The 57,671-nt window shown below is 36.6% G+C and carries 42 protein-coding genes and 1 riboswitch (2 of these 43 running past the window's edge); of the genes, 20 read left to right on the top strand and 22 right to left on the bottom strand.

All coding sequences use genetic code 11. The features are described from left to right. From ABN217_RS07225 to ABN217_RS07195, 7 genes are all read right to left on the bottom strand, one after another. Positions 1–2,948, bottom strand: the 5' portion of a protein-coding gene (locus tag ABN217_RS07225) for a chondroitinase family polysaccharide lyase (RefSeq protein ID WP_349459256.1). The gene continues 118 nt to the left of window position 1, outside the view; only the first 2,948 of its 3,066 coding nucleotides appear in the window; the start codon lies at positions 2,946–2,948; its stop codon lies off the left edge, out of view. A gap of 11 nt (positions 2,949–2,959) precedes the next feature. Next, the gene (locus tag ABN217_RS07220) at positions 2,960–5,125 is read right to left on the bottom strand and encodes an autotransporter family protein (RefSeq protein ID WP_197268939.1); all 2,166 of its coding nucleotides are present in this window, start codon (positions 5,123–5,125) and stop codon (positions 2,960–2,962) included. 36 nt (positions 5,126–5,161) lie between these two features. Continuing rightward, positions 5,162–6,046 carry an OmpG porin family protein gene (locus ABN217_RS07215; RefSeq protein ID WP_072069308.1) on the bottom strand — a complete coding sequence of 295 codons (885 nt, stop codon included), beginning with the start codon at positions 6,044–6,046 and terminating at the stop codon, positions 5,162–5,164. Positions 6,047–6,197: 151 nt separating this feature from the next. Further along, positions 6,198–7,751, bottom strand: a complete 1,554-nt coding sequence (locus tag ABN217_RS07210; RefSeq protein ID WP_197268941.1) for a sulfatase-like hydrolase/transferase — start codon at positions 7,749–7,751, stop codon at positions 6,198–6,200. Positions 7,752–8,080: 329 nt separating this feature from the next. Continuing rightward, positions 8,081–8,569, bottom strand: coding sequence for an N-acetyltransferase (locus ABN217_RS07205; RefSeq protein ID WP_197268942.1), 489 nt, complete (start codon positions 8,567–8,569; stop codon positions 8,081–8,083). A 235-nt stretch (positions 8,570–8,804) separates the two neighbouring features. Beyond that, positions 8,805–9,554 (bottom strand): hemagglutinin, encoded by a 750-nt coding sequence (locus tag ABN217_RS07200; RefSeq protein ID WP_196553975.1) that lies wholly within the window; start codon positions 9,552–9,554, stop codon positions 8,805–8,807. A 235-nt stretch (positions 9,555–9,789) separates the two neighbouring features. Beyond that, positions 9,790–10,617, bottom strand: a complete 828-nt coding sequence (locus ABN217_RS07195; RefSeq protein ID WP_196553976.1) for a MurR/RpiR family transcriptional regulator — start codon at positions 10,615–10,617, stop codon at positions 9,790–9,792. A gap of 494 nt (positions 10,618–11,111) precedes the next feature. Between ABN217_RS07195 and ABN217_RS07190 the strand changes: the two genes are divergently transcribed. From ABN217_RS07190 to tehB, 6 genes are all read left to right on the top strand, one after another. Further along, complete coding sequence (locus ABN217_RS07190) at positions 11,112–11,312, top strand: hypothetical protein (protein WP_196553977.1); 201 nt, start codon at positions 11,112–11,114, stop codon at positions 11,310–11,312. 320 nt (positions 11,313–11,632) lie between these two features. Then, positions 11,633–12,187: a cytochrome b gene (locus ABN217_RS07185; RefSeq protein ID WP_115350697.1), complete on the top strand. Its 555-nt coding sequence runs from the start codon at positions 11,633–11,635 to the stop codon at positions 12,185–12,187. 33 nt (positions 12,188–12,220) lie between these two features. Then, positions 12,221–12,799, top strand: a complete 579-nt coding sequence (locus ABN217_RS07180) for a YceI family protein (RefSeq protein WP_072069302.1) — start codon at positions 12,221–12,223, stop codon at positions 12,797–12,799. A gap of 250 nt (positions 12,800–13,049) precedes the next feature. After that, positions 13,050–14,135 carry a linear amide C-N hydrolase gene (locus ABN217_RS07175; RefSeq protein ID WP_196554033.1) on the top strand — a complete coding sequence of 362 codons (1,086 nt, stop codon included), beginning with the start codon at positions 13,050–13,052 and terminating at the stop codon, positions 14,133–14,135. A gap of 79 nt (positions 14,136–14,214) precedes the next feature. Beyond that, complete coding sequence (locus ABN217_RS07170) at positions 14,215–15,330, top strand: NAD-binding protein (protein ID WP_241253968.1); 1,116 nt, start codon at positions 14,215–14,217, stop codon at positions 15,328–15,330. A gap of 78 nt (positions 15,331–15,408) precedes the next feature. Next, positions 15,409–16,263 carry an SAM-dependent methyltransferase TehB gene (gene tehB / locus ABN217_RS07165; RefSeq protein ID WP_197268945.1) on the top strand — a complete coding sequence of 285 codons (855 nt, stop codon included), beginning with the start codon at positions 15,409–15,411 and terminating at the stop codon, positions 16,261–16,263. A gap of 74 nt (positions 16,264–16,337) precedes the next feature. Here the strand turns inward: tehB and clcA are convergent, their stop codons facing one another. Further along, positions 16,338–17,759, bottom strand: coding sequence for a H(+)/Cl(-) exchange transporter ClcA (clcA, locus tag ABN217_RS07160; RefSeq protein WP_197268946.1), 1,422 nt, complete (start codon positions 17,757–17,759; stop codon positions 16,338–16,340). Between the two features lie 196 nt (positions 17,760–17,955). Between clcA and ABN217_RS07155 the strand changes: the two genes are divergently transcribed. Beyond that, a complete protein-coding gene (locus ABN217_RS07155; protein ID WP_197268947.1) occupies positions 17,956–19,356 on the top strand; it encodes an alanine/glycine:cation symporter family protein in 1,401 nt (466 codons plus the stop codon). Between the two features lie 188 nt (positions 19,357–19,544). Here the strand turns inward: ABN217_RS07155 and ABN217_RS07150 are convergent, their stop codons facing one another. Then, on the bottom strand, positions 19,545–21,026 hold the full coding sequence (locus ABN217_RS07150) for an aldehyde dehydrogenase family protein (RefSeq protein ID WP_349459255.1): 1,482 nt from the start codon (positions 21,024–21,026) through the stop codon (positions 19,545–19,547). A 493-nt stretch (positions 21,027–21,519) separates the two neighbouring features. Here ABN217_RS07150 and hcp point away from each other — a divergent pair, with 493 nt between their 5' ends. From hcp to mgtE, 4 genes are all read left to right on the top strand, one after another. Beyond that, positions 21,520–23,172, top strand: a complete 1,653-nt coding sequence (hcp, locus tag ABN217_RS07145; protein WP_197268948.1) for a hydroxylamine reductase — start codon at positions 21,520–21,522, stop codon at positions 23,170–23,172. A gap of 57 nt (positions 23,173–23,229) precedes the next feature. Further along, on the top strand, positions 23,230–24,234 hold the full coding sequence (hcr, locus tag ABN217_RS07140) for an NADH oxidoreductase (RefSeq protein ID WP_197268949.1): 1,005 nt from the start codon (positions 23,230–23,232) through the stop codon (positions 24,232–24,234). 270 nt (positions 24,235–24,504) lie between these two features. Then, positions 24,505–24,840 carry a DUF6694 family lipoprotein gene (locus tag ABN217_RS07135; protein WP_036935025.1) on the top strand — a complete coding sequence of 112 codons (336 nt, stop codon included), beginning with the start codon at positions 24,505–24,507 and terminating at the stop codon, positions 24,838–24,840. Positions 24,841–25,056: 216 nt separating this feature from the next. Beyond that, a riboswitch (M-box (ykoK) riboswitch) is annotated at positions 25,057–25,228 on the top strand. Positions 25,229–25,304: 76 nt separating this feature from the next. Then, positions 25,305–26,378, top strand: a complete 1,074-nt coding sequence (gene mgtE / locus ABN217_RS07130) for a magnesium transporter (RefSeq protein ID WP_196553986.1) — start codon at positions 25,305–25,307, stop codon at positions 26,376–26,378. A 134-nt stretch (positions 26,379–26,512) separates the two neighbouring features. Here the strand turns inward: mgtE and ABN217_RS07125 are convergent, their stop codons facing one another. Further along, on the bottom strand, positions 26,513–27,028 hold the full coding sequence (locus ABN217_RS07125; RefSeq protein ID WP_141650204.1) for a SprT family zinc-dependent metalloprotease: 516 nt from the start codon (positions 27,026–27,028) through the stop codon (positions 26,513–26,515). A 105-nt stretch (positions 27,029–27,133) separates the two neighbouring features. Between ABN217_RS07125 and ABN217_RS07120 the strand changes: the two genes are divergently transcribed. Genes ABN217_RS07120 through ABN217_RS07110 form a run of 3 tightly spaced genes read left to right on the top strand, consistent with a single transcriptional unit; the run spans position 27,134 to position 28,313 of the window. Further along, positions 27,134–27,457 carry an ArsR/SmtB family transcription factor gene (locus ABN217_RS07120; protein ID WP_072069293.1) on the top strand — a complete coding sequence of 108 codons (324 nt, stop codon included), beginning with the start codon at positions 27,134–27,136 and terminating at the stop codon, positions 27,455–27,457. Positions 27,458–27,460: 3 nt separating this feature from the next. Beyond that, complete coding sequence (locus ABN217_RS07115) at positions 27,461–27,895, top strand: YeeE/YedE family protein (RefSeq protein ID WP_072069292.1); 435 nt, start codon at positions 27,461–27,463, stop codon at positions 27,893–27,895. Positions 27,896–27,899: 4 nt separating this feature from the next. Beyond that, the gene (locus tag ABN217_RS07110; RefSeq protein WP_072069291.1) at positions 27,900–28,313 is read left to right on the top strand and encodes a DUF6691 family protein; all 414 of its coding nucleotides are present in this window, start codon (positions 27,900–27,902) and stop codon (positions 28,311–28,313) included. 81 nt (positions 28,314–28,394) lie between these two features. On the opposite strand, the gene bcsC is transcribed toward ABN217_RS07110, so the two are convergent. Genes bcsC through bcsR form a run of 5 tightly spaced genes read right to left on the bottom strand, consistent with a single transcriptional unit; the run spans position 28,395 to position 37,612 of the window. After that, the gene (gene bcsC / locus ABN217_RS07105) at positions 28,395–31,703 is read right to left on the bottom strand and encodes a cellulose synthase complex outer membrane protein BcsC (protein ID WP_349459254.1); all 3,309 of its coding nucleotides are present in this window, start codon (positions 31,701–31,703) and stop codon (positions 28,395–28,397) included. Positions 31,704–31,707: 4 nt separating this feature from the next. Then, positions 31,708–34,029 carry a cellulose biosynthesis cyclic di-GMP-binding regulatory protein BcsB gene (gene bcsB, locus ABN217_RS07100; protein WP_349459253.1) on the bottom strand — a complete coding sequence of 774 codons (2,322 nt, stop codon included), beginning with the start codon at positions 34,027–34,029 and terminating at the stop codon, positions 31,708–31,710. A gap of 60 nt (positions 34,030–34,089) precedes the next feature. Then, positions 34,090–36,675 carry a UDP-forming cellulose synthase catalytic subunit gene (gene bcsA, locus ABN217_RS07095; protein ID WP_349459252.1) on the bottom strand — a complete coding sequence of 862 codons (2,586 nt, stop codon included), beginning with the start codon at positions 36,673–36,675 and terminating at the stop codon, positions 34,090–34,092. Beyond that, positions 36,675–37,412, bottom strand: coding sequence for a cellulose synthase operon protein YhjQ/BcsQ (locus ABN217_RS07090; RefSeq protein WP_115350682.1), 738 nt, complete (start codon positions 37,410–37,412; stop codon positions 36,675–36,677). Before ABN217_RS07090 ends, bcsA begins: the two co-directional genes overlap by 1 nt. Positions 37,413–37,420: 8 nt before the next feature. After that, on the bottom strand, positions 37,421–37,612 hold the full coding sequence (bcsR, locus tag ABN217_RS07085) for a cellulose biosynthesis protein BcsR (RefSeq protein WP_196553990.1): 192 nt from the start codon (positions 37,610–37,612) through the stop codon (positions 37,421–37,423). A gap of 855 nt (positions 37,613–38,467) precedes the next feature. Between bcsR and bcsG the strand changes: the two genes are divergently transcribed. Next, on the top strand, positions 38,468–40,222 hold the full coding sequence (gene bcsG, locus ABN217_RS07080; RefSeq protein ID WP_196553991.1) for a cellulose biosynthesis protein BcsG: 1,755 nt from the start codon (positions 38,468–38,470) through the stop codon (positions 40,220–40,222). 175 nt (positions 40,223–40,397) lie between these two features. Here bcsG and metK read toward each other — a convergent pair whose 3' ends face one another. Beyond that, positions 40,398–41,552 carry a methionine adenosyltransferase gene (gene metK, locus ABN217_RS07075; protein ID WP_072069285.1) on the bottom strand — a complete coding sequence of 385 codons (1,155 nt, stop codon included), beginning with the start codon at positions 41,550–41,552 and terminating at the stop codon, positions 40,398–40,400. A 690-nt stretch (positions 41,553–42,242) separates the two neighbouring features. Here metK and speA point away from each other — a divergent pair. From speA to ABN217_RS07060, 3 genes are all read left to right on the top strand, one after another. Then, positions 42,243–44,150 (top strand): biosynthetic arginine decarboxylase, encoded by a 1,908-nt coding sequence (speA, locus tag ABN217_RS07070; RefSeq protein ID WP_340893525.1) that lies wholly within the window; start codon positions 42,243–42,245, stop codon positions 44,148–44,150. 103 nt (positions 44,151–44,253) lie between these two features. Beyond that, entirely contained in the window at positions 44,254–45,174 is a 921-nt protein-coding gene (gene speB / locus ABN217_RS07065) for an agmatinase (RefSeq protein WP_072069283.1), read from the top strand. Positions 45,175–45,510: 336 nt separating this feature from the next. Then, on the top strand, positions 45,511–46,290 hold the full coding sequence (locus ABN217_RS07060; protein ID WP_349459251.1) for an acetoin reductase: 780 nt from the start codon (positions 45,511–45,513) through the stop codon (positions 46,288–46,290). Positions 46,291–46,350: 60 nt separating this feature from the next. Here the strand turns inward: ABN217_RS07060 and mutH are convergent, their stop codons facing one another. The 6 genes from mutH to leuA form a co-directional block, all read right to left on the bottom strand. After that, positions 46,351–47,028, bottom strand: a complete 678-nt coding sequence (gene mutH / locus ABN217_RS07055) for a DNA mismatch repair endonuclease MutH (protein WP_349439311.1) — start codon at positions 47,026–47,028, stop codon at positions 46,351–46,353. A gap of 623 nt (positions 47,029–47,651) precedes the next feature. After that, positions 47,652–49,331, bottom strand: a complete 1,680-nt coding sequence (sgrR, locus tag ABN217_RS07050; protein WP_349459250.1) for an HTH-type transcriptional regulator SgrR — start codon at positions 49,329–49,331, stop codon at positions 47,652–47,654. Between the two features lie 295 nt (positions 49,332–49,626). Next, complete coding sequence (gene leuD, locus ABN217_RS07045; RefSeq protein WP_197268956.1) at positions 49,627–50,232, bottom strand: 3-isopropylmalate dehydratase small subunit; 606 nt, start codon at positions 50,230–50,232, stop codon at positions 49,627–49,629. An 8-nt stretch (positions 50,233–50,240) separates the two neighbouring features. Continuing rightward, the gene (gene leuC, locus ABN217_RS07040) at positions 50,241–51,650 is read right to left on the bottom strand and encodes a 3-isopropylmalate dehydratase large subunit (protein ID WP_349459249.1); all 1,410 of its coding nucleotides are present in this window, start codon (positions 51,648–51,650) and stop codon (positions 50,241–50,243) included. Between the two features lies 1 nt (position 51,651). Beyond that, positions 51,652–52,743 carry a 3-isopropylmalate dehydrogenase gene (gene leuB, locus ABN217_RS07035; RefSeq protein ID WP_196553997.1) on the bottom strand — a complete coding sequence of 364 codons (1,092 nt, stop codon included), beginning with the start codon at positions 52,741–52,743 and terminating at the stop codon, positions 51,652–51,654. A gap of 2 nt (positions 52,744–52,745) precedes the next feature. Continuing rightward, positions 52,746–54,305, bottom strand: coding sequence for a 2-isopropylmalate synthase (leuA, locus tag ABN217_RS07030; RefSeq protein ID WP_349459248.1), 1,560 nt, complete (start codon positions 54,303–54,305; stop codon positions 52,746–52,748). A gap of 869 nt (positions 54,306–55,174) precedes the next feature. Here leuA and leuO point away from each other — a divergent pair. Further along, positions 55,175–56,119 carry a transcriptional regulator LeuO gene (gene leuO, locus ABN217_RS07025; protein WP_196553999.1) on the top strand — a complete coding sequence of 315 codons (945 nt, stop codon included), beginning with the start codon at positions 55,175–55,177 and terminating at the stop codon, positions 56,117–56,119. Positions 56,120–56,641: 522 nt separating this feature from the next. Then, positions 56,642–57,671, top strand: partial view of an AMP-dependent synthetase/ligase gene (locus ABN217_RS07020; RefSeq protein ID WP_197268959.1) — the 5' portion only. Its footprint extends 776 nt past the window's final position; the window shows 1,030 of its 1,806 coding nt (coding positions 1–1,030); it begins with the start codon at positions 56,642–56,644; its stop codon lies off the right edge, out of view.

Below are 57,671 nucleotides of genomic sequence, written 5' to 3'. Positions count from 1 at the left end.
CATTTACCATTAATCGTGACATTGATGGTGACAGGGGTTGCTGCTTTTTGGCGAGTCATATTTAAATCAGGTGTAACGGCACTGACAATAAGAGTGTCTTTTTGTCGATGAGTCATCACAATCGCAGGTTTATCAACTTTTTTTATCCATTTATCTTCAATTGAAGCAGGCTGATAAAAGGCATATCCCGTTACATTACTGAGTTTATCGAGAATAATATGAACGTCTTTATCCTTACGAAGAACCTGGTATAACCCATCGTTTTCACGGAATTTTTGTGCTATCTCTCTCATTCTTTCAGGCGTTGCATCTAAAAAGACCATATATTCATAGCTGGAATCTTTAGGTTGAACGCTATGATCAATCCATGCTGAACTGAAGTTTCCTTCTGTCGGTTGGCGATTTTTATTTTCTGCCGAAGTTTGGTGTTGTCGGCTGATATTTACTTTTTCAGCTTGAGTAATTAAATAACCATTACCATTACTATCAATTAACCAATCACCTTGTTTAAGAGTTGTTTGGTAAGGAATGGCTTCAATTTTTTGTCCATTAATCCAAAGGGTATTTAATGTTGGAGTAATGGCATGTTGGAATAAGGTGGTTTCGACATCTTTATTTTTATCACTACTATTTATATTGCTACCAATAAAAATTAAGCGATTATCAGCGGCTAATACACTTTTTTTTGCAGTGAAGTTAGGATCAAAACGCTCAAGATTGGCTGGATAAATAAGATCGAATGCCATCATGCCATATTTGCCTTCAAGGGCAGATGTTCCACTAAATCCTCGTTCTCCACGTTGCATTAGGGTATGAGGTTTAGGGCTATCTAATTCTTTAAGAGGAAGATGGATCGTCGTCGCTCCTGGCATTCGATTCCAATCCCAACCTTCTTGCTGATAGCCTTGTAAAAGTTGCGAACCATTACTTACTATTTGAGCAACACCATGACTTTGATAACGACCATAGCGGTTATCTTTGTTATAAATTTCAGATGACCAAACATTGGTGTTATAAGCTTTCAGTGTCACCATTTTATCTTGCCAACGATGAATACCAAAAGCCCCACCATTAAAGGCGTAGAAACCTTGAGGCAGAGCTGCTGGTGCAATAGTTTCTCCAAAAATAGCATCGGATTCGTTTTGTGTTTTATCACTTATTGCAAGATAAATAGATGCGAGTGTTTTATCTGGAGAAGGTTTCGCAGACATGGCAAGCCAGTAGTAACCTTGAGCAACTGATTTTAACGAAGGTGAATTAAATGGGTGCCTTCCAGCAAGAGGTAATCCGACTTCTGGAGCACTATAAATCCATGCTGAAACCATCGCTTTTTTCAGGTTATCCCAACCACTTTCACCGACTGAAAATGGGGTTCCACGAAGTAGATAAATAAGCTGAGAGGCATTTTTAAAGGCAGGGAAAGAGTAGCCCGGATAGTTGCCTTCATGTCGCCACGCAGTACCGTCAGGGCGTAAACCATCTTTACCACCCGGTGGTACTTGAGTTAATGCGCCAGTGATGTAATGGCTGAAGGTATTAATTAAGTTGATACGTTTTTGATCATCAGGTTCTAGCAGTAATAAGGCTAAGTGTTGACGAGATAGGGTATTGAAATAGTCTAAGTCAGAGCTATCTGCCCCCACTTTCATATCAAAACTACTTTTAAACTCTCGTGAATACCACAACAATGAATCATAAACTTGAGTTTGTAAGTTTGCCTCTTTTAGTGCATCAGACATGAGTAATGTGGAAATATACCACCATCGAGAACTATATCCCCAGTGATGGGTTGTGACTAATGCACTTCCTTTAACAAAGCCTTGATCTAATAAGTGCTTTGTCATTAATAAGTACATCTGCTTTAGCTGAGCCTTTTGTGTAGGATCTTTTTCCAGTACATAAGCACGGCTAATATTAAACATTAATGTAGTGTAATCACCTAAAATAACATAATTATGAAATAGTTGTTTATCTTGAGGGTTGAGATTTTCTGGTTGATAAATAATCGTTTGTTTATCTGTGATCAGGTGTCGCCCTTGTATTGTGCCATTATCTAAAGCATGAATATTAAGAGCATCAAAATCACTTTTTAACTTACCAATATTTTCTTCTAGTGCGAGATTTGTTTCTTTTTCACCGCCAACAAATTCATTTATCAAACGTTGGCGAATAAGATCAATTGCAGCTAAGTTTTCAGGTGTCACCGGTAACTGAGGTTGTACGTTATGAAACTGAATTTCGGGTTCTGATAAGCGAGTTTTGATTTGATAATCAGACCATTGGTAGCGAGCATCATCGATAGAAAACATAATGCGATCGATATAGATTTCACCTTGATCCACATTAGAGGGGGCTTTAAAGCGAATGCTGTCGACATTAGCGCCTAAAGCGCGCCCAATGCTGTCTTGAGTACCATCAGAGGAGGTATTCATCGCATTTAAGGTCATTTCACGATTTTCAAGATCGTTATTTAGCGAAACACCTACGGCTCGCCAACCAGTAAAATTAAGTTTTACTTTAAAGCCGGCTTGGGCTTCACTGGTTGTATTGAGCTTTTCGCCTAGATCAACGGTAAGATAACCATTAATCGGCTTTTCGTTATAAAGCCAAAATGATAAAACGGGCGTAGATGAACGCCCCCAAGCTTTAGAGGCTTCTTTATCTGTCGGTACAATCAGTTTTTTATGTAAAGTAAAGCTACTGCCTCCTTTCCATTTCCACAAAAGAGATTGGCTTCCCATAATGCTACGTTTATCTGATAGCGAAAGTATTGAATTTTTATCTGACGAAAAATCAGCTAATGGGTTATTTTGCGCAAAATGATAGATTTCTGACTGCATCAGATTATTAGGATCAAATGCAGGGTTGCTGGTGGCAGCAATCACATGATAGGGGGCTGATAATAGCCCCAATGTCATTGCAAGTGCAGTAAAGCGAAATATCGACATTATTTTTCTCCTTAGAAACGCTGGCTAACAGTGAAACCAATGCGTCCTTCATTAAATTTGTCATAACGCTGATAGCCGATTGTTGTGCCTAAATTTAATGATTGAGTGATATCGAGATTGGCACCTAATTCCGCACTAATAATGTCACCACCAACAGTATTTCCTTTAATATCAAAGGTCTCTCCTCCAGTATTAAAATAAGTCAAACTGTGGCGTTGATTAATATTATTGTCACCTGCGATATCTTTGAAATAACGAAGGTTAAGAGATGGGGTTAATTTTCCATAAGCAGTCTGATAGCTATTCCATAAAGCAACTGAGCCACCTAATTGATTAACAGCATAGCGTTGGCCATAAGTACGCATAGATAAGGCAGAGCCTGTTTCTTCCCAAGAGTCAATATTGAGCCATTGATATTGGTAAGTCAGCATCGGTTTAATATGGATGAAATCAAAATCAAAATGAGTTCCAGCATTAATTTGATAACCTAATTGCACACCTGAATAATCACCTTTTGCTTTGGTATTTCCTTCCCATCCAGTATTGCCACCAATATCTCGCTCACTATCGACAGTGTAATAACCAATATTTAGATTACCGCTTAGGAATAATGTGTCACTATACCAACCGGTGTAAGGCATAAATTCAAAATGGCTAATTTCTTTGCTTGCGTTACGTTGTTTTGCGTCAGCCTTGGCATAGTTATAAGCAAATGAAACACCGATAAGAGCATCTTGATTAATTTCATAATCAGTACCGATTTGAATACCAGTACGATAAGTGTTGTAACCGTTAATTCCACCTTGATTGCTTTGTGTGCCATAACCATACAGTATATTGGCCCAACTGTTCCAGCCTGCTTCTCTCTCTTCAATTGGCAATTGGTTATCATAGCGTAAATAGCGGTGTGCAATATTATTGCGCATATCTTCAACCATGATTAATCCCGCTTGAATATCACTGCCATCAGCAATAGGGGCTAAATCATTTGATAATGAGGCAATATTATTATCGTCATTTCCAGCAGCAACTAATAAACTCAAAGCCTCATCTGAAACTTGACTACGTGTATTGTTAAATTCATTTAAAACAGTTGGAATAATAAAATTAGCTGCCGCTAATCCATTTTCATTGACGCCACCACGTTCAGCAGCACTAATAAAATTATTACCACCTTCGTAGCTAATACCATAACGTGCAACTAATTGATTACCGCTAACACCACCACTAATATTAGGCGGTGTAGTCTCTAACCATGAATCTGTTTTTTCTAATAATGGAGATACATCTGGTGCTATGGCATTGGCGTCAGTAACCGTAATTCCAGCTTCATCTTTAATCGCTGAATTGGAAGAGATCAAAACAATATCTTTATTTATAATGTTATCGACACTGGTGCCTTTAAAATCTAATTTAGCTTGGCTACCTTTTTTAAAAGTAACATCACCGTCAACATGAAGAATAGTTTCATCAGTATTGGTATTATCATCAAGACGGAAAATTAACTGGCTATTTTCCTTATTCATGAAATTACCTTCCCAATGAATCGTTTTATCTTTTCCTTGGATAGTTAAATTGCCATGGTTTTCAATTAATGGAACACCCGTGATTTGATATCCATCAAATAAAGCATTTTGAGCACCACCTTGATATGCAAAATTTATTTTAGTATCTGCGTGACCATTTCCTAATATATCGCCGTGGATCTCACCATTTACATCACTTCTAAAACCTGTTTTTAGTGTTCTAAAATCAATGGCTGCAGTTTTTCCACGAATAATGGCACCGTCTCTTACATAAACGCCAGTACCTCGTTTAGGGAAATCGCCTTCAACCAATATGGCTGTACCATTTTCACTGGTTACGTTAGCGCCATTTAAGTTGATATTACTGCTAAAAGAAGCACCTTGATTTATCTTGAGGCCATTTGCACCATCACCAGTGACAGTAATATTTTTTGTAATTGCTTGAGCTTTATATTCTGTTGATGAGCCATTAAATACAACGCCATCACCTTGAGAAACAGTGACATCTTTATTTATTTGAGCCGTATTACCGTCATTAACATTAACTGTTTCACAGATATTTAAAGTGGGATCACATTCTGTCGCCCATGCCGAACCATAAATAGCTGATAAAATAGCCGCGCTCAAAAATAACAATTTTTTATTTTTCACAATATAACTCCATGAACAATTATATGATTTTAATTATTAGAATGTTGCTCGGAATGAAACTTTGAAATAATCTTGAGTCGATTTGCTACCATCATTTTTATTTTCAACTCGTTCATTATAATATTCCGTCATGACTCGCCATTGAGGTGATATTTGATAAGCCATTTGTAGGGTATAACGTGTCATATCTTTTTCGATATATACGCCTTTATTTGTTCTATCTTCTATTTTTCCAAAAATAGATTTACGCATTGATGGAGAAACTATTAATCCTATTGGTGTTGTCCAGTTCACATACATACGTAATTGTTGATTATGGTTTGTTTCTTTTGTGTCGTATTCTTCATGTCGTATTGCTTGCTTACCACCATCAAAATAAGCAACAGTAGTATTAATATTTGGGGTAACAAAATAACGTAGACCAGGTTCAATTTCCCAGCCTAAATAATCCGTATTTGTGACGCCATTGCTACGTTTATCTTCTTTCTTTTGTAAGCCAAATAAAACACTACCTGTTAAAACCCAATCTTTATTAATTGGAAATTGGTAATTGGTTTTTGATTCATAAAAATCAATAGTTAAGCGACTGCCGTTATCATAATTAGTGAGATCTTGACGGATTTTCAAACCAGGTTGGATCCAACCATTGTTTAATTTAAAACGATAACTACCTTGTAAATCATAACGTTGGTAGCGGTTTTTATTGTCATGTTCACGTTGGCGAAAGCCGACATCGAAATACCAGTTAGATTTTTCTGGATTAATATTAAAATCAACACGATAACCGGCATAGTTATTGGGTGTGTCGTAATCTGCTGTTTCCCAAGAAAACATAGCGTTGACATTAGCTGCCTGAGAATGAAAAGAAGTTAAACCTAAGCCAAGAAGAGGTAAGAAAAGAGCAATACGAAGTTTGTTCATGGTATATATCCAATTCTTTATTCGCTTTTATTAATGTCAATTTTTAGGTGTAGGACGTCTTTCCTTTTATTCTATTAAAAGGATTTTTATATAAGCGAATTGGGTTTATATATAGCGCCATAAAATAATGGCGCAGATATTTTTATTATTTTTATTTACATGTCGATATTGTTTTATTTAATTTATTGGTTGTTGCCGTAATAAATTCAGAGGCGCGCCAAGAATCTCCTGTTTTTTCCAACCAAGGGGTAAGTTCTTCTTTAATTAATTTCTCAATTAAAGGCATATTGTCTTTGGCAATATTTTTTATTTGATAAGGATCATTCACATTGTCATATAAGGTATATTTCAATGGTTGACCATCTTGTCTATCGATAACCAGTGTATGTGTTTTGGTTCTGACACCTCGTTTACCAAATGAAGGTTCTCCATAAGGAATAAAAAGATAAAGCTGTGAGTTTGCTGTGTCGCCTTTTCCTGTGACCACTCGGTCTGAAAGATCACTACCTTCGACAGAATCAGGTATCCATTCGGATAAGCCTAGTAGTCCTAAGATTGTCGGGTAAATATCAGGAGCTGACATTAGTGCATCATCAGAACCTGGTTTAATTTTACCCGGTAAACGAAACATCATAGGAATACGCATGGATTCTTCATAAGGATTATTTTTTGTTGCCTGTCCATTTGATCCTAAGCAACTACCATGATCAGAGAAGAAAACAACGAGAGTATTATCTGCAAGGCCTTGTTTTTCTAATTCATCGACGATGCGACCAAATTGTTCATCAACACCGTTGACCATTGCCATGTATTCTTTGAAATATTGAGGCCCATAGCCTTCTTGGTATTCACTTTCCCATTGTACGTTCGGGCGAGTGTTGAGCTCTTTAGATGTTTTACCTTGATAAGCATCGAGGTATTTCTTCGGTACTTGGTCATAAGGCGAATGAGGTGGATTCATTGAAACCACTAATGCAAATGGTTTTGAATTATCCCTAAATTGATTGTTTTCATTTTTGAGAAACTTGATTGCCATATCAGCTTCATGTTCAGGTCCCCATTGATCAATGTAAATTGGTTTATCACGAGGAGTATCGTTTGCCCAATACATAGGTTTTAAATGTAAATCGTAGGTGCCATAAGAATACCAAAAGTCAAAACCATGGCGTCTATCAGGAGCTGCCCATTCATTCCAATAACGACCTTCCATTGGATTATTGTAACTTTCAATAAATGGTTCGTAAGGTGCATCAAGATGCCATTTGCCAATATAGCCAGTGCTGTAATCGAGAGATTTTAAAACATCAGACCAACATTTTGCATAAGGAGATAGATCAATACCTACTTTGCCACCATAATCATGTGCATTTCCTGTAATGCCATTGCGAACAGGGTATTGCCCAGTCATAAACATGCCACGGAAAGGAGAACAAAGAGGGTAATTTGAAGCCATTTGTGTCATTACTTTGGCTTGTTTCGCAAATTTATTCAGATTTGGTGTAATTGAAGGATCTTCTCCCATAAACTGTAACGCGTGTGCTCGCATTTCATCAGGAAAAACAATTAATAGGTTAGGGGCGTTTTCCGGACGAGATTGCGTGTTAGAGACCGTGCTTCCTGAATTAGCAATAACAGGGGTAGAAACAGTCATTGCTGCACCGCTGGCTGCGAGCCCTTTGATAAAAGTTCTGCGGGAAACAGTCATTGCTTCCTCCTATTTTACGTTTACTTTCGAATTGGTGTCTTTTATCTTATTTATACTTTTGCATAAGATCAAAAAGTAAGTTAACGAAAGATCAAGAATTGAAAGGGAGATCACAGAATAGTGTCAAATTGTAAGCAATTTGACAGCTAAAATAGGAGTTGAAATATTGTTAAGAATAGATTAACTTTTTACGAATAATTTTAATTAATTGATTTATAATGATATTTATTGTTTTGTGATGATGATTGCAAAAATAGCTTAAAGTTTCTTTTTTTAGCTATAAAGTTGCATAATAGCTAGTGTAAGTTCTTTTCTTTCGTTTGTTTTCATTATCCTTTAATGACCCACCAAGATGTTCCTTTAAACTCAATATTTTTAACTATCTCCATGCCTAACTTTTGATGTGCTTTTAGTGAGCGAATATTTTCGCTATTAACAAATGCGATAGGGTGCCCGCCATGTAAAGAACAGATCTGCTGGTAGAGATCTTTTAATAATGATTTTCCTCGGTGCGATTTATCAATACAAACAGGGCCGTAAAACCAATTGTTTTGTGTTATTTCTGGGAAGCGTCGATTAATTTCTTGAGCAATAGGCGGAATTGAGAAAGATGTGACAGGGAAGCTGAAAACCACAGCAACAATATTTTCTTGATTAATTGCAATAATAGTATTTATACTATATTGGTACATTGCCTCAACTTTGTTTTGTGGGTATTCGCCATATAATCCGCCTTGTTGAGATTCTGAATTTTCCTGTAATAATGTTGCTACTGAGTTGATATCTTTATATGTCATTTTTCGAAATATATAATGCATTTTTTATTCCTTTTTATACTAAGTTATAATCTTATTATATAAAAAATAATTTATAATACAAAAATACATTAATAATTATAAAGATAAATTTATTAATTTAAGTGTGACTATTGAATTTTGACTATCTACAAAACCTCTTTTTGAAAGAAATGTAATAAAAGCAGTAATAGAATATATTTATTACTGCTTAATTAATAACATGATTTTTATTTTTTATTTATAGAAATAGAAGTAATTAGAAACCATAGGCTAATCCTCCCCCGATAATGATTTCTTGTTCACTATTTATTGAAGAATTTAATCTAAATGCAATGTCATTATTAGGTTTATATTGTATTCCCCCAGCAAAAGCTGTACCAGTTCGGTAGTTACTAATACCAATTCCTCCACTTAAGGTGTGATGGCTAAGATAAGGAATATTCGTCATTGCAACAGATGAAGCAATACCTGCAAATACTTTCTTTTCTAATGAGATGATTTTTTTATCTAAATTTGCAATTGAGTCTGTGATTTCAGCTTGTCTTTTCCTGTAATAGTGATCAAAATCATTAACATGAGTTTTGAGCTCATTAATATCTGTACTAATACTTCTTTTTAGCTGATTCATGGCATTATTTGTTGTTATTCTATTTTTTTCTACCATTTTTTTAGTTTGGATAAGATTAACGGCATCTGTATTATTTTTACCATCACTAATATTAACTAATCTCGATGTCTGCCCGTTTTCAGTGTTACCAAATGAAACCGTATTTTCTTCGGTTGCTAATGCATTATGACCAATAGCAACAGAGTGTGTATTTTTAGCTTGGCTATTGACTCCTATTGCAATTGAACCATTACCTGAAGAATTACTATTATCACCTAATGAAATACTAGGAATATTAACGATAATAGGTATTTCTTCCTTTTCTTTTATTGAATCTACATTTGAATGCGAAAATGAAGGGAATAATAGAAAGAATAAAAATAACTTTTTAAATAACATTTAATTTAACCCTTTGAAAGGAATTTTTGGCGTAAATCAATGCTAAATGATTGTTTTTTTCATCACAAATAAAACATTCTGGAAATACTCTTAAAAATAGTTTTAAATAAAATTATATTTTTTAAAATATATGATTGATTACTGCAAAAATATTCTATTAAATAATATTATATTTAATAAGTTATTAAATAAAAAACTGCATTTTCATTAAAATGCAGTTTTGGATAAGTGTTAATTAATGTTTTTTTCTAAAGGCAAAAGCAACAGAAATCGCTTGTAGCAAACACATTGTTGATGTTTGAGAGCGAAAGGTTTTTATTTGAGCTTCTTTTACCGTTAAACAAACGTCACTCAAACTTGCCAGTGGACTAATGGGACTGTCTGTAACAATAATTTGTTTAGCTTCTTTATATGTTGCCATCTCGCACATTTTTTGCATTTCATCTGAGTATGGATGGAAATGAATGCCAAAAAGTACATCCCGATATGTAATATTTCTCAATTGCTCTTTGTACATTCCTCCTAAGCTGTTTACAAAGACAGTTTCGCAAGGAATGTGCGAGAGGGCATGAAAAAAATAACTCGCAGCACTGAATGAATGATGAAATCCACAAATATAAATTGTTTCAGCATGTTCGAGTAACTGTACTGTTTTATTTAACATTTCTCTGTGAGTCTGATTTGCCAATTGTTGCAATGAATGGCTATTTGCTTGTGCAAATTCTTGCAAAACATAGGCAGGCTCATTCAGATTAGGGGGGGCCTCTTTATATTTCTGTTTATAAGTTAAATTTTCATTTTCATTTACCATTTCATTCATCAAGTGATGCTGAAATAATTGTTTCATTTCATTAAAACCATTGAAATGAAACGCATTGGCAAAACGAATTAATGTCGATGGAGGAACATTTGCTTTATCTGCAAGGATTGCAATTGTATCAAATGCCACACTGTTTTTATTATCAAGTAGATAATGTGCAACCTGCTGTAGCCTTTTACTTAATCCATTATAGCGGGAGCGAACTTGTTCCTGTAGTTCATTCAGATTTGTTGCAGTAGACATAGTGCCCTCAATAAAAATACTGCTGTAATTGTAGTGTTTTTTGAGTTGAAATTGAATGTTTTTAGCTAATAGCAATTAAAATGAAATATAGAGTTAATTAAAAGTAAATGAACAACCTAAAGGTAATTATTTGATGTTTAAAACTCTATTTTATTTATTCTTTATTGGTTTTATTATCACTTATCGAAATTAATTTTCTTTATTTGAAATTAAATGAAATTAACATTTCATTTTGTTAAGGTGGGGATAATAACAATATCGTTTCTATTTTTTCTATTTTGTTTTATTTAACCTATTTCATTTTATATTGTTGTTAATTTAACTTAGAATATTATTTTTTATTATTGGTGTTGTTGTAATTTAGAAGTTGAAGTATTTTAATATCTTTGTGCGCAATGATTGATATTCATAATACAACACTTGTTTTATTTGTTAATGATAGTAATTTATGACTATCTTAGTTTAAATATACTTATGTTGGTTGAAACTTTTATATGCAAAACGATCATCCGTGGATTAATTTATTAATGCACTATTTTCATGATCACTACTCAGAAATGATGCCTATTATTTTTTTTGTATGTATTGTGGGTATTATCTTTGGTGTTGTACGTGAAATGCGTTGGTTATCCGTTTTTTTTACTGTACCTTTAATTATCATTGTATTTTGTTTAATTAGTTCTAATTTAGGATAAGTAAAATATACAATTGTTATTAAGGTTGTACAATAGTTGTATTGACCTTATTTTTAGACATTATTTTTTTCTTATATTTTCTCCTGTTATTGAATGTTATAAATCAGCAATGTGTTTATTCTATTTTGCCCATAAGCGATGTTTCAACAATACTATTGATTAGATAATCAACTAGGTGACTAATAAGAGATTGTTACATATTGATTATTATTGATAAAGATAAGCAAATTATTTGTTGAATTATATACTAACATTTTATTCCCAATACACTAAACTAGGTAACATTGTTTTAATGAATTAAAAACTATTGGGTTTTTATTATGGAATGGCGAAATAACACTTCTCGCTACGGGTACTTGTCACTCCTTTTGCATTGGGTGTCAGCACTTACTGTCTACGGTATGTTTGCTTTAGGATTATGGATGGTGACGCTAGGTTATTATGATAATTGGTATCATTCAGCACCTGAAATACATAAAAGTATCGGTATTCTTTTATTTATCATCCTAATAGTACGTGTGATATGGCGTTGGATATCACCACCACCTAAAGCATTAGGAAGCTACAGTAAATTTACTCGCATTAGTGCTCATATCGCGCACATGCTCTTATATTTAATTTTATTTTCTATTCTCATTAGTGGTTATTTAATCTCCACTGCTGATGGTCAAGCGATATCTGTATTTGAATGGTTTTCTGTACCCGCTATTTTTACAGGGGGAGCCGAGCAAGCAGATTTAGCCGGTGATATTCATCTTTATTTAGCATGGTCAGTTATTTTGTTATCACTATTACATGTGGCTGGTGCCTTAAAACATCATTTTATTGATAAAGATGTAACGTTAAAACGCATGCTAGGAATGCGAACTAAATAGTTAAATTTATAAAACAAAATTATGGAGATAACCATGTTTAAGAAAGCTTTATTGGGTTTAACAGCTGGTGCGTTGTTATTTAATGCGAGCACTGCTTTAGCCGCAGATTATACTATTGATAAACAAGGTCAGCACGCATTTGTACAGTTTCGTATCCAACATTTAGGCTATAGCTGGTTATATGGCACATTTAAAGATTTCGATGGTACTTTTAGTTATGACAAAGAAGATCCATCAAAAGATAAAGTTGATGTTGTGATCAAAACAGGAAGTTTAGATACAAATCATGCTGAGCGCGATAAACATTTACGTAGTGCTGATTTCTTTAATGTGAGCAAATATCCTGAAGCACGATTTGTATCAACCAACGTTACTCGTGAAGGTGAGAACTATGTAGTGGTTGGTGATTTAACATTAAATGGCGTGACTAAGCCTGTATCATTAAATGCAAAATTAATTGGCGAAGGAACGGATCCTTGGAAAGGTTACCGTGCTGGTTTTGAAGCAACAGGTAAAGTAAACCTAAAAGAATTTAATATTAAATCAGATTTAGGGCCAAAATCACAAGAAGCCGAACTAATTATCTCAGTTGAAGGTGTAAAAAAAGCGTAATTGAACGTTTTTTTGTGATGCAATAAAGCCCCATATGACTTTATATGATTTTTAAACCGATACCTTAGTGTATCGGTTTTTTTATGCGCGATTGAAAATTATTGCCTTATACTTAGGTAATAGTTCTTATTTTTTCATAGGGTTAATTAAGATTTATTTTGACGCTTTACCTATTTTAGGTAAGAACAAAGAGGATCATAACAAAGGCATGTTCATATCCTTATCCCTTTATTTAACGAAAAAAGAGTCAATAATGAAAAAATTACGTCATACTTTTTTGGGTACTCTATTTATTTCTACTTTTTTAACAGCAGGTGTGTCAGAGGTTGATGCGTGTACCCGACTTGTCTACTTAGGTGATAATAATCAAGTCATTACAGCTCGTTCAATGGATTGGAAATATGACATTGGAACCAATTTATGGACATTTCCACAAGGTATGCAACGTTCAGGAGAGGCAGGTGATAATTCAATTAAATGGACATCTAAATATGGAAGTGTTGTTGCATCCGGTTATGATATTTCAACAACAGATGGTATGAATGAAAAAGGATTGGTCGCTAATTTATTATGGTTGGCGGAATCAGATTATCCAGCTTATACCAAAGAAAAACCGGCTATTTCGATTTCAGCATGGGCTCAGTATGTGCTAGATAATTTTGCTACTGTAGAAGAAGCCGTGACAGCATTAGAAAGTGAACCTTTTATTGTTTTAACAGATAAGGTACCAGGACAGGACAGAATGGCGACGTTACACCTTTCTCTTTCGGATGCTACTGGTGATAGTGCTATTATTGAATATATCAACGGCAAACAAGTCATTCATCACAGCAAAGAGTATCAAGTGATGACGAATTCACCTATTTTTTCCGAGCAGTTAGCATTAAATAGTTATTGGCAACAAATTGGTGGAACCGTGATGTTACCAGGAACGAATCGTGCATCTGATCGTTTTGCCAGAGCTTCTTTTTATGTGAATGCTATCCCTAAGGCTCAATCGAGTAAAAAATCGCTTGCTAGTGTTTTTGGTGTGATCAGAAATGTTTCTGTTCCTTATGGATTAAGCACCGCTGAGTCGCCAGAAATCTCATCTACACGCTGGAGAACTGTGGCTGATCATAAGAATCAATTATATTTTTTCGAATCAGCATTATCACCGAATACTTTTTGGGTTAACTTAAAGGAAATTGATTTTTCAAAGGAAAGCGGGAAAGTCATGGTGTTACCATTAGGTGAAGAGCAATCAATCATTTATTCAGCTAATGCAACAAGCCATTTTAAGCCAGCAGAGCCTTTTAAATTTCAAGGATTAGATAATATTCCTTTAAATAACTAGTTGAGTATTCACGATACCTAATATGAAATTATCCGTAATATTAAATGTGATAGAGACATCTAAAGTGACAAGAAAGACGATGTCTTTATTACTTATCTTGAATGGTATATTTATCATTTACTCAATTTTGTTGTCCCGTGGTATTTATCTGGATTGGGAAATACACGGCTTTTCTGCATGGCTTAAATCATTGGGTGTATTAAAGCTTCTCGATATACCTAAAGTGATGTTAGCTTGTGCGCTGATCTTGCTTTCAATATTTATGTATTTAGGTGCAAGGATCGCATGGTGTGTCTCTCTTATTTTATTAGCTACCATTGTTTTTCTTGATGTTGCGGTTTATCAGCAAATTGGTTTTCAGGCTTATTTTTCATTTGCTTTGGTAATTGGATTATTAATCAGTTGGCGAGCCTTTCCACATCATAGTTTAACGAGTGCTGGCTTTGTGGCTTTTATCTGTATCCTTTCTTTGCTGTTATTCTCAATGTTAGGAAGCCTTTATATCGGGGATGAGTTCAGGCCTCATATTACAACATTAATGGATGCATTTTATTTTTCTATTGTCTGTATGACGACATTGGGATTTGGCGATATTGTGCCAATTAGTACAAATGCACGTATATTTACACTGACTGTTGTGATCTTGGGAATAACCGTTTTTACCACATCTATTGTTTATGTCATGGGATTTCTTGCTCGTGGGACTCGTGAGATTGTTAAGAAAAGGATCGCTAAAATGCATAATCATTTTATTATTATTGGCTCTTCGGCACTGGCTTCACAATTAGAAAAGGGATTAAGAGAGCAGGGAAAACCGGTTATTGCGATTTGTACTGATAAAAGTAAAGCTGTTTATGATACGCAAGCTAACATTATTGAAGGTGATCCGACTAACCTTAAGACACTGCAATCCGCTAATATTGCTAAAGCCAGTTGGGTAGCAACTTTATCTGAAAGTGATGCTGAAAATACCTTTATCCTACTCACTATCCAAGAATGTTCTAATGTTGATGCCAAGTTAATTACCATTATTAATCAAGATGAAAATAGAGATAAGATCAGCCGATTACGTCCTGATATGTTGTTTTCTTTAGCGTCGTTAGGTAAAGAAATTATGATGAAGGTATTATGTGGAGAATCTATTTCTTCATCAGATGTGACAGATTTGCTTTTAAACAAATATTTAAAATCATAATTTTGTTCAAACTATCTTTACGAACGATAATGATTACCATAAGATGTATTTAATATGCATCTTAAGTGAGGTTGAATTATGGAACTTGTTAGTTATAAAACAATGCCAGAGTGGACACGAACATCAATTCCTTTGGCGTTATTAGAACGCCACAATACAAAAGAAGGCACTTATGCTCAAATGCGAGTCCTGCAAGGTAATATGACATTTGTTGTATTTAATGATGACGGTTCGCAAATTTCGGTGGATTGTGATACGGAAAATCAACCTCCACTCATTCAGCCTCAACAATGGCATAAAATTGATAAAGCGAGCGATGATGTACGTTGCCAGCTTTCATTTTTATGTGCGCCAGAAGATAAACTTTTTAAAGAAAATGACTTATCACTACCGCATTCTGAAGTGCGTTACATGGCAACATTGACTCAGCCTTGCAAGGTTTTGGATTTAGGTGCAGGGCGTGGACGTAATAGCTTCTATTTAGCGTCTCAAGGGTATGATGTCACTGCATTAGATATTAATGCCTCTCATATTGATGCGATTGAAACCGTTAAAGCTAAAACAGGTTTTGCAGTAAAAAGCGGTTTATACGATATAAATGAAGCTTCACTGACTGAAAAATATGACATTATTATTTCAACCGTTGTGTTGATGTTCTGCCAACGTGAACGCATTGAAAGCATTATTAAAAATATGCAAGAATGTACTAATAGTAATGGTATTAATGTGATTGTTTGTCCGGTTGAAACAGCGAATAGTGATCCTGCTGAAATTCCTTTTAAGACTTTTTTACGCCAAGGCGAATTAGCGGATTACTATAAAGACTGGGAAATTATTAAATATAATGAAAACCCTGGTCATTTACATAAAACTGATGCTAATGGTAATCGTATTGCTTTGAATTTTGCGACATTAATTGCGCGTAAAAAATAATTCAGGTCATAACATTTATTTCAAAATACCCCAATTTTTTAGTTGGGGTATTTTTTTATCTGTTAAAGTCTGTTTTATTGTTGTGGTGATTTATCACTTTTAATGTCATCAGCTTGGTCTGTTTGTTCTTTTGTTTCAGACTTTTGTAAGATGCGTTCTAATAAAACAGTATAAATAGGGCGACCACCTAATAGCTGTGCCAACATTGTCGCTCCTAAACAGGTGATTATCATTGGAAGGATAAGCTGATAATTATCTGTCATTTCTAAGACTAAAACTATTCCAGTTAGTGGTGCTCTTACTGTTGCCGCAAATAAAGCTCCCATACCAGCAATGGCAAAAGTACCAATTTGAATTTGATAATCAGGGAAAAGTAATGTTGCTATTAATCCGAATGCACTACCAAACAGAGTGCCTAATGCGAGAGTGGGGGCAAATATGCCACCTGGAGCGCCAGATGCAAAACTAATAATGGATGTGATCGTTCGTAAAATAAAGAAAAGTAACAGTGCAATAAGAGAATATTGTCCGGTACTGAGTGCTGGAATAATACTAAATCCACCGCCAGTAATTTCAGGAATGATAAGTGCCAATAGGCCACAAAGTCCACCAATAATACCGCCAGTTAAAACAAAACGTGAAGTTTTATCTTGATAAAAATGTTGGAACTGAGTTTGAACATAAAAAAGCAATTTACTGAATATAACGCCAATAACGCCGAATAACATACCTAAGACTAAATATAACCAAAGTGTGTTGAGTGGGGCTGATGAAAATTTACCAATATGAATGACACCGCCTTCACCATTAAATAGGCGAAAGACAATGCATGACATAATTACTCCAATAAAAACCGCTTTAATAGAAATAAGGTTGTATTTAAATTGAGGACGCATCTCTTCAATAATAAATAAAATACCCGCAAGAGGTGCATTGAAAGCGGCTGTTAATCCGGCAGCTGCGCCGGTTGCTAATAATGTGTGACGTGATTCTTTATCTTTTAAGCGAGAAATATCATTAACCAATTGACCAATATTGGCACCCAATTGAACCGTTGGGCCTTCACGACCTAATACCATGCCTGAACCTAATGTTCCAATACTGGCAATAAATTTTACTGGTAATACTCGCCACCAACGAACAGGGCGAATATCTATCATTGCCCCTTCAATCTCAGGGATACCAGATCCTCCTGATTCAGGTGAGAATTTTTTCACTAAATAGTAACCGAGCATGGCTAAAACAGAGGAAAATAACAATGTAATAATTACCAGAACATAAGGATTGGTGAAGGTTTTGACGAGTTCTTCTTGTCTGAAGTTTATAACCCAACTCACACTTTTTTCAAATAAAACACCCACTAATCCAGCAAGCGAACCGACTATGGCAGACAGTAGCAGGACTTTCAGTGGCGCAAGGTTGGTTTCTTGAGCTTTTCTGAATAAATTAAAACGTCGTTCATTTTGGCTATTTTGGATAGATTTACGGTTATGCATAACTTTGATTTATGTATTGTAACAATGAACATAATGATAGCGTAATTTTGTATTGAAGTGATATTTCTCACATAACGTAATCAATTTTAGAGTTAGTCGTTTTTTTTTCTAGCATATTTTCACTTTTTCATCTTTAGTGTAATTGATAACAAAAAATACATATTTATATAACATTTTGGACGAGAAAGGGTAATTTATGGATTTCATCACAAATATATTAAGCGCTATAAATAGCGTGGTATGGGGAGTGCCGATGCTTGTCGGTATTCTAGGAATTGGTCTTTTTATGCAGTTTCGGCTCGGTTTCTTACCTATCCGAAAATTAGGTACAGGATTTAAACTTCTATTTGAAAAAAATGATAAAAGAGGCGAAGGACAAATATCGCCCTTTAATGCATTGATGACGGCACTTTCAGCAACTATCGGAACAGGTAATATCGCCGGTGTTGCAACGGCAGTTGTATTAGGTGGCCCCGGTGCTTTGTTTTGGATGTGGATGACGGCATTAGTGGGGATGGCAACAAAGTATTCTGAAGCTGTATTAGCGGTGCGTTTTCGTGAAGTTGATAAATACGGGAACTATGTTGGTGGCCCAATGTATTACATCAAGAATGGTTTGGGTAAAAAGTGGGTTTGGTTAGGTACCGTTTTTGCTATTTTTGGTAGCTTTGCTGGTTTCGGTATTGGTAATACGGTGCAAGCTAACTCAGTCGCAGATGTATTACAAAGTAATTTTGGTATTTCAACTACCATTACCGCCATTGTGTTAGTTGTCTTAGTTGGCGCGGTACTCATTGGTGGGATCAAACGTATTGCCGATGTCGCGGGTAAATTAGTTCCTATCATGACTGTTGGCTATTTTGGTGCTGGTATTGTTGTTTTAGCGCTAAATGTGACAGCCATTCCTGATGCTATTGTCCTTATTGTTAAATCAGCATTTACTCCAGTTGCTGCTCAAGGTGGGTTTGCTGGTGCAGCCGTTTGGGCAGCGATCCGTTTTGGTGTAGCGCGTGGTGTTTTCTCTAACGAAGCAGGATTGGGTAGTGCACCTATTGCACACGCAACAGCTAAAACACAAAATCCTGTTCGCCAAGGTTTGATTGCGATGTTGGGGACATTTATTGATACCATAATCGTCTGTTCTGTTACGGGATTAACCATCGTTATTACAGGACAATGGCTAACAGGACAAAGTGGAGCGACATTAACTGCCGCATCATTCTCTATCGCTATTCCGGGTGGTAACTATATTGTGGCCATAGCGTTAGCCATTTTTGCATTTACTACTATTTTAGGATGGAGTTTTTATGGTGAGAAATGTGTGCAATATCTTTTTGGACCTAAAGCTATTATGCCATTTCGTATTGCATGGCTGATTGCATTACCGGTAGGGGCAACACAATCATTAGAGTTTGTGTGGTTATTGGCCGATACACTCAATGCAATGATGGCTATTCCTAACTTAATTGCATTAGCTTTATTGAGCCCAGTTGTTTATCGCTTAACAAAAGATCATATAAAAGATGTTAACGCTGATAATATTGGGTTAGATAAAGAAACTCATTCAGTGAGCAAAAAAGAAGCCGAAGCAGAGTAACTCGTTCTTACTTATTGGCTAAAAAACACAACAAAAAACCGTATGCACTTAGAATTTGGCATACGGTTTTTTTTATGGTGATAACTTAAAGTGTGAGAAATTATAGATAATAAAAAGCCTTCTGGGGAGAAGGCGAAGAGATGAGTATAGATATTATATTTATAAGAATTTAGAAAAGAGAGAAAATCTTATTCTTTCATACTGATGAAGATGTTTTTCACTTGGCTATAAGCATCTAACATCATTTTATGTGTTTCACGTCCTAAACCTGATTTCTTGTAACCCCCAAATGGTGCGTGAGCTGGGAGTTCATGATAAGTGTTAACCCACATACGACCAGTTCTTACTGCTTTTGCAACACGTAAGGCTCGGTTAATATCTTGAGTCCAAACACCACCACCAAGTCCATATTCTGAATCATTTGCCATTTCGATCACTTCATCTTCATTATCGAATGGAATAACACATAATACAGGCCCAAAAATTTCTTCTCGTGCAACGCGCATTTGGTTAGTTGCGTTAATGATGATAGTAGGACGAACAAAGAATCCATCATCGTAGCCTTCACCCGTAATACGTTCACCACCAGTTAAAACAGTTGCACCTTCTTTTTTTGCGAGTTCAACGTAGCCTAAGATAGTATCCATTTGATCTTGACTAACTTGTGTACCCATTTGTGTATTAGGATCAAGGGGATCACCGACACGAATACTCTCAAATTCAGTTTTTAATGCTTTCAAAAAGTCGTCATGAATATCTTTGTGCAAGAACAGACGTGAACCTGATTCACAAGCTTGTCCTTGGTTCATCAATATTGCCAATGCTGAATATTTGACCGCTTTTTTCATATTTGCATCAGGGAAAACAATATTGGCTGATTTTCCGCCTAATTCCAGTGTTGCTGGAACCATTTTTTTCGCTGCGGCTTCTGCTACGGTATAACCCACATTGGTAGAACCTGTAAACGCCAGTTTATCAATATCTTGGTGCTCTAAAATAGCTTGTCCTACAACAGATCCACGTCCCGTAACAATATTAATTACACCAGCTGGTAATATTTCATTTAAAATACGACCTAGCTCTAATAATGAAAGGGAAGTCAGTGTTGCTGGGTTAATTACGACAGTATCACCCGCGGCAATTGCTGGCGCCAATTTCCATGCTGCCATTAATAATGGGAAGTTCCATGGAATAATTTGTCCAACTACGCCAATGGGTTCACGAATAACAAGGCTAATGGTATTTTCGTCTAGGACGGCACTTTCATCGGTATGAGAGCGTATCACGCCTGCAAAATATCGAAAATGGTCAATAGAGGCAGGTAAATCTATGTTTTTCGACTCATTGAGTGGCTTACCATTATCTAATGATTCGATCCAAGCAAAGCGTTCTTGCTCTTGCTCTAAGCGATCTGCAATTTTTAATAAGAGGGTTTGGCGCTCTGCTGGAGATGTTTTACTCCATGTTTTGAATGCCTTACGTGCGGCAGTGACGGCGCGATCGACATCTTCGGCACTTCCTGATTGGTATTCACTTAATAATTCACCGGTTGCAGGGCTATAGGTTTTAGTTGTTTTTTGCGATGTGCTAGTTACCCATTCTCCTCCAATTAGCATTTTATAGCTTTCTAGAGGACGAAATTCTGATGGAACATTATTTAGTTTAATCATTTTTAATCTCCAATGTAGGGGTGAGCATCATTTAAACTTATAATTTCATTTCGTAATACTCGTGCTAATAACATATATCAAATGAAATAATTTGATTAGCTATTGATGCAATAGGTGATATTAACTATAAAAAATAGTAATGAATATTACTGATTTAACAAAATTGAATTAATTTAATCGTTTCATCTCTCACTCTTTATATGATTAAACAAAAAATACCCCATCAGTTATTCTTCAATATTCTTTCTCATTTTCTTATCAAAGGTGTAATGCGATTAATCAATCTGTTCAAAAAATCAGGCTTTAGATTTATGTGAAATCAAAAGATAAAAAAAAAATATTAAAAGATTTGCTAGAAATTGCGTTAGATCAAACAACATTTAAATTATTCAATATTGCACTTTCTCTCTGATAAAAATGGCGTATTCTTATGTTGCATATAGAATGCAACTTATAAAAATAAAGCGTTATCTTTTATTAGAAGGAATACGATATGTATTGTGTGCAATGTGAACAAACAATGAAAACGCCTGTAGGTAATGGTTGTGCCTATGCGCAAGGTATGTGTGGTAAAACAGCAGAAACTTCAGATCTTCAAGATTTATTGGTTGCTGTATTAGAAGGACTATCTGCCTGGGCATTAGCGGCACGTAGTGTTGATATTATTGATCATGATGTAGACAGCTTTGCGCCTCGCGCTTTTTTCTCTACGTTAACTAACGTCAACTTTGATTCTGATCGCATTGTCGGCTATGCGAAAGAAGCTATCTATTTCCGTGAAAGTCTGAAGTCTCGTACCTTAGCAAAAAATGCAGCGATTCAGGTCACTAATCCAAGAGCTGAAATTCAATTAGCTGGAAATGATTTAGACAGTTTACAAAAACAAGCCCAGCTATTTGCCTTAAATGGTGATAAAGCACAGATTGGTGATGATCTTCATGGCTTACGTATGCTGTGTTTATATGGCTTAAAAGGTGCTGCTGCTTATATGGAACATGCGCATGTCTTAGGCCAATACGATAATGAAATTTATGCAGAGTATCACCGCTATATGGCGTGGTTAGGAACTGATCCTGCTGATATGAATGAATTGTTAGAAAATGCGATGGGTATTGGTCAAATGAACTTCCGCATTATGGCAATTTTGGATAAAGGTGAAACACAAGCTTATGGTAACCCAACGCCAGTTGCGGTTAATGTGCGTCCTGTTGCAGGTAAAGCAATATTAATTTCAGGTCATGACCTGAAAGATTTACAAATGCTACTTGAGCAAACTGAAGGTAAAGGTATCAACATTTATACTCATGGTGAAATGTTACCTGCTCATGGTTACCCAGAACTTAAAAAATATAAACACTTAGTGGGTAACTATGGTAGTGGTTGGCAGAATCAGCAAATTGAATTTGCGAAATTCCCAGGTCCTGTACTAATGACATCAAACTGTATTATTGATCCTAATGTGGGTAATTACGGTGATCGTATTTGGACTCGCAGTATTGTTGGCTGGCCGGGTGTAAAACACATCACAGGTGATGATTTCTCTGAAATGATTGAACAAGCTCAATCATTAGAGGGTTTCCCATATAGTGAAATTGAGCATTTAATTACGGTTGGTTTTGGTCGTGAAACACTATTAAATGCGGCTGATACAGTGATTGATTTAGTTTCACAGAAAAAATTACGACACGTTTTCTTGGTTGGTGGTTGTGATGGTAGCCGTGGTGAACGTAGTTATTACACTGATCTAGCAAGAGAAATCCCGCAAGATTGTTTAATTATGACATTGGCGTGTGGTAAATACCGCTTTAATAAATTAGATTTTGGTACTTTAGAAGGGTTACCACGCTTACTTGATGTGGGTCAGTGTAACGATGCTTACTCTGCGATTATGCTAGCAGTTAATCTAGCTGAAAAATTAGGTTGTGGTGTCAATGATTTACCACTGTCCTTAATTTTGTCTTGGTTTGAGCAAAAAGCGATTGTTATTTTATTAACTCTGCTTTCATTAGGCGTAAAAAACATTTATACCGGCCCTACAGCACCTGCGTTCTTAACAGACAATCTGCTGGCAATCTTAAATGAGAAGTTCGGTATGCGCTCTATCACTACACCAGAACAAGATCTTAAAGAGATCCTTTCAGCTTAATCGTTTAATTCATCATCATTGCCGAGGCCTACGGGCTTCGGTAAGGAATAAATATCCATGACGATGCCAAGTTCCCTTTGCCCTAATCGTATGCAAGTTCACTCAATTGTTCAGGAAACCCCTGAAGTGTGGACATTAAATTTAATTAATCACGACTTTTATTCATACAAACCAGGCCAATTTGCATTGGTTAGTATCAATAATAGCGATGAAACAATGCGTGCTTACACCATTTCATCTTCTCCAGGATTAAGCCCTTTTGTCACTTTAACTGTTCGCCGTTTAGAAAATGGTATTGGTTCAGGTTGGTTAACATCACAAGTCAAACCAGGTGATTATCTTTGGTTATCTGATGCCCAAGGTGAATTTACTTGTGCAGGAAAAGAAGATGCTCGTTATTTAATGTTAGCCGCAGGGTGTGGTGTTACCCCTGTGATGTCGATGACACGCTGGTTGCTAAATACTCAACCTAAAGCGAATATTACAGTTATTTTTAATATTCGTGAGCAAAGCCAGTTTATCTTTGAGAAAGAGTGGATCGAATTAGCCAATGCGTATCCCTATAATCTCAATTTTATTATGATGCCTAAATTACCTGATAATAAAGGGATATTTAGTGGTCGCATTTCTCAAGAAAAATTAGCTGCATTAGTACCTGATATTGCGAGTCGCACTGTTATGTGTTGTGGCCCAAATAGTTACATGGAAGACACAGGACGTTTTGCAAGAAATCTTGGTGTACCAGCTGAGAATATCTTTATGGAACGTTTTGGTGATGAACCTGTTTGCGTTGATGAAAATGAACAATTAACCATGACTATTCGTCATCCATTATCGCAAATTAAAGTTCCTGTTGGTGTTACTTTGTTAACGGCAATGGAAGAGAATAAAGTGCCTGTTTTTGCTGCTTGTCGTGCAGGAGTTTGTGGCAGTTGTAAAACGCGAATTATTAGTGGTGATTATGATGTTTCCAGCACTAGTACATTAACGCCTGAAGAGATTGCGCAAGGTTATGTGTTAGCGTGTAGTTGCCGTTTAAAAGGTGATGTTGAGCTAGCATAATCTCTTTTGATTAAACTCTTTCCTTCTATTTTTCTATTTTTTGCCCTGTTAATTTATTAACGGGGTTTTTTATGTCTATTCTTCCCATTAAATGTGGTATTAATCTGGAAAATACCCCCCTTTATTTTAAATTAAACTCCATTTTTATTTATTCAGAATAATAAAAGTATTGAAATGGAGGAGTTAATAAAAATATATTTTAATCAGTGTGAAGTTTCCTTATAAACATTCTGCTATTATTTAAACTATTGATTGGGTAAGGGGGGGTATATGAAAAAATTGTTAGTTATTTGTTTGTTTAGTGTCATGTTATCTGGCTGTGAAAAACCTCAACAAACCCTTGATGGCTCTAATGTAGAGTCATTACGTATGTCAATTGTTGAAATGCGTAATTCTCTCCCCCTTGATGAGCAAGCACGTTTTGACGAAGCAATAGAATTAGCGATCCTTAATGATATTAATTTTAATGATTTAGTGATTGCAGGGCGTCATAAGAATGGCGATATGATCACCCGTAAAATGTGCCAATCATTAGATGGTAAAACGGTAAAAGAGATATTTTCACAAGCAGAAGAAATAAGAGTGCAAAAATTAGCATTTAAATAATCAATTAATAAACAAATTACCTCTGATTTATGCGATTTTTACTTTCGTAGAAGAGGTTTATTTCTTTTTATATATTAGTTCAAAATGAAATTATGTTATTTAATTGCCTGATGAATATTCTTGGCATCATTTTCAATAGAACTTAAACAAAATCGTTATCGTGCTTTCCATTATAATGTGAGTGGTTATAATGCGCGCCGCATTCGCAAGAAAATGGCAGTATCTCGTTAGGCGAGGCTCCTATACAAACACAGGTTACTGATCTGACGACGTCGAGAGACGCCCAAGATTAGGACAGGATATATCGACCGAAGGTATATCCCCATGTAACTTCCAGTATTCATCGGATACGTTGTATAGTGCTAAAACCGAGACGTGTAGATAGCTTTTGCATTCTCGCTTCTGGTTTCGCCCCTATGGAGAACTGATTTGCTAAACACAAACAGTAATAGGGAACCACAAAAATGACTTTCAATACTCAAAACAAAATGGATGCTGTATTAGTTGCAGATGCATCCTTAAACACACCGCAAAACAACTCAACTCAAGACCAATATAATCGTTTAAAAGATGATGCAACCGTTAGTGCTTATATGAGCCAGTCTTATATTGCAGTTTCTGTCGCTGATTCTGTTGAAAATGTGAAAGCTCAATTGGTTAATGATTTAAAAGATGAATTAATTCCAACCTATTTATATGTGGTGGATAAAGATAATTATCTTAATGGGATTTTACCTGTTAAATCATTATTAACCGCGGCAAATGATCTGTTTGTGTCTGATGTTATGCGTCAAACTTTTTTCTCTGTATCACCTGAGCAGAATCGACATGATGTATATCAATTGATTAGCCATAGCGGTTTAGACAGTGTACCTGTGATGCATTTTGGAAAATTAGTGGGTGTGTTACGTCCTCAAGATATTGCGGAATTGATTGAAGATGAAAATACCCTTGACGCACAGATGCAAGGGGCAACGTCACCATTAGAGCAGCCTTATTTAGAAACCAGTCCAGTGACATTATGGCGTAAACGTGTTGTATGGTTATTGATGCTGTTTGTGGCAGAAGCGTATACCAGTACGGTATTACATGCTTTTGAAGATAGACTAGAAGCCGCCATTTCATTGGCATTCTTTATTCCATTACTGATTGGTACTGGGGGAAATAGCGGAACGCAAATTACCTCAACGCTTGTTCGTGCTATGGCGTTAGGAGAAGTTAGCTTACGCAATGTGTGGTCTGTTTTAAGAAAAGAGATAACAACATCCATCATGGTTGCGTTAACCATGGGGATCGCGGGTTTTGTACGAGCTTGGTTCTTAGGCGTTGGAATGGAAGTGATGATTGTTGTTGGATTAACACTTGTTTCCATTACCGTTTGGAGTGCAATTGTTTCGTCTGTTATTCCAATGGTATTAAAGCGTTTAGGTATTGATCCAGCTGTTGTGTCAGCACCGTTTATCGCAACGTTAATTGATGGTACAGGTCTTATTATTTACTTTGAAATCGCATCTCATGTGATGAGCGAGTTTGCCTAAGACAATCCCACATATTTATTCTCAAGATAAAGCCGATGTGATTTTACTAACATATCGGCTTTATTTTTTGCTAAATTTTATTCGAATTAAATGCATTTTAGGCAAGGCTGAGATCTGCTACCTAGTGAATTAGGCTAGAATTTCGATTGTTCTATAAATTGCAAAATTGATTGACAATGACGGCAACGATATTGATTTTCACCACGTAACACCTTGTTATGACGGCGGATTGTAAGTTGATGTTCTTCTTCACATTGGCAAGCATAACGAAAGGTTTTGGCTTTAACAGTACTAACATCAAAATGATGGGTACGTTTAGCTGAAACGCCTAATACTGTTTCCATCATCCATTTCCACTCTTTTCCATGAGGCGCTGCGCGACCGAAATGTCGATTAACTAATAAGTGCGCTAGTTCATGGGGAATAACTTCCTCAATAAAATTCTGTTTATTTTCAATCAATAATGTAGGATTAATACGGATCTCCCAATTTGCATAATAGGCACTGCCTGCAATAGTCCCTCTCTGATTATAATGTAGAGTAGGTTCTGGGTAATTTGTATTAAGATAAAGATTAGCCTGCTGCAATTTTTCACGCAGTGTTCGCATAACGCTTTGCACTAAGGCGATGGGGACTCTTACCGTTTTCATGTTACAGAGCATATAGCGCCTTATACAAACACGCAATAAAAAGAAAACTTGCACAATATATAAATTAACATATTATTAAAAAGTATATTGATTATGGAGTTTACCATGACACAACGAGTTCAACCTGATTTATTAGATGCAATGAAATCGGCGGCTAATGAAGCGTCTAGCATGCTTAAGACGCTAGGAAATGGCGATCGCCTTTTATTATTGTGCCAATTAAGTCAGGGTGAAAAAAGTGTGAGTGAATTAGAAGAAAGTTTAGGTATACGTCAACCTACACTTTCTCAACAACTGACTGTTTTACGCAATGAAGGATTAGTGAATACTCGTCGTGATGGGAAACGTATCTTTTATTCTATTGCTGATGAAAAAGTATTAGTGCTTCTTAATACGCTTTATCAGCTTTATTGCCCTATAGCAGGTTAAGTTATGAATATAGATTGGGTTCACTTTACGCCTTTAAGTGCAGCAATAGGTGGACTAATGATAGGTGCGGCTGCCGCTATTTTATTGTTATTTAATGGCCGCATCGCAGGAATAAGTGGAATTTTAGGTGGTATTTTATCAATAAAACAGCAAGGGAATGGCTGGCGTTGGGCATTCTTAATTGGCATGTTAATAGCACCTACACTGTTTTATTTTTTTGATAAACCTTTAGCGCCAGTGATTGAAACATCACCTTGGATGTTGATCATAGCAGGTGTGCTGGTGGGAGCAGGTACACGTTTAGGTAATGGTTGTACTAGCGGTCATGGTATTTGTGGATTAGCTCGATTATCGCGTCGTTCTATCGTTGCTGTGATAGTGTTTATGGTGACCGCTTTTATCACTGTTTATATTCAACGGCATGTAATGGGAGGATAATAAAATGACAAAGTTTGTTGCTTTTCTTTGTGGCCTTCTATTTAGTGCAGGGTTGATCGTGGGTGGAATGAGTAACCCACAAAAAATCTTAGGGTTTTTGGATATTACAGGAAACTGGGATCCTTCTTTATTGGTAATCATGGGGGCAGGTCTTGTTGTCAGCATTATTGGCTACCAATTAACACGCCGTAGACAACAAAGTATATTAGCGTGCCCTTTAAATATTCCAACCAATAAGATTATTGATAAACCTCTCGTGTTGGGGAGTGTGTTATTTGGTATTGGCTGGGGATTAGCTGGGATTTGCCCGGGCCCAGGTTTGGTATTAGCAGGGGCGGGATTTTATCAAGGTATTTTATTTGTTCTTGCCATGATTACAGGTTGGTTATTAGTCGGCTTTTTGCGTAAAGCACCGTAATGGCAATGTAATCTGCTTATATTTGTAGAAATATTAAACGGGAAGCTCTAGGCTTCCCGTTTGTGTCTGACGAGTTGAACATTATTTAAAGTCAGCGTAAGGGATCAGAGGATTTGGCGGTAAATCTAAATCTCCGTTCCAGCCATCAAATGAATAACGTAAATACATTAATGCATGGCTAGGGGTATAGTTTTTAGCTTGTTGAATATCGATAGCTGCGCCAATAAACCAATGCGGTGTAATGCGATGTTCAACTAATGCTCTTGCGGTATAGCCAATGCCAGTACCCGAGTCACCTTCATCAACCGCATTACGCTCTTGATAATAAAGTTTCATCATTTCTTCTCGATCTTCAGGACTAAGTTCATTCATATAGCGATTAAACTTATCGACGGAGACGAGATTTTGTAAGGGGTAGCGTTTTCTGTCATCAGTTTGGGAGTAAGACCAAGAAACTGAGCCTGATAATTCCCAAGACCAGTTTTCAGTGCGTTCACGATAATTAATCGGTATTCCTAAAGAAACATATTTTTGAGGACTATAATAACCACCTTGACCTAAGGTATAACCACTTAAATCTTTATCGTAATGCCAAAGCATCGAACTTAATCCTACGGAAACCCGACGATTATTTTCATTGATAATTTTATAATAGTAGCCGCCCATTCCTCGGATACTACTATTATCTTCAACGTTTTTACCCGTGAGTTTATCAATAGAAACTTCCCCCCAGTAACCGTCTTTTCCGCCAAGATCATAACTTCCACTCAAACGGATACCTGTTCTCCTTACACCTCCCCACGTTTGGTTTGTCCAAATATCTCGTTGTCCACCAAAAGCAAGTAAAGAGCTATTAACCGGGCGACGATGAATATCAAGTGTCCAACCCACATTAAAAAGATCATGACTATAGGCAATTTTACCAACCCAGTCTGTCACTTCAAAACCTAATGGTGTTGTACCCAGATCCCACTGCCATTGTCCATTTTCCCAACCAATTGCAGGGCTAACACCAAAGGCTTTTTGTTCCAGAGGAGAACAGCCTGTACGGTAACAAGTTCCAAATTTAGAGTCATAAGGTGATGTACCAAGTTTACCACTATTGAGATTGACTAAATCTGCCCGCCAAAAAAAACGGCCATCATAAACAGGATGATCAAGTTGTAACATCGTAGTGTGAGCACGTAATTTTGAATAACCTTCACTTCCACTAGAGCCCCAATAATCATGTTCTAGTGTAAAACGCCATTCTTGCTGACGATAGAGTGATTCAGCATCGGCACGTAAGCTTCGAGATAACCAATTATCTTTTTCGTCATTACGCATTAATGTGGTGTATTCACTATTATCGTTGGGCAATCTATCTGTTATTCCGTCTTTGATCATGGCTTGTTGATAATAATAGTGGGCTTGCTGACGGTGTTGTCCATCACGCTGAAAACGTGCAATATCGCGTAACACTAAAGCGTCAGCACTCTCCGGCTCTTTCTCAATTTGTTGAGTTAAATACGCAAAGTAATGTTGTGCTTTTTCTGTATTACCCACCTCTTTTTCTGCATTAGCAACACGTCTAAGAGAATTACTATTAAATTGGTTGGGTGAAAGGGTTTCAATTTTAGCAAGATAATATTTTGCCTGTGCTTTCTTTCCTTGCTCTAAGGCAATATCTGTTGCGCCCAACAATGCAATTTCATTGTTGGGCTCTAAATTGAGTGCGGTATGATAATAACTTAAGGCTTGTTCAAGGTTATTTCGTTCTTCAGCCCAATTTGCTAATAGTAAATAAGTTTGAATTTTTTGCTCTGGTGGAATATGAGCAAAAAGATAATCAACGGCTTGTTGTTCTTGTCCTTTTGCTCGTAAAGATTCAGCATGTGCAAATATTTCACCAGAACGTAATCGGCTATCTAACGCTTTCATACTTTCACTACGTTGAGATAAAGGGATTGTTTTTAGCGTATCAAGAGCCTGTGTTTCTCGGCCTGTTTTGTTCAGGTATAGCGCATAAGCATAAAGGCGAGATGCATCATTAGGGAGACGACGATTTAATTGATTAAAATATTCTTCAGCTACAGTGGCTTGCTGTGTCATTAATAAATCATCAGCAAGACGATAAATATTCCAAACATCACTAGGATAATCTTTAGCTATTGCTTTACGTTTTTCAATGGCACTTAGATATTGCTCTTTATGCTCATCGTCAGCAGCTAAATCTTGTCTGATACCTGAAATGATATAGCTATAATCTTCTGCCAAATTTTTATATTGTCTTGGCGTTAACTGGGAAATAAATTGTTGTGCCTTTTCATGAGACTGTTGGCGATAAAGTTTCGCTAAACTATGTAAAGTGGCGGGATGATTGGGTTGATATTTTAATGCCTGTAAATAATGTTTTTCCGCTACCTCTAATTGGTGTTGCGCAATAGCGATATCACCTAAGCCAAGATAAGGTTCACTTTTATAAGGGCTTAATTTATTAAGTTGATTGAAATAGCGCTCCGCTGTTTCATAATCTTGTATTAATAGGGCATCATCAGCTTTGGAAACCAAATACCAATATTGATTAGATTGCAACATTGTTTGCCATTGACCACTATTATCATGATTTGGTGCTAATTTTAACGCCTGAGAAAGATAATAAATTGCGGCACCACGTTGATTAGCACGAGAATAGCGGATACCTAAGGCACCTACAATATCAGCATTATCAGGCTGTTGGCGTACTTTTTGCTTCAATGTAACAAGAGGCAATGACGAAACATCAGATTTAGGCTTTATGCTTGCCATACTACTTGTTGTTGCCATTATTGTTTGTTGCTGATAAATACTCGCTATTTTTTCATTTTGAGAGTATTGACGATAAACATGATTAAGTCGGTCTATTTTATCCTCGTGTGAGGATTGCATTAGCACTTGGATATACTCTAGCGCTAAGGTTTCATCAGGTGGCATTCCCCGATAGATTTCATCGTATAAAGTTAAGGCATCATCATAACGTCCAGCGGTGCGATAAAGCTGAGCTCTTTGTAGTTTTTGCCGATTTTCATCTGTTGTTAATGATAACGTTTTTATTGCACGCTGATATTGCTCTGATTGTGGAAATTGAGTGCCTAATTGAGTAAATAACAGTTGTGCTTTTGCACTATCTTTCTGTTTTACAGCAAACTGAATTTGCATTAATAAGATATTAGGATCATTGGGTTTTATTAAAGATAAACGATGTAGCGATTGAGCCACTAAAGCTTTATTTCCTGTAGATGTCCCTAATCTCACTTGCTCTTGCAAAAAGGCTTCAGTTGTTTCTTCACTGGCTTGTGTGACAGGCAAGAAGCCTGTCAGCACAAAAAGAGCAATAATAGATCGTCGATGCGAGTGACCAAAATGCCACATAGCCTTAGTCCTTAGCCACTAAACGACGTTGGCTTCTTATTTTCATTGCTCGCCAAATAAGAAGAGAGACAAGAATAATACCAATGATTGCTGCTAAACCAAGCCAGACTGGATGAGAAGCAAAGACATACCAAACTTCCTCCCACCAAGGTAAGTAACCTACATAATAAGTATCACCAACACGTAAGCTATTAACACCAGATTCTCTGACTAATACCACGGAGCCATGCATTGCATCACGTTTACCACTATCGCTGATAGCTTCATTTAATAGCTTGTAACCTTGTGTACTATCAGCTAATAGAGCGACTACGCTACGTTGTGAAAAGAATGGTGATTGGAATCCGATAATGGCTCCCATTGAGCCCTTAGAAGTTAAGGAGATCCGACTATCTGGACGTTTATCTGTAGGTTGATAGCTAGTATGGCTAAATATGCTGATTTCACGAGAAGGCAATGTAATTTCACTACGTGCCTTATCAATCAATACATTCATCTGTTTGTCATTATTTAATGCGGGTGGAATAGTCCCTATGAGAAGTAGGTCCGCATCTTTTTTTTGTAGCTCTTCTAATGAATCAGTTAGTGAAACATTAAGCGCTGGGTAGCCTGTTTGAGCACCAATATTCCCTGTAGAGATCAAAAGAGTTGATAACTGAGTCGGAGACGGTTGCTGATTGACAAAAATGAGTGTTTCAGAAAGGTCGGCATAACGGCTAAATGGAAAACCTGCATGGCTGTAAACACGTAAATCAGGTAAAGCGATATAATGTCGATAATCACCTGTAAAATTGAAACTGGATAAATCATCAATAGCAACAGCGTTTGGAACAGGTTGATAAGTAATACATTGCTCAGTTGAACCTCCCGGTATTGGATTAGTGTAATCAAATGCAAATGTAATTTGGTTACGTTCACCTAATTTTACTGCAGGGATATTTAATAAATTTTTATGCTCAATCCAGCCTTGAATAAGTGGTAAGTAAGCAATAACAAGATTGTCTTTTTTATCTTTTTCGAGAGGATAGGACTTAATGAAATGGTCATTTACTGAAATAGACATACGTGAATTATCTTGAAATGCAGGCGTGGTATAGCGATAACGCAATTGCATTTGTAATCCCGTATTATTAAACATAAAGAGATCAGGAGGTAAGGTCATATTTAACGTAATAGGATTAGGTTTTAATCCTCGTGATTGCAATTGACCTTCATAATCTTGTAACGTATTAAAATAAATAGGTTTATTTAATTGAACCCATTTTGGTGCATCGTAAGGTTCGCGAGGAATAAGCTTTTCTACTTCATTGATAGTGACAACATTTCCTCTGAAAATAACTTGCCCACGAGCAATACCATTTACTGCAGTGATCAAATCATTATCATCACGTCCCATAATCAGAAGTAATTTGATATAAGGATTTGTTGGATGAGTCAGCATTTCGATAGTGGGAGCATTAACATCAGCATGCTGTTTTAAAAATTCAGGTTTTTGTTTATTGGTCGCAAAAACAATACTGTGTTGATTTGGTAATGCATCATAAAACACAGGATAATTTTGCTGACGCCAATCGACTTGAGTACCAAACCAAGAGGTGAGTATTGCAGCCGCTTTTTGTTGAGTGAGGTTAGGTGATTGGCTGAAAACCATCGGCAGAGTTATTGAACCGAAATCACGGCTATCAAAGAATGGCTCAGGAAAATGAGCTAATTCATTACTTAAACGGAGCGACTGGAAGGTCAGATTTAATTGGCTACTTTTACTGACGTCAAGCCAAAGCGTGGTATTAGCTTGATTTTCACAAATCTCACGATAGTGACCAATAAAAGAGAGTTTTATATGGTTAAAATCTTGAATGAAAAGCGGATCAATCGGTAGGGTGGTTTGATTTTTCTTACCTAAATCTTCTGGTTTTAGAGTAATAACACCCATCATTTCATCGTTTAAATAGACATTAAGATGAGATTCGACAGGAAGCAACGATGGTGAAGGCGTAAATTCTAAATCTAGGGTTGCTTTTGAAACATATTCATCACTCCGTACACCAAATTCTAAATAGCCATCTGGGCTGACCCCAGTTAAATGAATAGCGCCATAGCTAGGGGCTGTATTTGCAAATTTCAGTGTTTTTTGACGCACAGAAGGCGCTATATCACCAGATGACAAGGGTGTATTTGTTGGCTCTGCTTGAGAAATAACTTCAGATGCTGCTCCAGTTATTGTGACCGGTGGCACTGAAGTATTCGTTTGCACTTCTTGCGTTTCATCTCCATGGACTGAAGAAGTCAGCATAAATAAGGCAAGTATGAGAAAACGTTTTTTCATTATTGTTACCCAATGATCTTATTGTTTATTAATAAATTCCCAAAAAACGGAGTTTTTCCTTTAAGACTGATGAAATATTTTTGAAACATTAACGTGTTGAGGGAGTAAAGATGAAAGCCACAGCAAAAAGAGGCCGAGTAGGCGGAAAGTGGCATAAATAAAGTAAGGTGCCCGTTTTAACAAGGTGTTATAGCCTTGCATACTGATGAAAATAATATTTTTGAGACTATTTAAAGGTTTATCTATAGGAAGATCGTGTTGCCAATCAGCCCAGATATCAGCTCTATCAAAGGTACAAGCTGTAAAATCAATGGCTTTTTGCGTAGTCATTTCAAGTAGTTGCAACCCAATAATTTGTCCATCAATACGTGAAATACTGGCTTTAAAAGCATGCTCTCGCTGATTTTGGCTCAAGAGTAGGGTGATATTTTCATTTTGAGGTAAAGAGAGAGTGACATTATTAGGCAATAAAATTGCGCAGCTATTATCAGAGAAATCATAAAGATAGCATCTATAGAGAGCACCGTTGTTTAACAACAACATAGCCGGAACTTTGACTCTAACGCGAGGAAAACGACGTTGTTGTTTAGTTTCAACAGAAACTGCAATTGCAACACCCAGTAAGACAAGGTTATAGCAAACCCATATTAGACACATAACAGTCGCCCAAACTTCGTCAGGGTCGCCAGTTGCTATACGCCAAAAAGCAAACAAAATACCTAATAAATTCAGATTGAAAAAGATTAAGTAAGGGCGGTTAATATTCCAATCAACAAACCCTTCTTCCATCACTCCGCCTTTTTCAGTAACGTTAAATTTGCCTTTATATGGGGAAAAGAGGGTGCTTAATACAGGTCGAGTGGTGTACCACGCTAAAATCGTTTCATAGACTTCACCCCAAAATGAATGGCGGTAAGCACCTTGTAATTTCGCACTTGCCAGAGATATGTGGATCAAATACGGCACAACATACAAGGCGATAGCGATGGCGGGTGCATAAATGATGTAGGCGTGAAAAATAAGAAATGTCAGGGGGGCTAGTAAGAAAATCATACGAGGAATGCCTGAGAAAAAATGCAACATGGCATTTAAATAACAGAGGCGCTGTGGAATGCTTAGTCCTTTACCAAATAGAGGATTATCAAGGCGGAATATTTGTACCATGCCTTTTGCCCACCGAATACGTTGTCCGATATGTGCCGATAATGATTCAGTTGCTAGCCCAGCAGCTTGTGGTATACGGATATAGGCAGATCGCCAACCATGGCGATGTAAACGTAATGAGGTATGTGCATCTTCGGTGACAGTTTCAACGGCAATACCGCCAATTTCATCTAGTGCTGTGCGGCGTATAACTGCACAAGAACCACAGAAAAACGTAGCATTCCAAGTATCATTTCCATCTTGAACTAACCCATAAAATAGTGTGCCTTCATTTGGTGTTTCACGGAAATTCCCTAAGTTACGTTCAAATGGGTCAGGCGAGAAAAAATGGTGAGGTGTTTGTACTAACGCCATTTTTTCGTCTTTTAAAAACCAACCCATCGTAAATTGTAAAAATGAACGTGTTGGAACATGGTCACAGTCAAAGATAGCGACAAACTCACCCGTTGCTTGTGTTAATGCATGATTGATATTACCGGCTTTGGCAAAGTCATGTTTTTCACGCGCGATATAACGAATACCTACTTCTTGTGCAAATGCTTTAAATTCGGGACGATTACCATCATCAAGTAGATAAATAGAGAGTTTATCTTTAGGCCAATCTAAATTTAAGCTGGCATAAATAGTGGGTTTAACTACTTGCAGATCTTCGTTATAAGTGGGGATAAAAATATCGACACTTTGCCATTTTGTAATATCTTCAGGCATGGAAACGGGGTTTCTATGCAGTGGCCAAATACATTGCATAAAGCTGAGAAATAGCACACACCATGCGTAAGTTTCAGCAAGTAACAGCAGTAAACCGCAAAAAAGACTAAAATTATCAACCCAATACAGCGTAGATTGATAACGCCACCAGATATATCGACATGCAATGGTAAGTGCCAACATAATCATGGCAATGGAGGCAAAACGGCCAGGGATCTCACGGATCGCTAAAGCTACTAACCAAAGAACAACTACAAAAACAAATTGGAAAGTGAGATCAAATGGTTGAGTAATGCTTAGTAAAATAAAGAAAATAGCTAAAACAGCAATGGCAGAGTAAAGCAGATATTGCCAAATGGAGGTGTTCTTTTTCTTGTGTTGAATGATTTCAATTGCAATAGGTGAAACCTGAACAAAGAAATTTTTGTACAGATTTCGGATATGGGAAATAAATTGGGTTGGTTTTTTCACCAATAAATACCCAATGTAATGACATGTTAACCAAATGCTTTGTAATAAATAGCGCAAAGGATCGAAAATTTTAGGGCAACGAGGATTAATATGAGGAAATAACTCACGCTGTTTTTTGGCTATTTTTCGCCAAAAAGATGATTCCATTCGTAAAAAAATCCACATAATGCCGATAAATAGCTCATTAACAATGGCTGCGCTACGAGAGGCTCCGTTATGGCGATAGAACTTGTAATAACGAATAAGAATGTGTCGTGGCACATTATTTTCTGTTTTTTTCTTGGCATCGAAAGATGATGGCATTATGGCTGTCCTTCTTTCCTCGCTAATAACGGAATACACCATTGGGTTAGTTGTGTGATTTCTTCAACTAACATGCAATTGGCTCGATAATCATATAAAGGTAAACGTGAGGCACACGCTTCTAATGACGCTTCATCTCGATGAAGAACCGCAGGGCATAAGGGAAAAGAAGTAGTTTGCCAAAATTGATAAAAATCTTGGTGAACTTGGCTAGTTGCTCGAAATTGATTAATGAGTATGTACTCATTTTTACCAAATTCATGTTGATTTAGGCGGATATGGCAGTTGCTTTCAGCCATTGCAACAGTGAAAAAAATAGCCGCTTTTTCTATCCAAGGGGTAAATAACGTATCTTGTGTATGTTGCAAGTCCATTAAAATAATGGCGTCTGGATGCAGTTGAATAAAGGATGATAAAAAGTGATTGAAATGCTGTTTTGCTGAAAATGATAACTGTAAGAGTAAATTATCCTTCGTGTTAACCAAACCAAAAGGTAAAACTTGATAGTGTGGCCGATAGTTAAAAATACACTCCTCTATGGGGGTTTGTGCCAATAATGCCTGACTTAATGTAGTCATTTTTTGCTGTGCAGGGAAATAAAAAGACAAAATACTTTCAGTGCAATTATCAATAATAAGCACTTTTTTATTTTGTTGATTAAATTGCCGAGCAAGAGCAATTGCAGTGGATGTTGTACCCACTCCGCCTCGTATCCCTTTTAATACAATAAGTGGCATAGTTAGCCTCATTTAGTCATGTAATGAAATGCATTGAGTAATGGCCATCGATAAATAAGCACACTATTTTCTTCTTCTTTATTAATATCCTGATAGTGATAGTTATTTAATGAAAATAAATTTTTTAATTTATCGATGTCAGTATTTAGATTATTTTTTTCTATTTTTATATTTAAGTTAATAAAAGTTTCATTTTTCATTTTAATAACCTCCAAATAAAAACAAAATAAATTCTTTCCAGGGTTAAATTCCCGGAAAAAAGAATGTTTAATTAATATTTCTTGCTAATTATTTAAAGTTTCCATTTTAGAATATGCTTTAAAAGTAATTATTTCAATTACGTAAAAATACATAAAATAGATATCTATTATCTTTTTTTGTAATAGCGGTTATTGGTTTTTCTTTTTAATTCGTATTTTTTTGAATAATTAATTTTTCAAATAATGATAAAATGAGTTTAACTGCAAAATAAGGTAAATAAAAAGAATTGTAAATTAGTTGATTATAACAACACATTAAATTATTTAATTATGACGATCATTATTGTATATTGATCTTAATCATTTTTAACCACAAAACCTTTGTATAATAATCATTTTTTGATTGTTTTTGTTTTTATATTAAAGAGTTTATTTCTTTGTTGTAGCGGTTGTTTTTAAATTGTTATTAATTGTTGTTTATATGTTGTTTGTTTTGTTTTTATTTCGAAATATAAAAATAAGATAACTCTGTCTTTTATTAATCAATGAAAATAATGCATCATTTTTAAAAATAGTGACTATTATATAAATAGAAGCTTGAGTGTTTTCTTTTAAATTCCGACCTAAATAAGTTGGTTTTTATTATTATATTTCTTTTATATAAGAGACCAGCATTTGTCTGGTTAATTTATTTTTTCTTTTTTATTTAGGGGTTTTTACTAAGTGGTTAAATAAATATTCTCTTATAACATTATTTAGTAGTTAATTTAATATCAGAAGTAATAAAAAGACAGATATGAATCATCATATAACTGTCGAGTTGGATTTATTTATACTAATAAGTAGGAAATCAAAATGAACAAATCTAATTCAACCCAATTCGATTTTTTACATTACTGGCATGGGTTGGGAGCATGGAATTTCTATTTTTTACTAAAGTTTGTTTTACTTTGGTATGGTTATTTAAATTTTGATGCTTTTAGTAATCTAATTTTCCTCGCATTTTTATTGTTTCCATTACCTAAAAACATTTGGCATAAAATGCGTAATTGGATTGCTATCCCTATCGGAGTCATTTTATTTTATCATGATACATGGTTGCCCAGTTTTTCAACAGTATTGGCGCAAGGTGGTCAACTTAAGCAGTTTTCGTTTGATTATCTTGTCGAATTATCCGTTAATTTTATCAACATTAAAATGATAGGTGTTGCCTTTATTTTACTGGTGGCTTACCTGTTTATTGAGCAGTGGGTAAGGGTTTCTGTTTTTATCATTGCGGGGGTGCTTTGGTTAAATATTGGGGGATTCACTCATTTTTCACAAGGTATGGTGCCTGCTGTTTCAGCAAATAGTTTTACCCAAGAAAATAGTGTCAATAATGAGATAAGTAGTGAACAGGCCAGCGAAATTGAAGTGTTACCCGCAACCGTTGGATCTCCAATTTCCACGCCTGTGGCGCCTGAAGTTATTACGAAACAGGTAGAAAAAACAGCAATGGGAACGCTTTATCCTCCCCAAAAACATCAGTTTAATAATAAAGTATTAAATGATTGGTTAACTCAATTTTATAGCTATGAGAAAAAACGCATAACACCATTCCCAGTGCAGTTGTCTGCAGATGCTCAACCTTTTGATATCTTAATTATTAATATTTGTTCACTTTCAACAGCGGATGCCGCTGCTGTAGGCCTACAAGAGCATCCTATTTGGGGAAATTTTGATGTGCTATTTAGTCACTTTAATACCGTCTCTTCTTATAGTGGCCCTGCATCATTAAGATTATTACGAGCTAGTTGTGGTCAGACTCACCATTCCGATTTATATGATCCGACCGATACACAATGCTTGTTAATGGACAATTTATCTTCGTTAGGATTTGCAAAGAAATTAGTACTCGATCATAACGGGAAGTTTGGTCATTATCTTCAAGAAATTCAGCAGCTTGGTAATCTTAATGTCGCTTTGCAAGATCAAAAAAATCTTTCTCATCAAATAACAGCCTTTGACGGCACTAAAATTTATAATGATAAAGAGACGTTGATGCGTTGGTTGCAAGGGCGTGAACAATCAAATGAGAGTCGTAGTGTGACATTTGTGAATTTAGTGTCATTACATGATGGTAATCGTTTTGTAGGGGAAAATAACACCGCTGATTATGGTAAGCGAGCCAGCACTTTATTAGACAGTTTAGATAACTTTATGAATGAGTTAGATAAAAAAGGAAGAAAAGTGATGGTAGTCATTGTGCCGGAACATGGTGCCGCTTTACAAGGTGATAAAACACAGATGTCAGGTTTAAGAGACATTCCTAGCCAAAGTATTACTACAGTACCTGTCGGTATTCGTTTTACAGGGATCAAAGATAGAGCACAATTTTATCCACCTGTAATTGTTGAAGAGCCAAGTAGCTATTTGGCCTTGTCTGAATTTATCTCTCGTAATGTTAATGGTGATGTTTTTAATCAATCTTCTATTGATTGGAATGCATTAGCCAGTGAATTACCTCAAACAGCCAATGTTGCAGAAAACCAAGCTACCATTGTGGTTGATTATCAAGGTCAGTCTTATATCAAGTTAAATGGAGGTGAGTGGATTAATTACCCTAACTAGCTTGTTATAGAAAATCATTTCATTATAAGTCTATGTTCTCGTTTTCTCCTTTTGAGATCCCCGTGTTGATTGCGGGGTTTTTTTTATGGATTTAGAAATAAAGAGTAATAAAAAACCACATCTCAAAGATGTGGTTTTATCAAGCAGTTAATAGCGTGATGTTATTGGCAGAGGATTATTTTAAACCTGCGGCTTCACGTAAGATTTCTGCTTTATCTGTTGCTTCCCACGGGAATTCAGGGCGACCAAAATGGCCATAAGCCGCAGTTTTTTGGTAGATTGGGTGCAGTAAATCTAGCATTTGAATTAATCCGTAAGGACGTAAGTCAAAGAATTCACGCACTAACAGAATAAGTTGTGTTGTTGGGACTTTTTCAGTACCAAATGTTTCTACCATAATTGATGTTGGCTCTGCCACACCGATTGCGTAAGAAACTTGAATTTCACAACGATCTGCTAAACCAGCAGCAACGATATTTTTAGCAACGTAACGTGCAGCATAAGCTGCTGAGCGGTCTACTTTAGATGGATCTTTACCAGAGAAAGCACCGCCACCGTGACGCGCCATACCGCCGTAAGTATCGACAATGATTTTACGACCCGTTAAACCACAGTCACCCATTGGGCCACCGATAACAAAACGACCCGTAGGGTTGATGAAATATTTAGTTTGCTCATTTAACCATTCTGCTGGCAGAACAGGTTTGATGATCTCTTCCATCACCGCTTCATGCAGGTCTTTTTGTGAAATATCTTCAGAATGCTGAGTTGATAATACAACCGCATCAATACCAACAACTTTATTGTTGTCATATTGGAAGGTAACTTGGCTTTTCGCATCAGGACGTAACCAAGGTAAAGTGCCACTTTTACGTACTTGTGCTTGACGCTGAACTAAGCGGTGAGCATAAGTAATGGGTGCAGGCATTAATACGTCAGTTTCGTTAGTCGCATAACCAAACATTAAACCTTGGTCACCGGCACCTTGTTCTAAAGGATCTGCTCGGTCAACACCTTGGTTGATATCTGGTGATTGTTTACCAATCGCACTGATAACTGCGCAGGAATTAGCATCAAAGCCCATATCGGAACTGGTATAACCGATTTCACGAACGGTATTACGTGTAATTTCTTCGATATCGACCCAAGCTTTGGTGGTAATTTCTCCGCCTACCATAACCATGCCTGTCTTAACGTAAGTTTCGCAGGCAACGCGCGCTTTTGGATCTTGTTCTAAAATTGCATCCAGAACAGCATCAGAAATCTGATCTGCAATTTTATCTGGATGACCTTCTGAGACTGATTCAGAAGTAAATAGGTGTGTAGTCATTATATCTCGTTACCTTAATACAAACGGTTTAAGGATGGATGTTTTAACATCTAGACGTCTATTTTATGACTCTTCTCTCTTTAATTCCAGCTTTTTTTAATCAAATATAGGGATAAAATAGAATCAAACAGTTAATCTTATTTTTTATTGCGTGCTATTTACTGATGATAAAAGATCGAAAATAAGAAAAAAAAGGTTTTTGTGCATTTTGCTTTTGCATTTTATGTTAACTACAGGTATAAACTCGCGGTTACTGTGAAATCTGAACACAGTGTAAACCGCAGAATTTCTAATTCTGTTTCTCTGTTAGGGAAATGGCTTATAGGTTTAAGCCATGTGTGGAGTGAATGGGTAATGATCCATTGTCTACAGGTTAGTCTTTTCAAAAACCAAAACAGCACTCGCCAATACTATACTCGTAGTATATCTAGAGTGATTTCCTCTCTGAGCTCTTTCTCTTTAGAGCGAAGTTGTCTGTTACTTGCCAATAGGTGATTGTGTTAACTGATTAAAGGTTAACTCAAGAACTTTCTACTATTATGTCCTGCGAATAGCTGGATAATCATATAAAAATATATATAGAGTCATTACTTCCAACTGTTATTTATCAGTCGTTTCAGATTTTTGTCAGATAATTGACTACTATAGTGACAGGCAAGGTATAAACTCATACTCCCTAAGGAGAATGTCATGAATGATAACATCGCTCGTAAGATGCAGCAGACCTATAACATTGCATATTGGGGGGGCGGTTACTATTTAGCGAACAATCGGGGAAATATTAGTGTTTGCCCTAATCCTGATGTTCCTGATGCCACTTTTGATTTAACCGAGTTGGTTAAACGTGTTCAAGAAGAGCAAGAGCACTTGCGCTTACCCGCGCTTTTTTGCTTTCCTCAAATATTACAGCATCGTTTACGTTCGATTAATGCGGCGTTTCATCGTGCGCGTGAATCTTATGGTTATAAAGGTGACTATTTTTTAGTTTACCCAATCAAAGTAAACCAACAACGTCGTGTTATTGAGTCATTAGTTAATGCAGGAGAGCCTTTAGGTTTAGAAGCAGGTTCTAAAGCTGAATTAATGGCCGTGCTTGCTCATGCCAATATGACAAGCTCTGTGATTGTGTGTAATGGTTATAAAGATCGTGAGTATATTCGCTTAGCACTTACAGGCGAAAAGCTTGGGCATAAAGTTTTCTTAGTGATTGAGAAAATGTCTGAGATAAAAATGGTACTCGAAGAAGCTGAACGTTTAGAAGTTATTCCACGTTTAGGCGTTCGCGCTCGTCTTGCTTCTCAAGGATCGGGTAAATGGCAGGCAAGTGGTGGTGAAAAATCAAAATTTGGTTTAGCTGCGACGCAAGTTCTGCAATTAATTGATATGTTACGCCAAGCTGATCGCTTAGAGAGTCTGCAATTACTGCATTTCCATTTAGGTTCACAGATGGCGAATATCCGTGATATCGCAACCGGTGTTCGTGAGTCAGCGCGTTTCTATGTTGAGTTGCACAAATTAGGCGTCAATATTCAATATTTTGATGTTGGTGGCGGTTTAGGTGTGGACTATGAAGGTACTCGTTCACAATCTGATTGCTCGGTTAACTATGGCCTTAATGAATATGCAAATAATGTTATTTGGGCAATTGGCGATGCGTGTGATGAAAATGATTTACCGCATCCAACTGTGATCACCGAATCAGGTCGTGCGTTAACTGCACATCATACTGTATTGATTTCTAATGTCATTGGTGTTGAGCGTAATGAATTTACCGCGATTACGCCACCTGAGGAAGATGCAGCAAGACCAATCGCTAGCCTTTGGGAAACATGGGAAGAGATGCAAACCAAAGGGCATAGTCGTTCATTACGTGAATGGTTGCATGATAGCCAATTAGACTTGCATGATGTGCATACTCAATATGTTCATGGCATGTTAAGCCTGACAGAGCGTGCATGGGCAGAAGAGTTATATTTAAATATCTGTCGTCGTATCCAATACGATTTAGATCCAAGTAATCGTGCTCATCGCCCAATTATCGATGAGTTACAAGAACGTATGTCAGATAAGTTCTATGTTAATTTCTCATTATTTCAATCTTTGCCGGATGCATGGGGTATTGATCAATTATTTCCTGTATTACCGATTGAAGGATTAGATAAACCACTAGATCGTCGTGCGGTACTACTCGATATTACGTGTGACTCAGATGGTATTATTGACCATTATGTTGATGGTGATGGTGTTGAAACAACGATGCCTATGCCAGCTTATGATCCTGAATACCCACCTATGATTGGCTTCTTTATGGTTGGGGCTTATCAGGAAATTTTAGGCAACATGCATAATTTATTTGGTGATACTGCTGCTGTTGACGTTTATCTTGATGACAAAGGGGATCTTACTTACGTCCAAAGCGAAGAGGGCGATACCGTTGCCGATATGCTTCAGTACGTTAAGTTAAATCCAACGGTGTTGTTAGATCGTTTCCGTACTCAAGTAAAAAATGCACAGTTAGATGAAGCGTTGCAAGAACAATTCCTGACTGAATTTGAAAGTGGTTTATACGGTTATACGTATCTGGAAGAAGAAGAGTAATTCTTAACTTTCCAATGCAGGAGTGATGTTATTAAACATCACTCTTTATCTATCATATTGATTTGTATGTTACTTATTTAAAATAAGTGACAGAGGTAATAGCATGAAAAATAGTACGTTAGGTAATGAGACTGATAATTCATTGATCTCTAATGCATTTGGTTTTTTACGTTTTCCACTGAATTTTCAGCCTTATAGCAGTGATGCGGATTGGGTTATTACGGGTGTGCCTTTTGATATGGCAACATCAGGTCGTGCGGGAACCCGTCACGGACCGGGTGCTATTCGTCAAATTTCAACGAATTTAGCGTGGGAAGGTAACCGCTGGCCGTGGGATTTCGATATGCGTGAGCGCTTAAATGTTGTCGATTGTGGTGACTTAGTTTTTAACTTCGGTGATGCACAGGATATGAGCGATAAACTACAAGCTCATACAGAGAAGTTATTAGCCGCAGGCAAAAAGTGTTTAACCTTTGGTGGTGACCACTTTGTCACATTACCTTTATTACGAGCTCATGCTAAACATTTTGGCAAAATGGCATTAGTCCATTTTGATGCGCATACAGATACTTATGGTAATGGAAGTAAATTTGATCACGGTACCATGTTTTTCCATGCACCAAATGAAGGATTAATCGATCCTAATCACTCTGTTCAAATTGGTATTCGTACCGAGCATGACAGTGATAACGGCTTTACCGTGTTAGATGCAGCACAAGTTAATGATCGTGGTGTAGCTGATCTTGTTGATCAGATCAAAGGTATTGTTGGCGACTTACCTGTTTACCTGACTTTTGATATTGATTGTCTTGATCCTGCCTTTGCACCAGGAACAGGAACACCGGTTGTCGGTGGATTAACAACAGATAAAGCACTGAAGATCTTACGTGCATTGCAACCGTTAAATATTGTTGGTATGGATTTAGTTGAAGTTTCTCCTGCTTACGATCAATCTGATATTACAGCGCTTGCTGGGGCTACAATTGCACTTGATATGTTATATCTGCAAGCAACAAAAAAATAATTTCTATTAACCCCCAGAAAATAAAGACAAGGCGATATCTTTTTAGGTGTCGCTTTTTTATTTTTCTTCTATCTATGAATAAGTTAAGCATTTTTTGCTAATAAATAAATTCACATCCTCAAATGTCTTTTCTGCTTTTTTTAGCGCTTATTTTATCATTTGTTAAACGCTTATTCTAAATGATAATCATTTATAGAGTGTTTAGTTGCTATTATTGAGTTTATTAGCGAATAATTGTTATTTTGTCATCCGCCTGTTTAATTGCTACTGTTAATCTATTAACAAAGTTCTTTTTTAGAAGAGCTTTTTCATCTGTAAATATTCAGGAGAAAGACAATGGCTTTGAATGGTAAAGTAATTTTAGTTACAGGTGCTGCTCAGGGAATTGGCCGTGGCATTGCATTGCGTTTAGCGAAAGATGGTGCTGATATTGCTCTGGTTGACTTGAAAGCAGATAAGTTAGCAGATGTTGCAAAAGAAATTGAAGCATTAGGGCGTAAAACAACCATTTTTGCTGCAGATATTAGTCATCGTGATGAAGTTTTTGCTGCTGTTGAGCACGCTGAAAAGACATTAGGTGGCTTTGATGTCATGATCAATAACGCGGGTATTGCACAAGTAAAACCTCTGGCTGATGTTACACCTGAAGATATGGATAAAATCTTCAAAATTAACGTAAATGGGACTATGTGGGGTATCCAAGCAGCCGCAGAAAAATTTAAGGCTCTGGATCATAAAGGTAAAATTATTAACGCTTCATCCATTGCTGGGCATGATGGTTTTGCAATGTTAGGCGTTTATTCAGCAACTAAATTTGCTGTACGTGCACTGACACAAGCAGCTGCAAAAGAGTATGCTAGTGCTGGTATTACGGTAAATGCTTATTGCCCAGGTATTGTAGGTACTGATATGTGGGTTGAGATTGATGAGCGCTTTGCTGAGATAACAGGGGCACCAAAAGGTGAGACTTATAAGAAATATGTTGAAGGTATTGCTCTGGGGCGTGCTCAAACACCTAATGATGTCGCAGCCCTTGTTGCCTTTCTATCAAGTGATGACTCTGACTATATTACAGGCCAAGCAATTTTAACTGATGGCGGTATTGTTTATCGTTAATCACTAATCGAGATTATTTACCAATACCCTGTGTGATTTAGCGTAGTAGCACAGGGTATTTTATAGCTGAAAATAACGAGCCAGTAGTGGGGCTGTAAAATTCTTTTTCAAATAAAAGCCTCTGGGCAATGTCATAATACTCTGCCCATTTTCTCCAATTGCTTCCGTTAATGCTTTGCTGTTTGCTGCTTTAGGACGAATTTGTAAGACTTGCCCATGACGCGCAGTAATACTTTCTACTTTGCCCAGTACAATCATGTCCATTAACTCTTCCCAATCATGGCGTAATAATTCTTCTTCTGTATGATTTGGGCTCCAAAGTAGTGGAGAGGCAACACGACGTTGCGCTAATGGAATATCTCTTTCACCTTCAACAGGAACCCATAAAACTCTAGAAAGTTTACGTTTTACATGGCTGTTTTCCCATGTAATACCACTATTACCTGTTAATGCTGCAACACAGACAAAGGTGGTTTCTAAAGGCATGCCTAGTCTATCAATCGGGATCGTTTTAAGTTCAATACCCAACTCACTGAAATCTTGTTCAGGTTTACTGCCTGCACTTGCACCTAAATAATACTCTAACAACATTCCTACCCAGCCTTTATCTCTTTTTAGGTTGGCAGGAATAGGTAATTGTGCACAAGCAGCAAGTTCACCAAATGTATAACCTGCTAGGGCTTTTGCTCGTTCAAATAAAATCTGCTCATTTTCAGGTGCTACAGGTGGTGTAAACATAGTTATGATCTTCTTGCTTAAAAAATAGACAGAAAAAAAGGTTGTTGATAATGTATTTCACTTTATTTCATTTAAATCATAATAGCATGATATATCATCATTTTTTTGAGTTAATTCTTCAATTGAAATTTATAATATCAAGTTGTGCACGGTTATCCTGAAATCATAAACAGGCTTTTACACTAGGTTATCCACAGCTTTATGGGATAACTCACAGAAAGTGAGATCACTGTTCTGATTTACAGCCTTGACTTTTGCAGATATTCCTCAAAATTATCCTATTTTGTCTAACTAATCGGCATAACCTGTGGATAAAACACTCTGTGGTTATTTTTTGTACGATTTGAGGCGGTGAGTCTTTTAATTGTTTTATCCAATCGACGAAATAGGCATTTAAAACTAGCTACTAATTTGAATTATAAGTGATATTTTAAAATTTATATCAACAGTTTTTTTTAGGATATAAAAACTATACCCTGATTATCTCACTCTTTTTCACATAGATATCCACAGAAAAAGTGAATAAATCCCCTAAGCATTTATGTGGGTGTTTATAACTTTTAAGTTTTCTGTGAATTAACTTAAATCGTCACAATCATGACGATGAAAAAGTTCGTTATTTCTTATTCTGGTTGTTGTGGTTCAATATCGGGTGTGAACCATGCTGATTTGAAATCAAACCAACCAAAAGTATTCATTTTGACACCACGTATGGTTCTTTGTCCTTGTAACTCAAGCAAATGGTGAAATAAAGGATAAAGCCAAATATCGTGTGTTAACTGATGGCACCACTCTTCTAGTGGTAGCTTTTTTTGATGCCATAAAGAGAGATCGTGTGTAAATGATCGCCCTAAACAGTGATGAAAAAGAGGTAATTCATAGAGAGTAGCGAAAATAGAAAACGCTAAGGGTTTATAGAAATTTACCGTTGCTAACCAGATATCACTTTCTGCTTTACCGTAATACCATTGTTCATAATCGATGACTTGAATAGTGAGCTCAATATCATACAGAGATAAAATATTTTTGATGAGTTCAGCGATAGTGCTGTATTCATGATGCTCTTTATATAGTGTGACTGTCAGTTTGGTTAACGATGCAGGTTTGGGATGTTGGCGTATTAATTTACTGTGATGCCAATGAAGTAGTAAACCATAAGCAGGAGACCAATGACGTTGATAGAAAGGATCACAATGTGTCAGCATATTAACGGGAGTTAATACACTGCTTAACCACTCCCTTATTTCTATTTGCTGGCATTGTGCTGAGCGACTATCATAAAGTAAAAAATAACATCCTTCCTCTTTACGACTTTCCAATGAATCTTTGTTTGTATCATCATCTGTTAAATGAATGGTTGAACAGACCATTTTTTTATTCAGTTCTGGTACAACCCATATATCAATTTCATCTAATAATGCACGTAGCCCAAAATAGCGATTAAAGGCTTTTATTTGCAGTTTATGTTGATCATTAGCCATGATTTGATAAGCACCAGTGCCTATTGGGTGCTGTGCAAAAGCTGGGAGTGATGCCCATTCTTGTGGCAAAATAACGGCTTGAGGGCTTCCTAATAACGTTGCAAATTGTTTATCCGCTTCGTTTAAGAAAATATCAAGCACATAAGGTTGAGGTGAGGAAATACGTTCTATATGTGCATAAAGTGGATTGCATCGCTTCATACGCATTAAAGAAGTGCTGATGTCTTCAAAAGTAAGCTCGCGACCATGATGGAAATAGATAGAAGGACGTAAATAAAATCGCCAATGTTGCTCTGTGATCATTTGCCAATGGTGAGCTAATTCTGCTTCGACTTCCCCATTTTCCTCTTTTAAATGCACCAAAGAATTAAATATTTGGCTCATTAAATGTAATTCAGATCGTCTTAAAGGCGTTCCTGGCAATAAATTTCTAAAAGGGCGATAGTAAATAATCCGAAGTAACTGTTGACCAGGATGAAAACTTTTCTCAATTTGAGAGAGCACCATTTGACGTACAGAATCTTTATCTCCCATTAGTGCAACAAGCTTTTCAATATCGTTCTCTTCTATTAATCGCTCAGCACGATTTTGTTGAATTTCCTGCGCATTAGATTGAAAACTTAGTGTGGATTTTTTGCCTCTACCTACTTCTGCTTGCCAATTTATCCAGCCTATTTCTTGCATTTTATTCAATAAAGAGCGGACATGACGGCGCGTACAATGTAGCGTTTGTGCTAATTCTTGTAAGGTGGTTTCAGATGTTTTTCCCTGAAATGCTTGCCATAGGCGAATAAATTGTAACTCTAAGCGGGGTGTGGACATAAAAGAGGAAATCCCTTAATAAAGTGATCAATTTTAATTTCCTTATATTAGACCGATAATGCTTGTGTTTAAAGTTAGCTCTCATGTTAGTTATCACAAATTATGAATACTGACAGACTCCCCCATTTGAGCATTCGGTGATTGCCGGCCAGTGATAATTGATCACTGGCTTTTTTATTGGCTATTTATGGAAATAGTTTCATTGAGGCAAAAAAAAACCGTAAACGAATTTACGGTAAGAATGACAAAGTAAACATCACAGAAAGTAGTAGAAGAAGGTAAGAAATTGTCTTTATTAGCGCATAAAGGCTGGTTGATTTGCCTCGTAAGCGCTAATGTCATCTTGGTGTTGCAGCGTTAATCCAATACTGTCTAATCCTTCAATCATGCAATGACGGCGAAATGAATCGATTTCAAAAGAGAAACATAATTCACCGGCTCTGACTTCTTGTGCAACTAAATCGACAGTAATCGGGGAGCCTGAGTGTTGTTTCACCCAATCAAATAATTGTGAAACTTCATCGTCACTTAATTTGATTGGCAATAATTGGTTATTAAATGAATTACCGTAAAAAATATCAGCAAAACTAGGGGCGATAACGGCGTGAAAACCATAATCTGTTAATGCCCAAGGTGCGTGTTCACGAGATGATCCACATCCAAAGTTTTCTCGTGCTAATAAAATAGAAGCGCCTTGGTAAATAGGCTGATTCAAAATAAAATCTGGATTAGGCTGAGTACCTTCATCATCTAAGAATCGCCAATCATGAAACAGGTGCTTACCAAAGCCAGTACGAGTGACTTTTTGCAAAAATTGCTTAGGAATAATGGCATCGGTATCAATGTTTGCTGCATCTAAAGGAACCGCAATACCGGTATGTTGAGTAAATTTATTCATCATGTTCTCCTTTAAGATGCCGCTGCAAATGTACGAATATCTGCAAAATGGCCATTAATCGCAGCAGCTGCCGCCATTGCCGGACTGACTAAGTGAGTTCGACCTCCACGACCTTGACGACCTTCAAAGTTACGGTTGCTGGTGGATGCACAACGTTCACCTGGATTTAATCGGTCGTTATTCATTGCTAAACACATTGAACAACCCGGTAATCGCCATTCAAAACCTGCTTCAATAAAGATTTTATCTAAACCTTCAGCTTCAGCTTGTGCTTTAACTGGTCCTGATCCTGGAACAACAATGGCTTGAACATGGGATGCAACTTTATGGCCTTTTGCGATTTCAGCAGCAGCACGTAAATCTTCAATACGTGAGTTTGTACAAGAGCCAATAAAAACTTTATCAATAGCGACGTCTGTTAAGTTGACGCCCTCACTTAATCCCATATATGCCAAGGCTTTTTCAGCAGAAGCGCGTTCAACAGGATCATTAAAGCTATCTAATAACGGTACTATTTGATCAATAGCAATAACTTGTCCTGGGTTGGTACCCCATGTAACTTGTGGTGCAATATCGGCAGCATTAATCGTGACAGTGGCATCGAAAGTTGCATCATCATCAGACTTTAAGGTTTTCCAATAAGCAACAGCTTCATCCCATGATTGACTTTTAGGGGCAAATTGACGACCTTTCAAATAAGCAAAAGTGGTGTCATCAGGCGCAACTAAGCCCGCTTTAGCTCCCATTTCAATCGCCATATTGCATAAAGTCATTCGACCTTCCATGCTTAAGGCTTCAATCGCTTCACCTGCAAATTCAACGATGTAGCCAGTACCTCCTGCACTACCTAATTTGCCGATAATGGCTAATACGATATCTTTTGCGGTGATCCCAATGGCAGTCTTGCCTTGAACTTCAATTTTTAATGTTTTAGCTCGTGATTGTTTTAATGTCTGAGTTGCTAAAACGTGTTCAACCTCAGATGTGCCGATCCCAAAAGCTAATGAGCCAAAAGCGCCATGAGTTGCAGTATGTGAATCACCGCAAACAATCGTCATTCCGGGCAACGTTAAGCCTTGTTCTGGGCCCATTACGTGGACTATTCCTTGATAAGGATGGTTTAAGTCATACAGCGTAACGCCAAATTCTTGGCAGTTTTTTATTAACTCTTGCATTTGAATTCTCGCCATATCACCACAAGCATTAATATTTTTAGTCTGTGTTGATACGTTGTGATCCATCGTTGCAAAGGTTTTATTGGGTTGACGAACAGGACGACCTTTTGTTCTTAATCCATCAAAGGCTTGAGGTGATGTCACTTCATGCACTAAATGGCGATCGATATATAAAATCGGTGTTTCATCACTCACTTCTCTGACAACATGTGCGTCATAGATTTTTTGATATAATGTTTTACCCATGTTATGCCCCTCCACGAATATACTGAGCGATACGATCACCCATTTCGGCGGTTGTGATTGCGTTACCATCTCCCGCTAAGTCTGCGGTACGATAGCCTTCTGCTAATACTTGAGTGATAGCATCTTCAATGGCTTGGGCCGCCTTGTCTTCATTAAAGCTGTAACGCAGTAATAAGGCAGCAGATAAAATTTGTGCAATAGGGTTAGCGATATTTTTACCTGCAATATCAGGGGCTGAGCCACCGGCTGGTTCATATAAACCAAAGCGTTCTTCATTAACGCTTGCGGATGGCAACATTCCCATTGAGCCGGTGATCATGGCGCATTCATCAGATAAAATATCGCCAAATATATTGGAGCACAGTAATACATCAAACTGAGATGGATCTTTAATTAACTGCATTGTCGCGTTATCGATATACATATGCTGAATTTCAACATCTGGGTATTCTTTGGCAATACCGGTTACAACTTCACGCCATAAAATAGAACTTTGTAAAACGTTCGCTTTATCAATAGACGTTACTTTATGGCGACGTTTACGCGCTGATTCAAATGCAAAGCGGGCAATACGCTCGATTTCGTAACGATGATAAACTTCAGTATCAAAAGCGCGTTCTTGAGCGCCTTCACCTTCACGGCCTTTGGGTTGACCAAAATAGATACCGCCAGTTAATTCACGTACACATAAAATATCGAAGCCACGCTGTGCAATGTCAGCACGTAATGGGCAATAAGCTTCTAAACCTTCATATAAGCGAGCAGGGCGTAAATTACAGAACAATTTAAAATATTTGCGTAAAGGTAATAACGCACCACGTTCAGGTTGTTCATTAGCCGGTAAATGCTCCCATTTAGGGCCACCGACAGAGCCAAATAAAATAGCATCGGCTTGCTCGCAACCCGCTAAGGTATTTGCTGGCAATGGTGTGCCATGCTTATCGATGGCAATACCACCGATGTCATATTCTTTTGTAGTGATATTGAGTGAGAAACGCTCACTTATGGCATCCATCACTTTGTGCGCTTGAGCCATCACTTCAGGACCAATACCATCTCCGGGTAATACTGCAATATGATAATTTTTTGACATAATTAAACCGCTTCTTGTGTTGTATGTTGTTTGCGTTTTTCTATTTCGACTTGCTCTGATCGCCAAATGCTATTAATAACGTGGATCATGGCATTTGCTGATGAACCGACAATGTCAGTTTCTAAACCCATTCCGTGAAATTTACGACCTTGATATTCAACGACAATATCAACTTGCCCTAAGGCGTCTCTGCCTTCGCCTTTAGCTGTTAATTGGTAAGTGACTAACTTCAATGGATAACCTGTTGCGCGAGAGATGGCTTGATATACTGCATCGACAGGACCATTACCGGTTGCTGCTTCAGTAATTTCTTTATCACCATGTGTAATGCTGACACTGGCAGTGGCAACGGTAGATGAACCAGACTGAGTATTAAAATAATTCATCACAAACTCATCTGGCTCTTGTTGTTGCTGACCAATAAATGCTAATGCCTCTAAGTCATAATCAAAGACTTGGCCTTTTTTATCGGCTAAACGCAAGAAGGCTGCATATAAATTATCTAAGTTATAATCTGTTTCGCGATAACCCATCTCTTCCATACGGTGTTTAACTGCGGCACGGCCAGAACGAGAAGTTAAATTCAATTGTACTTCTTTTAATCCAATTGATTCGGGTGTCATAATTTCGTAGGTTTCACGGTTTTTCAGTACGCCATCTTGGTGAATACCTGATGAATGGGCGAATGCATTGGAGCCAACAACCGATTTATTAGCATGAATAGGTGTATTACATAATTGGCTGACTAACTGGCTGGTACGATAAATTTCTTTGTGATTAATATGTGTTTGAACATTCATCATTTGTTCACGAACTTTTATTGCCATGATGACTTCTTCTAATGCACAGTTGCCTGCGCGTTCGCCTAACCCATTAATTGTGCCTTCAACTTGTCTTGCACCTGCTTGTACCGCGGTAATGGAGTTAGCGACCGCCATGCCTAAATCGTCATGACAATGGACAGAAATAATGGCTTTATCAATATTGGGTACACGCTCAAACAAGTTGGTGATAATGCCACCGAACTGATAAGGTGTTGTATAACCAACGGTATCTGGAATATTAATGGTGGTTGCACCAGCATTAATTGCACTTTCAACAATTCGACATAAATTATCGATATGAGTACGGCCTGCATCTTCGCAAGAAAACTCCACATCATCGGTATAACGGCGAGCACGTTTTATGGAACTCACCCCCATTTCAATAATGTCTTCAAAAGATTTTTTTAATTTATGTTCAGCATGTAATGCCGATGTTGCCAAAAAGACGTGAATACGAAAAGCGTCTGCGGCTTTTAAAGATTCTGCGGCAACATCAATGTCGTTATCAACACAGCGTGCTAATGCACAAATACGGCTATTTTTGATTTCACGTGCAATAGTTTGCACGGATTCAAAATCACCAGGAGAAGAAACAGGAAAGCCCGCTTCAATGATATCCACACCTAATCGTTCTAAGGCATAAGCAATTTGCAACTTTTCCTTTACGCTTAAGCTTGCTTGCAACGCCTGTTCGCCATCTCTCAATGTGGTATCAAAAATAATCACGTTGTTGCTCATAATCTGTTCCTTTCTCTTTTTATTTGCTATTTGCGCTCTCCCAGGTATAAAAAAACCCGCGACTAGCGCGGGTTTTCTCTTTAAGGGTAGATGTGTTTCATTTTTTACCCATAAGCCGACCGCGCATAAAAGTTGCGAGTAGTAGTAGGCTTGATAGTAAAATTGCGTTTAACATGAAACACCCTTAAGTAAGTTCTCAATAATCTTTATTTATTGATACCTAATACCAATAAAGATGTCAAGCATTGGAATTTATAAAATCATTTGGCCGTGTTATTTATAAATTTTTTACAGTGGTTCTGACTAATATCTAAATTTTTACTAATGATTATGACTATCAGCAAATCATTGATTGGGTTAATGTTCCATACATTGTTTAAAAAAAGAGTGAAATGAAAAATCAAACAATTGTTTGCTTTTTTTTTAATCAGCTAAATGATATGGAAAGAGAGTATCAATGAGATAGTAAGGATTGATAAATGTAAGCAAGGTTTTGAATGTAAGCATAAAAATCATTGTATTATTAGAGTTGATGACTCTTGAATTCTTATTTTAGGAATGAAAATACATCATTTTATTATGATTTTTATCATACTTTGTTTTATTATTTGCAAGGCAGAAGGTAAAACAGGTTGTAATATATATTGATATAATCATTTTATATACATGTAATTTTAATATCAAATTTTAATCTTTATATGAAAATGCTTTTTTATTGATATGAAACTAATATGTTTAGTTATATGCATGGACGATGAATAATAAATTTTAATAAATAGTTAAAGTAATGGTTAAGACATATCTATTATTAATAATATCTTTTTTAATAATAGTTAATTAACTATTATAATAACATAGTGGAGTAAGAAATGACGGATTACACATCAGCAACAGTTACCAGTAAAGAATCAGCAGATATGCATTTACGTAATGTTGATCTTAATTTATTAACGGTATTTGATGCTGTTATGCAAATGCAAAATGTCACCCGAGCCGCACAGGTTCTTGGCATGTCACAACCCGCAGTTAGCAATGCAGTATCTCGACTTAAAGTAATGTTTAATGATGAATTATTTGTTCGTTATGGTCGTGGTATTCAGCCTACATTAAGAGCAAAACAACTTTTTGGTCCTGTTAGACAAGCATTGCAATTAGTACATAATGAACTTCCAGGGGCTGGGTTCGAACCAGAGCAAAGTGAACGTATATTTAATTTATCTATTTGTAGCCCGCTAGATATTAAATTAGCGCCAAAAATAGTTGAACAAATTAAAAATAAAACACCTAACATTAATGTTAATATTAAGTCTTACTTAAATAGTAATATAGAGCACCAATTAAAATATCAAGACATCGAATTTTTTATTAATTATAAACAATTTGATAGAGCAGAATTCCATTCACAGCCATTGTTTAATGATGAGCTTGTTTTAGTTGTTTCTAATAAGCATCCTCGCATTAAAGAAAGTGTGACACAAGAGATGTTATTAAATGAACAACATTCAATTGTTTCTTTAGATGATGTTGGTTCATTTAGTGCTCCTTATTATAAAGATACTCATTTAGAAGATCTTATCACTTATCAGGGAACTGATTTAAACAGCGTATTAAATATTGTCTCTAGAACCTATTTAGTTGCTATTGCACCAAAATGGTTAGTGGAATGCAATGCCGAGCAATTAGATATCAAAGCCATTTCGTTACCTTGGGAAAATACACTGCGTCCATGCTATTTAATCTGGCATGAATCAACCGCGCGTGACAAAGGTCACTTATGGATGAAAAATTTACTTAGTGAAGTTTGTCAGAATTAGAGTGTTTTCGCTCATAATTAGTTTTTATTTCTAATTATGCAGAAATAGTGGCAGATAACATTAGTTGTTAGACTAATGACCAATATGGGTTTTTATGCAGTTAGATAAAATAAATTGGATTGCTGTCACTATTTTTGCCCTTTATTTATTACAATGACTATTATTCGCATTTTCCCTCGTTCAACGGTGATTTTATACACCAATACTCTTTTCTATATATTGTCACTGATTACGTTATAACAGTTACTTGTTGTTATTCATCTATTTTTCTTTTTTATCTTCCATAAAAAAATAGGATTATAATATCAAACTCCCTCACTGACGTGAGATAGCGTCTTTTGACAAAACTTTTCATAACTCACAATTTTACAAATTTATGTAAAATTGAATTCCTTTATTTTGGTGGATCACTTAGACTTTTATCCAAGTCAGCGAACATGTGTAAGCTGAAATTGTAAGTGGCGTATTTTATCCATTTCAATTTGATAACACGGTCGCTTTTCCATAAATAGCAGGAAAATTATGATAACTAATAATAATCTTTACGATTATCATATAATTAGAAGATTGCAGATGCGTTTTTTGCACAGCGGGAATAATATTGCTTATCGTCAGTGGGATGCTAAGTGCAATATCGAAATGTCATGGAAAGAGGTTGAAAAGAAAACACGCGCGCTCTCAAATGCATTATTAGAAATGAGTGTGAGTGTTCAAGAAAATATTGGGATTTTTTCTCAAAATACCATTGATTGGTCTTTGGCTGATATTGCTTCTTTGCAACTACGTGCGGTAACCGTCCCTCTTTATGCAACCAGTAGTGTTGAACAAGCCGCTTATATTTTAAATGATGCAAATATTCGCATTCTTTTTGTTGGCGACCAAAAGCAATACGATATTGCTTCTGAATTATTAGCGTTATGTCCTCAACTTGAACATATCATTGTGTTTAACTCTGATGTCGCATTAAACACAAATACACCTTCATGCTATATCGAGAGTTTAATTAATAACACTCAATATCAGTATGATGATGTGTTAGCACAACGCATTAATGAGTGTAATTTAGATGATCTGTTTACCTTGATTTATACATCAGGAACAACGGGTGAACCTAAAGGTGTAATGCTTGATTACACGAGCCTAGCCTCTCAACTTTATCTGCATGACGAACGTCTCTCATTATCAGATAAAGACGTTTCATTATGTTTCTTACCTCTTTCTCATGTTTTTGAACGTGCGTGGAGCTTCTATGTTATGCACACGGGAGCGGTTAATGTGTATTTAACGGATACACATGCTGTTAGAGAAGCAATGAGCGACATTAAGCCTACCGTTATGTGTGCTGTTCCACGTTTCTATGAAAAAGTTTATAGCGCAATTCAAGACAAAGTGTCTCAGGCTTCAGTATTACGTCGATTCATCTTTAAATGGGCAATCAAACAAGGTGAAAAACAGCGTGAAGCACAACTTAATCAGCGTAATCTTGGTTTCGTTTCCCGTTTATGTTATCGCTTTGCTGATAAGAAGGTTTTAAAACCATTACGCCAAATCT

The organism is Proteus sp. fly-1067 (assembly GCF_040139345.1).
In the GTDB taxonomy this organism is placed as follows: domain Bacteria; phylum Pseudomonadota; class Gammaproteobacteria; order Enterobacterales; family Enterobacteriaceae; genus Proteus; species Proteus vulgaris_B.
Note: the sequence above shows the minus strand (reverse complement) of the source record. Positions and strands in the feature narration are given on the sequence as shown.

Bases quoted from the DNA above. Each gene is read 5' to 3' on its own strand.
- ABN217_RS07200 (WP_196553975.1), bottom strand. From the start codon at position 9,554: ATGTTATTTAAAAAGTTATTTTTATTCTTTCTATTATTCCCTTCATTT.
- ABN217_RS07090 (WP_115350682.1), bottom strand. From the start codon at position 37,412: ATGCCACTTATTGTATTAAAAGGGATACGAGGCGGAGTGGGTACAACA.
- ABN217_RS07170 (WP_241253968.1), top strand. From the start codon at position 14,215: ATGTCTTTATTACTTATCTTGAATGGTATATTTATCATTTACTCAATT.
- ABN217_RS07180 (WP_072069302.1), top strand. From the start codon at position 12,221: ATGTTTAAGAAAGCTTTATTGGGTTTAACAGCTGGTGCGTTGTTATTT.
- ABN217_RS07190 (WP_196553977.1), top strand. From the start codon at position 11,112: ATGCAAAACGATCATCCGTGGATTAATTTATTAATGCACTATTTTCAT.
- ABN217_RS07215 (WP_072069308.1), bottom strand. From the start codon at position 6,046: ATGAACAAACTTCGTATTGCTCTTTTCTTACCTCTTCTTGGCTTAGGT.
- bcsA (WP_349459252.1), bottom strand. From the start codon at position 36,675: ATGCCATCATCTTTCGATGCCAAGAAAAAAACAGAAAATAATGTGCCA.
- ABN217_RS07185 (WP_115350697.1), top strand. From the start codon at position 11,633: ATGGAATGGCGAAATAACACTTCTCGCTACGGGTACTTGTCACTCCTT.
- bcsB (WP_349459253.1), bottom strand. From the start codon at position 34,029: ATGAAAAAACGTTTTCTCATACTTGCCTTATTTATGCTGACTTCTTCA.
- hcr (WP_197268949.1), top strand. From the start codon at position 23,230: ATGACGATGCCAAGTTCCCTTTGCCCTAATCGTATGCAAGTTCACTCA.
- ABN217_RS07120 (WP_072069293.1), top strand. From the start codon at position 27,134: ATGACACAACGAGTTCAACCTGATTTATTAGATGCAATGAAATCGGCG.
- leuB (WP_196553997.1), bottom strand. From the start codon at position 52,743: ATGTCAAAAAATTATCATATTGCAGTATTACCCGGAGATGGTATTGGT.
- bcsG (WP_196553991.1), top strand. From the start codon at position 38,468: ATGAACAAATCTAATTCAACCCAATTCGATTTTTTACATTACTGGCAT.
- leuC (WP_349459249.1), bottom strand. From the start codon at position 51,650: ATGGGTAAAACATTATATCAAAAAATCTATGACGCACATGTTGTCAGA.
- ABN217_RS07115 (WP_072069292.1), top strand. From the start codon at position 27,461: ATGAATATAGATTGGGTTCACTTTACGCCTTTAAGTGCAGCAATAGGT.
- metK (WP_072069285.1), bottom strand. From the start codon at position 41,552: ATGACTACACACCTATTTACTTCTGAATCAGTCTCAGAAGGTCATCCA.
- mgtE (WP_196553986.1), top strand. From the start codon at position 25,305: ATGACTTTCAATACTCAAAACAAAATGGATGCTGTATTAGTTGCAGAT.
- ABN217_RS07135 (WP_036935025.1), top strand. From the start codon at position 24,505: ATGAAAAAATTGTTAGTTATTTGTTTGTTTAGTGTCATGTTATCTGGC.
- bcsC (WP_349459254.1), bottom strand. From the start codon at position 31,703: ATGTGGCATTTTGGTCACTCGCATCGACGATCTATTATTGCTCTTTTT.
- leuA (WP_349459248.1), bottom strand. From the start codon at position 54,305: ATGAGCAACAACGTGATTATTTTTGATACCACATTGAGAGATGGCGAA.
- tehB (WP_197268945.1), top strand. From the start codon at position 15,409: ATGGAACTTGTTAGTTATAAAACAATGCCAGAGTGGACACGAACATCA.
- ABN217_RS07150 (WP_349459255.1), bottom strand. From the start codon at position 21,026: ATGATTAAACTAAATAATGTTCCATCAGAATTTCGTCCTCTAGAAAGC.
- hcp (WP_197268948.1), top strand. From the start codon at position 21,520: ATGTATTGTGTGCAATGTGAACAAACAATGAAAACGCCTGTAGGTAAT.
- ABN217_RS07205 (WP_197268942.1), bottom strand. From the start codon at position 8,569: ATGCATTATATATTTCGAAAAATGACATATAAAGATATCAACTCAGTA.
- speB (WP_072069283.1), top strand. From the start codon at position 44,254: ATGAAAAATAGTACGTTAGGTAATGAGACTGATAATTCATTGATCTCT.
- ABN217_RS07125 (WP_141650204.1), bottom strand. From the start codon at position 27,028: ATGAAAACGGTAAGAGTCCCCATCGCCTTAGTGCAAAGCGTTATGCGA.
- sgrR (WP_349459250.1), bottom strand. From the start codon at position 49,331: ATGTCCACACCCCGCTTAGAGTTACAATTTATTCGCCTATGGCAAGCA.
- bcsR (WP_196553990.1), bottom strand. From the start codon at position 37,612: ATGAAAAATGAAACTTTTATTAACTTAAATATAAAAATAGAAAAAAAT.
- clcA (WP_197268946.1), bottom strand. From the start codon at position 17,759: ATGCATAACCGTAAATCTATCCAAAATAGCCAAAATGAACGACGTTTT.
- ABN217_RS07210 (WP_197268941.1), bottom strand. From the start codon at position 7,751: ATGACTGTTTCCCGCAGAACTTTTATCAAAGGGCTCGCAGCCAGCGGT.
- leuD (WP_197268956.1), bottom strand. From the start codon at position 50,232: ATGATGAATAAATTTACTCAACATACCGGTATTGCGGTTCCTTTAGAT.
- ABN217_RS07110 (WP_072069291.1), top strand. From the start codon at position 27,900: ATGACAAAGTTTGTTGCTTTTCTTTGTGGCCTTCTATTTAGTGCAGGG.
- mutH (WP_349439311.1), bottom strand. From the start codon at position 47,028: ATGTTTACACCACCTGTAGCACCTGAAAATGAGCAGATTTTATTTGAA.
- leuO (WP_196553999.1), top strand. From the start codon at position 55,175: ATGACGGATTACACATCAGCAACAGTTACCAGTAAAGAATCAGCAGAT.
- ABN217_RS07060 (WP_349459251.1), top strand. From the start codon at position 45,511: ATGGCTTTGAATGGTAAAGTAATTTTAGTTACAGGTGCTGCTCAGGGA.
- ABN217_RS07195 (WP_196553976.1), bottom strand. From the start codon at position 10,617: ATGTCTACTGCAACAAATCTGAATGAACTACAGGAACAAGTTCGCTCC.
- speA (WP_340893525.1), top strand. From the start codon at position 42,243: ATGAATGATAACATCGCTCGTAAGATGCAGCAGACCTATAACATTGCA.
- ABN217_RS07155 (WP_197268947.1), top strand. From the start codon at position 17,956: ATGGATTTCATCACAAATATATTAAGCGCTATAAATAGCGTGGTATGG.